Source organism: Streptomyces sp. NPDC047000, assembly GCF_040644295.1.
Classification (GTDB): Bacteria; Actinomycetota; Actinomycetes; order Streptomycetales; family Streptomycetaceae; genus Streptomyces.
Window position 1 is genome coordinate 170115 of sequence record NZ_JBEYWE010000013.1, and the last position, 57366, is coordinate 227480.

General features: G+C 74.3%; 47 protein-coding genes and 1 pseudogene (2 of these 48 running past the window's edge). 29 read left to right on the forward strand and 19 right to left on the reverse strand.

The genetic code is table 11. The annotated features are described in order from the left end of the window. Both ABZ862_RS21800 and ABZ862_RS21805 read left to right on the forward strand, forming a co-directional pair. Positions 1–2168: the 3' portion of an FAD-binding and (Fe-S)-binding domain-containing protein gene (locus ABZ862_RS21800; RefSeq protein WP_360960464.1), read on the forward strand. It extends 679 nt beyond the left edge of the window; the window shows 2168 of its 2847 coding nt (coding positions 680–2847); the start codon falls outside the window, past its left edge; it ends in the stop codon at positions 2166–2168. 172 nt (positions 2169–2340) lie between these two features. Then, a complete protein-coding gene (locus ABZ862_RS21805; RefSeq protein ID WP_360960466.1) occupies positions 2341–4731 on the forward strand; it encodes an excinuclease ABC subunit UvrA in 2391 nt (796 codons plus the stop codon). Positions 4732–4761: 30 nt separating this feature from the next. Here ABZ862_RS21805 and ABZ862_RS21810 read toward each other — a convergent pair whose 3' ends face one another. The 4 genes from ABZ862_RS21810 to ABZ862_RS21825 form a co-directional block, all read right to left on the reverse strand. Further along, positions 4762–7056: a bifunctional serine/threonine-protein kinase/ABC transporter substrate-binding protein gene (locus ABZ862_RS21810; protein ID WP_360960468.1), complete on the reverse strand. Its 2295-nt coding sequence runs from the start codon at positions 7054–7056 to the stop codon at positions 4762–4764. A 51-nt stretch (positions 7057–7107) separates the two neighbouring features. Beyond that, positions 7108–9273, reverse strand: coding sequence for a bifunctional serine/threonine-protein kinase/ABC transporter substrate-binding protein (locus ABZ862_RS21815; protein ID WP_360960470.1), 2166 nt, complete (start codon positions 9271–9273; stop codon positions 7108–7110). Beyond that, positions 9273–10211 carry a hypothetical protein gene (locus ABZ862_RS21820; protein WP_360960472.1) on the reverse strand — a complete coding sequence of 313 codons (939 nt, stop codon included), beginning with the start codon at positions 10209–10211 and terminating at the stop codon, positions 9273–9275. The genes ABZ862_RS21815 and ABZ862_RS21820 overlap by 1 nt, the downstream gene beginning before the upstream one ends. A gap of 302 nt (positions 10212–10513) precedes the next feature. Next, on the reverse strand, positions 10514–11182 hold the full coding sequence (locus tag ABZ862_RS21825; protein ID WP_360960474.1) for a metalloregulator ArsR/SmtB family transcription factor: 669 nt from the start codon (positions 11180–11182) through the stop codon (positions 10514–10516). 213 nt (positions 11183–11395) lie between these two features. Here ABZ862_RS21825 and ABZ862_RS21830 point away from each other — a divergent pair, with 213 nt between their 5' ends. Further along, positions 11396–12670: an MFS transporter gene (locus tag ABZ862_RS21830; protein WP_360960476.1), complete on the forward strand. Its 1275-nt coding sequence runs from the start codon at positions 11396–11398 to the stop codon at positions 12668–12670. 33 nt (positions 12671–12703) lie between these two features. Here the strand turns inward: ABZ862_RS21830 and ABZ862_RS21835 are convergent, their stop codons facing one another. Further along, positions 12704–13039 carry a DUF1876 domain-containing protein gene (locus ABZ862_RS21835; protein ID WP_360960478.1) on the reverse strand — a complete coding sequence of 112 codons (336 nt, stop codon included), beginning with the start codon at positions 13037–13039 and terminating at the stop codon, positions 12704–12706. Continuing rightward, positions 13036–14361, reverse strand: a complete 1326-nt coding sequence (locus tag ABZ862_RS21840; RefSeq protein ID WP_360960480.1) for a nicotinate phosphoribosyltransferase — start codon at positions 14359–14361, stop codon at positions 13036–13038. The genes ABZ862_RS21835 and ABZ862_RS21840 overlap by 4 nt, the downstream gene beginning before the upstream one ends. Before the next feature lie 236 nt (positions 14362–14597). Between ABZ862_RS21840 and acsA the strand changes: the two genes are divergently transcribed. Genes acsA through ABZ862_RS21870 form a run of 6 tightly spaced genes read left to right on the forward strand, consistent with a single transcriptional unit; the run spans position 14598 to position 20843 of the window. Further along, a complete protein-coding gene (gene acsA, locus ABZ862_RS21845; protein WP_360960482.1) occupies positions 14598–16505 on the forward strand; it encodes an acetate--CoA ligase in 1908 nt (635 codons plus the stop codon). Then, positions 16502–17542 carry a pyruvate dehydrogenase (acetyl-transferring) E1 component subunit alpha gene (pdhA, locus tag ABZ862_RS21850; protein ID WP_360960483.1) on the forward strand — a complete coding sequence of 347 codons (1041 nt, stop codon included), beginning with the start codon at positions 16502–16504 and terminating at the stop codon, positions 17540–17542. The genes acsA and pdhA overlap by 4 nt, the downstream gene beginning before the upstream one ends. Positions 17543–17544: 2 nt before the next feature. Next, positions 17545–18669 carry an alpha-ketoacid dehydrogenase subunit beta gene (locus tag ABZ862_RS21855; RefSeq protein WP_360960485.1) on the forward strand — a complete coding sequence of 375 codons (1125 nt, stop codon included), beginning with the start codon at positions 17545–17547 and terminating at the stop codon, positions 18667–18669. A gap of 1 nt (position 18670) precedes the next feature. Beyond that, complete coding sequence (locus tag ABZ862_RS21860) at positions 18671–20134, forward strand: dihydrolipoamide acetyltransferase family protein (RefSeq protein ID WP_360960487.1); 1464 nt, start codon at positions 18671–18673, stop codon at positions 20132–20134. Positions 20135–20139: 5 nt separating this feature from the next. Beyond that, the gene (locus ABZ862_RS21865; protein WP_360960489.1) at positions 20140–20460 is read left to right on the forward strand and encodes an acyl carrier protein; all 321 of its coding nucleotides are present in this window, start codon (positions 20140–20142) and stop codon (positions 20458–20460) included. Continuing rightward, positions 20457–20843: an avidin/streptavidin family protein gene (locus ABZ862_RS21870; protein WP_360960491.1), complete on the forward strand. Its 387-nt coding sequence runs from the start codon at positions 20457–20459 to the stop codon at positions 20841–20843. Before ABZ862_RS21865 ends, ABZ862_RS21870 begins: the two co-directional genes overlap by 4 nt. Positions 20844–20988: 145 nt before the next feature. On the opposite strand, the gene ABZ862_RS21875 is transcribed toward ABZ862_RS21870, so the two are convergent. Continuing rightward, positions 20989–21855 carry a CBS domain-containing protein gene (locus ABZ862_RS21875; RefSeq protein WP_360960493.1) on the reverse strand — a complete coding sequence of 289 codons (867 nt, stop codon included), beginning with the start codon at positions 21853–21855 and terminating at the stop codon, positions 20989–20991. 167 nt (positions 21856–22022) lie between these two features. On the opposite strand from ABZ862_RS21875, the gene ABZ862_RS21880 reads away from it, so the two are divergent. The 11 genes from ABZ862_RS21880 (at position 22023) to ABZ862_RS21930 (ending at position 32276) form a co-directional block, all read left to right on the forward strand. Then, positions 22023–22517, forward strand: a complete 495-nt coding sequence (locus ABZ862_RS21880) for a hypothetical protein (RefSeq protein ID WP_360960494.1) — start codon at positions 22023–22025, stop codon at positions 22515–22517. Continuing rightward, positions 22490–23488: a hypothetical protein gene (locus tag ABZ862_RS21885; RefSeq protein ID WP_360960496.1), complete on the forward strand. Its 999-nt coding sequence runs from the start codon at positions 22490–22492 to the stop codon at positions 23486–23488. The genes ABZ862_RS21880 and ABZ862_RS21885 overlap by 28 nt, the downstream gene beginning before the upstream one ends. Beyond that, complete coding sequence (locus ABZ862_RS21890; protein ID WP_360960498.1) at positions 23472–24947, forward strand: V-type ATPase 116kDa subunit family protein; 1476 nt, start codon at positions 23472–23474, stop codon at positions 24945–24947. The genes ABZ862_RS21885 and ABZ862_RS21890 overlap by 17 nt, the downstream gene beginning before the upstream one ends. Then, a complete protein-coding gene (locus tag ABZ862_RS21895; RefSeq protein ID WP_360960500.1) occupies positions 24944–25366 on the forward strand; it encodes an ATP synthase subunit C in 423 nt (140 codons plus the stop codon). The genes ABZ862_RS21890 and ABZ862_RS21895 overlap by 4 nt, the downstream gene beginning before the upstream one ends. 2 nt (positions 25367–25368) lie before the next feature. Next, positions 25369–25677 carry a hypothetical protein gene (locus ABZ862_RS21900; RefSeq protein ID WP_360960501.1) on the forward strand — a complete coding sequence of 103 codons (309 nt, stop codon included), beginning with the start codon at positions 25369–25371 and terminating at the stop codon, positions 25675–25677. Beyond that, positions 25674–26240, forward strand: a complete 567-nt coding sequence (locus tag ABZ862_RS21905; RefSeq protein ID WP_360960503.1) for a hypothetical protein — start codon at positions 25674–25676, stop codon at positions 26238–26240. The genes ABZ862_RS21900 and ABZ862_RS21905 overlap by 4 nt, the downstream gene beginning before the upstream one ends. Beyond that, positions 26225–28015, forward strand: a complete 1791-nt coding sequence (locus ABZ862_RS21910) for a V-type ATP synthase subunit A (protein ID WP_360960505.1) — start codon at positions 26225–26227, stop codon at positions 28013–28015. Before ABZ862_RS21905 ends, ABZ862_RS21910 begins: the two co-directional genes overlap by 16 nt. Further along, positions 28012–28248, forward strand: a complete 237-nt coding sequence (locus tag ABZ862_RS21915; protein ID WP_360960507.1) for a hypothetical protein — start codon at positions 28012–28014, stop codon at positions 28246–28248. Before ABZ862_RS21910 ends, ABZ862_RS21915 begins: the two co-directional genes overlap by 4 nt. After that, positions 28245–29639 (forward strand): V-type ATP synthase subunit B, encoded by a 1395-nt coding sequence (locus ABZ862_RS21920; protein ID WP_360960509.1) that lies wholly within the window; start codon positions 28245–28247, stop codon positions 29637–29639. The genes ABZ862_RS21915 and ABZ862_RS21920 overlap by 4 nt, the downstream gene beginning before the upstream one ends. A gap of 3 nt (positions 29640–29642) precedes the next feature. Further along, positions 29643–30263: a V-type ATP synthase subunit D gene (locus ABZ862_RS21925; RefSeq protein WP_360960511.1), complete on the forward strand. Its 621-nt coding sequence runs from the start codon at positions 29643–29645 to the stop codon at positions 30261–30263. A gap of 279 nt (positions 30264–30542) precedes the next feature. Then, a complete protein-coding gene (locus tag ABZ862_RS21930; protein ID WP_360960513.1) occupies positions 30543–32276 on the forward strand; it encodes a GAF domain-containing protein in 1734 nt (577 codons plus the stop codon). A gap of 42 nt (positions 32277–32318) precedes the next feature. On the opposite strand, the gene narI is transcribed toward ABZ862_RS21930, so the two are convergent. From narI to ABZ862_RS21960, 6 genes are all read right to left on the reverse strand, one after another. Beyond that, positions 32319–33092, reverse strand: a complete 774-nt coding sequence (gene narI, locus ABZ862_RS21935) for a respiratory nitrate reductase subunit gamma (RefSeq protein WP_360960514.1) — start codon at positions 33090–33092, stop codon at positions 32319–32321. Beyond that, on the reverse strand, positions 33089–33784 hold the full coding sequence (narJ, locus tag ABZ862_RS21940; protein WP_360960516.1) for a nitrate reductase molybdenum cofactor assembly chaperone: 696 nt from the start codon (positions 33782–33784) through the stop codon (positions 33089–33091). Before narJ ends, narI begins: the two co-directional genes overlap by 4 nt. Then, positions 33781–35493: a nitrate reductase subunit beta gene (narH, locus tag ABZ862_RS21945; protein ID WP_360960518.1), complete on the reverse strand. Its 1713-nt coding sequence runs from the start codon at positions 35491–35493 to the stop codon at positions 33781–33783. Before narH ends, narJ begins: the two co-directional genes overlap by 4 nt. Next, entirely contained in the window at positions 35493–39215 is a 3723-nt protein-coding gene (locus ABZ862_RS21950; RefSeq protein ID WP_360960519.1) for a nitrate reductase subunit alpha, read from the reverse strand. The genes narH and ABZ862_RS21950 overlap by 1 nt, the downstream gene beginning before the upstream one ends. A gap of 266 nt (positions 39216–39481) precedes the next feature. Then, on the reverse strand, positions 39482–39958 hold the full coding sequence (locus tag ABZ862_RS21955; RefSeq protein WP_360960521.1) for a hemerythrin domain-containing protein: 477 nt from the start codon (positions 39956–39958) through the stop codon (positions 39482–39484). Positions 39959–40013: 55 nt separating this feature from the next. After that, positions 40014–41222: an MFS transporter gene (locus ABZ862_RS21960; protein WP_360960584.1), complete on the reverse strand. Its 1209-nt coding sequence runs from the start codon at positions 41220–41222 to the stop codon at positions 40014–40016. 430 nt (positions 41223–41652) lie between these two features. On the opposite strand from ABZ862_RS21960, the gene ABZ862_RS21965 reads away from it, so the two are divergent. After that, entirely contained in the window at positions 41653–42114 is a 462-nt protein-coding gene (locus tag ABZ862_RS21965; protein ID WP_360960523.1) for a pyridoxamine 5'-phosphate oxidase family protein, read from the forward strand. Between the two features lie 158 nt (positions 42115–42272). Here the strand turns inward: ABZ862_RS21965 and ABZ862_RS21970 are convergent, their stop codons facing one another. From ABZ862_RS21970 to ABZ862_RS21980, 3 genes are read right to left on the reverse strand one after another with little or no spacing between them, the layout of a single operon-like run. Next, a complete protein-coding gene (locus ABZ862_RS21970; RefSeq protein WP_360960525.1) occupies positions 42273–42719 on the reverse strand; it encodes a hypothetical protein in 447 nt (148 codons plus the stop codon). Beyond that, positions 42719–44269, reverse strand: coding sequence for a multicopper oxidase domain-containing protein (locus ABZ862_RS21975; protein WP_360960527.1), 1551 nt, complete (start codon positions 44267–44269; stop codon positions 42719–42721). The genes ABZ862_RS21970 and ABZ862_RS21975 overlap by 1 nt, the downstream gene beginning before the upstream one ends. Continuing rightward, positions 44250–45563 (reverse strand): TIGR04053 family radical SAM/SPASM domain-containing protein, encoded by a 1314-nt coding sequence (locus tag ABZ862_RS21980; protein WP_360960529.1) that lies wholly within the window; start codon positions 45561–45563, stop codon positions 44250–44252. Before ABZ862_RS21980 ends, ABZ862_RS21975 begins: the two co-directional genes overlap by 20 nt. Before the next feature lie 1306 nt (positions 45564–46869). On the opposite strand from ABZ862_RS21980, the gene ABZ862_RS21985 reads away from it, so the two are divergent. The 8 genes and pseudogenes from ABZ862_RS21985 (at position 46870) to ABZ862_RS22020 (ending at position 54567) form a co-directional block, all read left to right on the forward strand. Beyond that, on the forward strand, positions 46870–47505 hold the full coding sequence (locus ABZ862_RS21985) for a vitamin K epoxide reductase family protein (protein WP_360960531.1): 636 nt from the start codon (positions 46870–46872) through the stop codon (positions 47503–47505). 77 nt (positions 47506–47582) lie between these two features. Then, a pseudogene (locus ABZ862_RS21990) lies at positions 47583–47861 on the forward strand (DUF6457 domain-containing protein); the annotation flags it as partial. Between the two features lie 460 nt (positions 47862–48321). Continuing rightward, positions 48322–48999, forward strand: a complete 678-nt coding sequence (gene epsC / locus ABZ862_RS21995; protein ID WP_360960533.1) for a serine O-acetyltransferase EpsC — start codon at positions 48322–48324, stop codon at positions 48997–48999. Beyond that, positions 48996–49988 carry a cysteine synthase A gene (gene cysK / locus ABZ862_RS22000; protein WP_360960535.1) on the forward strand — a complete coding sequence of 331 codons (993 nt, stop codon included), beginning with the start codon at positions 48996–48998 and terminating at the stop codon, positions 49986–49988. The genes epsC and cysK overlap by 4 nt, the downstream gene beginning before the upstream one ends. Before the next feature lie 317 nt (positions 49989–50305). Beyond that, positions 50306–50986 (forward strand): phosphate signaling complex protein PhoU, encoded by a 681-nt coding sequence (gene phoU / locus ABZ862_RS22005; protein WP_360960537.1) that lies wholly within the window; start codon positions 50306–50308, stop codon positions 50984–50986. Between the two features lie 201 nt (positions 50987–51187). Continuing rightward, a complete protein-coding gene (locus tag ABZ862_RS22010; RefSeq protein ID WP_360960539.1) occupies positions 51188–51418 on the forward strand; it encodes a hypothetical protein in 231 nt (76 codons plus the stop codon). A gap of 130 nt (positions 51419–51548) precedes the next feature. Continuing rightward, positions 51549–52922, forward strand: coding sequence for an FAD-binding oxidoreductase (locus ABZ862_RS22015; protein ID WP_360960541.1), 1374 nt, complete (start codon positions 51549–51551; stop codon positions 52920–52922). Positions 52923–53010: 88 nt separating this feature from the next. Next, positions 53011–54567, forward strand: a complete 1557-nt coding sequence (locus ABZ862_RS22020; protein ID WP_360960543.1) for an acetolactate synthase large subunit — start codon at positions 53011–53013, stop codon at positions 54565–54567. A gap of 50 nt (positions 54568–54617) precedes the next feature. On the opposite strand, the gene ABZ862_RS22025 is transcribed toward ABZ862_RS22020, so the two are convergent. The 3 genes in view from ABZ862_RS22025 to ABZ862_RS22035 are tightly spaced (at most 14 nt apart) and all read right to left on the reverse strand, a layout consistent with a single transcriptional unit that may run on beyond the window. Continuing rightward, complete coding sequence (locus ABZ862_RS22025) at positions 54618–55205, reverse strand: NifU family protein (RefSeq protein ID WP_360960545.1); 588 nt, start codon at positions 55203–55205, stop codon at positions 54618–54620. Positions 55206–55219: 14 nt separating this feature from the next. Further along, complete coding sequence (locus tag ABZ862_RS22030; protein ID WP_360960547.1) at positions 55220–57166, reverse strand: ferrous iron transporter B; 1947 nt, start codon at positions 57164–57166, stop codon at positions 55220–55222. After that, positions 57163–57366: the 3' portion of a FeoA family protein gene (locus ABZ862_RS22035; protein WP_360960549.1), read on the reverse strand. It continues 129 nt past the right edge of the window; 204 of the gene's 333 nt are visible here — the last part of the coding sequence; its start codon lies off the right edge, out of view; it ends in the stop codon at positions 57163–57165. The genes ABZ862_RS22030 and ABZ862_RS22035 overlap by 4 nt, the downstream gene beginning before the upstream one ends.

Consider the following 57366-nt stretch of genomic DNA (forward strand, 5'->3'; position numbering starts at 1 on the left):
TGCCGGAGCGGCGGTTCGACCTCGCGCGGGCGTTCGTCGGCAGCGAGGGCACGCTGGCCGTCGTCCTGTCGGCGACCGTACGGCTCGTGCCGCCGCCGCCCGCGAAGACGCTGGTGGTCCTCGGGTTCCGGAACGCGGGCGCCGCCGCCGACGCCGTGCCCGCGCTGCTCGCGCACCGGCCGCTCGCCCTGGAGGGGCTGGACCGGGCGCTGACGGACGCCGTCACCCGGGCCGCGACACGTGCGGCCATCGGCACGCTGCCCGCCGCCGGGGCCTGGCTGTTCGCCGAGCTGGGCGGCGAGGAACCCGAACTGCCGGGGCGTGCCGAGGAATTGGTGACGGCGGCCGGGCAGGCCGCCGGGTTCACCGGCGCCGAGGTCGTCGCCGATCCGGCGCGGGCCCGGCGGTTGTGGCGGGTCCGGGAGGACGGGGCGGGGCTCGCGACCCGGCTGCCGGACGGGACGGAGGCCTGGCCCGGGTGGGAGGACTCGGCCGTACCGCCCGCCCGACTGGGTTCGTACGTACGGCGGTTCATGGAGCTGCTGGCCCGGCACGGGCTGCACGGCACCGTCTACGGGCATTTCGGTGAGGGCTGCCTGCATGTGCGCATCGACTTCGGTTTCGGGACGGCCGAAGGCACCGCCGCCTTCCGCCTGTTCGTCACCGAGGCGGCGCGGCTGGTCGCCGAGCACGGCGGATCACTGTCCGGCGAACACGGTGACGGGCAGGCGCGCTCCGAGCTGCTGCCGCTGATGTACGGGCCCGGAATGATCGCCCTGTTCGAGGAGTTCAAGTCGGTCTGGGACCCCGACGACGGTCTCAACCCGGGGATCGTCGTGCGCCCGCGGCCGGTCGACGCCGATCTCCGGGTCACCCCGGACCGGGTGCCCCTCCCCCTCGCGACCGTCTTCCCCTACCCCGCGGACGGCGGCGACTTCGCCAGGGCCGTCCGCCGCTGCGTCGGCGTCGGCACATGCCGTACCGCCACGCCCCGGGGCGGCGTGATGTGCCCCAGCTACCGGGTCACCCTCGACGAGAAGGACTCCACCCGGGGCCGCGCCCGTGTGCTGTACGAGATGACACGGGGCGAGCTGATCACCGACGGCTGGCGGTCGGACGACGTCCGCGAGGTGCTGGACCTGTGCCTGTCCTGCAAGGGCTGCGCCGTCGACTGCCCGGTGGGGGTGGACATGGCCACCTACAAGTCGGAGTTCCTGCACCAGCACTTCAGGGGGCGGCTGCGGCCCGCCCCGCACTACAGCATGGGCTGGCTGCCCCTGCTGTCCCGCGTCGCCTCCCGCGCGCCGGGCGCCGTCAACGCCGTCACGGCGTCCCGGCTCGCGCCTCTGCTCAAGCGGCTGGGCGGGATCGCCCCCGAGCGTGCGGTGCCGCGGTTCGCGGGGCGGACCTTTCTGAGCTGGTTCCGGTCCCGGGTGCCCGGGGGCGACGGTACGCGCGGGCCGGTGGTGCTGTGGGTGGACTCGTTCAACAACCACTTCACCCCGGAGGTGCTGCGGGCCGGGGTACGGGTCCTCGAACACGCCGGGTACCGCGTGCGCGTGCCCGGCGGCACGCAGTGCTGCGGGCTGACCTGGATCACCACCGGCCAGCTCGGGGTGGCCCGGCGGGTCGCCCGCCGGGCGGTCGCCGCGCTCGCTCCGGCCGTACGGGCGGGCACTCCCGTCGTCGGCCTGGAGCCCAGCTGCACCGCGGCGCTGCGGACCGACGTCCCCGCGCTGCTGCGGGGCGACGCGGACGCCGGAGCGCTCACCGACGGCACCGTCACCCTCGCCGAGCTGCTCCTCGACCGCACCCCCGGCTGGCGGCCCCCGCGGGCCGGCGGGCGCAGCATCAGCCAGACGCACTGCCACCAGCACGCCACCTCCGGCTTCGGCGCGGACGGGGCGCTGCTGGCGGCGATGGGCGTCGACAACGAGAGCCTCGGCTCCGGCTGCTGCGGGCTCGCGGGGAACTTCGGCTTCGAGCGGGGCCACTACGCCGTGTCGGTCGCCGCCGGTGAGCAGGTGCTGCTGCCCGCCGTGCGGGACGCGGATCCCGGCACGGCCGTCCTGGCCGACGGCTTCAGCTGTCGTACGCAGATCGCCCAGCTCACCGACCGGCGCGCGATCCACCTCGCCGAGCTGATCGCGGGGGCGCTCGACGGCTGACGGAACGGGCACGGCCCGGCCGGCGGTGCACGCGCCGGCGGAGCCCGGCCGCCCGCACGCCGTCACCGGGCGCGTACCGGTCAGTTTTCGAGAAGCGCCGGCCGCCGTCGCGCGGCTAGCGTGGCCACGGACCGGCCCGTATCCGGGCGTACTCCGAGCCTCTGGAGAGACGATGACCCAGGCCACGCGGGCGGGCAGCCCGTCCGCCGCCCCCCATGTCGCCGACAGCCACGATCTGATCCGGGTGCACGGAGCGCGCGAGAACAATCTCAAGGACGTCAGCATCGAGATCCCCAAGCGCCGGCTGACGGTGTTCACCGGGGTGTCGGGCTCGGGCAAGAGCTCGCTGGTGTTCGACACCGTCGCGGCGGAGTCGCAGCGGCTGATCAACGAGACGTACAGCGCGTTCGTCCAGGGTTTCATGCCCACGTCGGCCCGGCCCGACGTCGACGTGCTCGACGGGCTGACGACCGCGATCATCGTCGACCAGCGGCGCATGGGCACCGACCCGCGCTCCACCGTCGGCACCGCCACCGACGCCGACGCGATGCTGCGCATCCTGTTCAGCCGGCTCGGCAGGCCGTACATCGGCTCGCCCAAGGCGTTCTCCTTCAACGTCGCCTCGATCAGCGGGGCGGGAGCGGTCACCGTCGAGCGGGCCGGGCGGACCGTGCGGGAGCGGCGCAGCTTCAGCGTCACCGGCGGCATGTGCCCGCGCTGCGAGGGCCGGGGCACGGTCACCGACATCGACCTGACGCAGCTCTACGACGCGGACAAGTCGCTCGACGAGGGCGCGCTCGTCATCCCCGGCTACAGCATGGACGGCTGGTACGGCCGTATCTACCGGGGCTGCGGCTTCTTCGACCCGGGCAAGCCGATCAGCAGGTTCACCCGGAGGGAACTGCACGACCTGCTGCACAGGGAACCCGTCAAGATCAAGGTCGACGGCGTCAATCTGACCTACGAGGGGCTGATCCCGAAGATCCGCAAGTCGATGCTCTCCAAGGACGTCGACACGCTCCAGCCGCACGTCCGGGCGTTCGTGGAGCGGGCGATGACGTTCACGGTCTGCCCGGAGTGCGGCGGGACCCGGCTCAGTGAGGCGGCCCGGTCGTCGAAGATCGCGGGGGTCAGCATCGCCGACGTCTGCGCGATGCAGATCAGCGACCTCGCCGCGTGGGTGCGCGGGCTCGACGAGCCGTCGGCCGGGCCGCTGCTGACGGCGCTGGGCGGGACCCTGGACTCCTTCACGGAGATCGGGCTCGGCTATCTGTCGCTGAACCGGCCCGCGGGCACGCTGTCCGGCGGTGAGGCGCAGCGCACCAGGATGATCCGGCATCTCGGTTCCTCGCTCACCGACACGACGTACGTCTTCGACGAACCGACCATCGGTCTGCACCCGCACGACATCCAGCGGATGAACGGCCTGCTGCTGCGGCTGCGGGACAAGGGGAACACAGTGCTCGTCGTGGAGCACAAGCCGGAGACGATCACGATCGCCGACCATGTCGTGGACCTGGGTCCCGGCGCGGGCACCGCGGGCGGGACGGTGTGCTTCGAGGGCACGGTGGAGGGGCTGCGGACCAGCGGCACCGTCACCGGGCGGCACTTCGACGACCGGGCGAGGCTCAAGGAGTCGGTGCGCGAGCCCACCGGGACCCTGGAGATCCGCGGGGCGACGGCCAACAACCTGCGGAACGTCGACGTGGACGTACCGCTCGGGGTGCTCACCGTCGTCACCGGGGTCGCCGGGTCCGGCAAGAGCTCCCTCGTCCACGGGTCGATCCCGGCCGGGGCGGGGGTGGTGTCGGTGGACCAGGGCGCGATCCGCGGCTCACGGCGCAGCAACCCGGCGACGTACACGGGGCTGCTGGAACCGATCCGCAAGGCGTTCGCCAAGGCCAACGGTGTGAAGCCGGCCCTGTTCAGCGCGAACTCCGAGGGCGCCTGCCCCCACTGCAACGGTGCCGGGGTGATCTACACCGACCTGGCGATGATGGCGGGGGTCGCCACCGTCTGCGAGGTGTGCGAGGGCCGCCGGTTCGACGCGTCGGTGCTGGAGCACCGGTTCGGCGGGCGGGACATCAGCGAGGTGCTGGCGATGCCGGTGAGCGAGGCGCTCGGGTTCTTCGGCGCCGGTGAGACGCACGTACCGGCGGCGCACCGGATCCTGGGGCGTCTCGCCGACGTCGGGCTCGGTTACCTCAGCCTCGGGCAGCCCCTCACCACCCTGTCGGGGGGTGAGCAGCAGCGGCTCAAGCTGGCCACGCACATGGCGGAGAAGGGCGGTGTGTACGTCCTCGACGAGCCGACGGCCGGTCTGCACCTCGCGGACGTCGAGCAGTTGCTCGGGCTGCTGGACCGGCTGGTCGACTCGGGCAAGTCGGTGATCGTGGTCGAGCATCACCAGGCGGTCATGGCGCACGCCGACTGGATCATCGACCTGGGTCCGGGTGCGGGCCACGACGGCGGGCGGGTGGTCTTCGAGGGGACGCCGGCCGACCTGGTCACCGGACGCCCGACGCTGACGGGCGAGCATCTGGCGGCTTACGTCGGTGGGTGACGCCGTCACGGGGACGCGGGGCGGCCCGGCTCAGCGCACCTGGTCGTAGCGGCCCAGGAAGCGGAAGACGCCCTTCTCGACACGGTAGAGGAAGCTCGTCCGCTGCGGGTCCATCAGGTGGGTGCCGTCCCTCGAGAAGGAGATGGACTTGGCCACCCCGTCGTACGTGGTCCGGAAGAGGCGTTCGGTGACCTGTCCGTGCTCGATGACGGTGGCCGGGGCGAGGGCGGTGGCGGCGCGGGCGATCAGGCCGACGGCGTCGTACGCCTCGGCGGACCAGCGGCCGGGGGCGGTGTCGTAGCGCGCCCGATGAGCCGAGGTGAACGCCTTGGCGGCCTTGGTCCTCGCCGACTGCGGCTGGGTGAAGGGCGCGCCGAACACCCAGTCCTCGGCAGCCTTTCCGGCCGCGGTGAGGAAGGCCGGGTCCATCACGGAGTCGATGGTGGCCTTCGCCCCGGTGAAGCGTGCCGCGGCCAGCGCGCGGGCGCAGGCGGCCGCGCGCTCCGGCGAGGTGCCGGCGTAGACGACGGCCTGCGGCCGGGTCGCCAGGGCCCGGGCGACGGCCGGGCCGAAGTCGTCGGTGTCCGCGGCCGTCCGGTGGACGGTGACGGTGCCCTGGTGGGGCGGCACGCTGCTCAGCTCCTGGGCGACGCTGCGGGCCGTCCCGCCCGCCGCCCCGTCCTCGACCACCGCGGTACGGGTGCTGGGGTGGTTCACGGTCAGGTACGAGAGCAGAGGCAGGCACCGCGAGTCGTCAGACGTCCGTGTCACGCACAGCGAGCGCAGCCGGACGAGGGACAGCCCCGCCGCGTCGTTGTCGACCGACACCAGCACCACGGGCATGGCGGCGGCGCAGTAGAGGGGTACGGCGGCCGCGGCGGCGGTGGCCGTGGTGGGGCCGATGACCGCCAGGACGGACGGCCGCGCCAGCAGCCCGCGAGCCGTGTCGCGGGCACGGGTGGCGTCGCCCCGGTCGTCGTGGACGGTCAGTGCGAGGTGGAAGGCGGCGTCGGCGCGGGCGTTGTGGGCGGCGACGGCGAGCCGCGCGCCGCGCTCCTGTGCCTTCCCCACCGCCTTCTGGGCACCCGTCAGGTCCGCGTGCAGGGCTATGGTGCGGGTCGGCACGGCACGTTGCCCGCTGCCCGTCGTGGCGTTGCGGCGGGTGAGCAGGACGGTGGCCGCGCCGCCGGAGACGGCCAGCACGGCGGCCGTCGAGCCGCCGACGGCGAGGACACGGCGACGCGACGGTCCACGCGCGTCGTCCACGGCGGGCCGCCCGGTGCGGGGCGGCGGATCGAGAGCGCGGGCGGAGCGTTCGGCGACGAGACGGAGCACGGCGGGTGGCAGCCAGTCGCCCTCAGCCGGCGGCGGGAGACGGACCTCGCGGCGCGGATCCGTGAGGTGGTCGTCGGGGCCGGAATCCTCGGGACGGTCCTCGACCGCGGAGTCCGCAGCACCGGGCACCCGGCGCGGATCCCCCGGACGGCCTTCGTCCGCGGGGGACGGGGCGGTGCTGGTGGTGAGCGCACGGTGGAGTGCGGTCGCCGTGGGGCGCAGGACGGGATCCTTGGCGAGGCAGGCCACGATCAGCTCGCGCAGCGCCGGCGGCAGTCGGCCGAGGCCGGTGAGGTCGGGCGGTTCGTGCACGGTGCGGTACAGCACGGCGGCCGGTTCGCCGGTGCCGAACGGGCGGCGTCCGGTGGCGGCGTGGACGAGGACGCAGCCCAGCGAGAACATGTCGCTCGCCGGCCCCACCACGCCGCCGTGGGTGCGGGCCTGCTCCGGGGAGAGATAGCCGGGGGTACCGACCACCGCGTCGTGCGCGGTGAGCGCGGTCACGGCGGCGTCCTTCGCGATGCCGAAATCGATCAGGCGGGGCCCGTCGGGAACGAGCAGGATGTTCGCGGGTTTGACGTCCCTGTGCACCAGCTCCACGGCGTGGAGTTCCGCCAGCGCCTCGGCCAGCCGGGCACCGAGCCCGACGACCGTGGAGACGGGCAGGGGCCCGAGCGCGTCCACCGCCTCGGCCAGCGAGGGACCGGGCACGAACGCCGTGGCCAGCCAGGGCTCACGCGCCTCCGTGTCAGCGGCGGTCACCGCAACCACCCAGCGGCCGGTCAGCCCGGTCGCGAGGCGTACCTCGCGGCGGAACCGGGCACGGAAGGCGGGATCGGCGGCGTACCCGGCGCGGATCACCTTCAGGGCGACCGGCGTCCCCTCGGCCGTACGGGCCAGATAGACCGTGCCCATGCCGCCCGCGCCGAGACGGGCGACCAGCCGGTGCCCACCCAGGCTCTCGGGGTCCTCGGCCCGCAGTGCCCGCATCCCGCCGCTCCCGTTCCCTTTCCCGTCCCTGCCGGCCTTGTCCTCTGCCGGTCAGCCGGCCAGGTCGACCGGGCCGACGTGGACGAAGCGCCCCTTCTCGACCCGGTAGAGCTGGACCAGCCGGGTCACGAGCTGCTTGTTCTCATCGAAGACGTACACGCCGGCCAGGCCCCGGTACTTCGCACGGGCGAGGGCCTCGGTGACCTGGGCGCGGCTGGGCCGGCCGCCCTGTCCTGCGAGCGCGGTCAGCCGGTCGGCGACCAGCCCGGCGACGTCGTAGGCCTCGGCCGCCCAGGTTCCCGGGGCGACGCCGTAGCGCTTGCGGTAGGCGGTGCTGAAGGAGTGCAGGCCCTTGTCGGCCGGGTCGAGATAGGAGGTCAGGACCTGCCAGCCTTCGGCGGCGGTGCCCGCGGCGGAGAGGAACGCGGAAGTGGCGGACAGGGCGTCGACGAACCGGGGGCCCGTGAAGTCCCGTGCGGCCAGCGCACGGGCGAGCGACGCGGCGCGCTCGGGGGTGCCGCAGTAGTAGAACCCGTCGACGCCATGGTCGAGCATGTCGGGTACGACAACGGTCACATCGGGAGCCAGGCTGGGTACGACACGGGAGTACAGGGCCGCGAAACGGCCGCGGGCAGCACTGTGGGTGACGGTGACGAGCTCCATGCCGATGGTCCCGCCCGCGCGGTCGACCAGCAGCCCCGGGTGGCGGCTGCCCTGTGCCTTCAGGGACGTCACAGTACCGAAGGCGGTGTACGCGGCGAGCGGCGCGGCCCTGAAGTACCGCTTGGGCTCGGCCAGCAGGGTCGCGTGCGTGGCGGAGTCGGAGAGTTCGGACACGGTCAGCACCGGCATCCCCGCGTTCTCGTAGACCTCCAGGGCGCCGAGGGCCGAGGTGTATCCGGTGGGACCGAGTACGGCGAGCACGTCGCGGTCGGCGACCAGCTGCCGGGCGGCGGAACGGGCCCGGGCGAGGTCTCCGCGGTCGTCCTTCACCCGCAGGACGAGAGAGAACGGCTTGTCCCCACGCGCGTTGAACCGGTCGACCGCGAGCCGCACCGCCCTCGCCTGTGTCGTACCGGAGTCCTTGTAGGGGCCGCTGAGGTCTGCCTGGACGCCGAGGACTCTGGTGCGGGCTGTGGTCGTCCCCGCCGCTCCTCCGTCGCCGTCGTCGCGCAGCACCGTCCACAGGGCGCCGCCGCCGGCAGCGAGCAGGGCCGCGCCGCCCCCGGCCAGAGCGAGCACCCGGCGGCGGCCCGGCCGCCCGGAACCCGTGTCGTCGGCGGGGGTGCCGTCTGGACTGCCGGACGCCTCGGTCGGTTCGATGCCGGGCAGGGCGAGCAGCCGCGCCGAGCGGTCGGCGACCATGCGGACCACCGTGTCGGGGAGCCAGTCGATGGACCCGGCGGGGGTGTCCTCCACCAGCCCTGCGTCGATCGCGGTGAGGGCGGGTCTGTCCTCGGGATCCTTGGCGAGGCAGTGTTCCAGCAGGTCACGGAGTTCACCGTCGGCGACACCGGCGAGGTCGGGCGTGTCGTGAACAGTGCGATAGAGCAGTGCATCGGCGGCGCCGGTGCCGAACGGCGGGTGTCCGGTGGCCGCGTAGGCCAAGACGCAGCCCAGTGAGAACACGTCGCTCGCCGGGCCGACGGGCAGTGCCCGCGCCTGTTCCGGAGAGAGGAATCCGGGGGTACCCACGACCACGCTGTCCGAGGTGAGCTCGGTCTCGTCGGCGGCGGTGGGCCGGGCGATGCCGAAGTCGATCAGCCGGGGGCCGTCCAGGGCGAGAAGGACGTTGCCCGGTTTGACGTCCCGGTGCACGAGTCCGTTCCCGTGCACGGCCTCCAGGGCCCGGGCGAGAACCTTGCCCAGGACCCGCACCACCCGTGGCGGCAGAGGCCCGCATTCCATGACGGCCTCGGCAAGGGAGGGGCCGGGGACGAACGCGGTGGCCAGCCAGGGTGCCGGGGCCTCCGTATCGGCGTCCAGGACCCGCACCACCCACGGGCTGTCCACACCCCGCGCGGAGGCAGCCTCTCGGCGGAAGCGGGCACGGAACTCCTCCTGCCCGGCGAACTCCGGTTGGATCACCTTCACCGCGGCGAGTTCCCCGGCCGCTGTCCGGGCCAGATAGACCACGCCCATGCCACCCGCACCGAGACGTCCGAGGAGCCGGTGGCCGCCGAGCCGGGAGGGATCGGCGGGAAGCAGCCGTTCCATCACGCACCGTCCTTCGTGGCAGGCGGGACGGGGGTGCCCGTCGCGTCCTTCACACCCGGTGCGACGGTCTCGGTACCGGACGGGCCGGGCGACGTCTCCGCTGCCTTGCCGCCGAGGGCGCCCGGCGGCCCGACCTCGTTCTGTACCCGCACCAGCATCGTGGGCAGCACATGGTCGAAGAGAGCGGTCAGTTCCGCCTCGGTCCAGCCCCGGCCCCCGCACACCGAGGTGCTGGTCACCACGGGACCCAGCAGCATCTGCTGCCACCAGTAGGGATAGGGGCCTCCGTCGGTGTCGCTGACGCACTTGCCGGTCTCCAGCAGCGAGTCGTCGGAGTCGACGTTGTTGCCCTCGCCGTAGGCGAGGGCCAGGGAGACGAGCCCGGTGAGGCGCTCTCCCTGTCTCTGGGTCTGCTCATCGCAGACGAGCGCCTCCTGGAGCATCTCGGCCTGCCCCCAGGCCGCGGCGAGTGCGCTGCGGTGCACCGTGACCGTCGCCGTCAGCCGTACCCGGCCCCTGCCGGCAGACGCGGGCACCTCAAAGCGGCGGGTGCGGGTGGCCAGTACGTCTTCGGGCAGCGGATCGAGCCGCCACAGGCAGTCCTCCCCCAGCACCGCCAGCCGTGAGCGATCACGCTCGTACGGGGTCCCCCTGCGCACCCCGGCACCGAACAGGTCGGGGCCCGCGATGACCCTGGCGATCAGCGCCTCGGCCTGCGCGGCGGTCCTCGGCGTTTTCGCCGGACCGCTCCCGGCGCCCGCCGTGGCGCCGGGCGAGGATCCGGCGGAGGAGGCGCTCCCGCTCGCGGCGGATGCCGTGGACCCGGTGGCCGGAGTCCTGCCGCCGTGCCTGCCGTCCGAACCATCCGTGCATCCCACGAGCAGGGTCCCGCACACCGCGAGCACGCCGCTCATCCGCAGTGTTCTCGCATGTGTCACAACAGTGTCCTCCCCCTCGACCCCCTGCACCCCGCCGGGTCCGGGCCGCACGACCGCCTCATGCCTCTAGCGATGCGCCCGGCGCACCGAATGGTTCCCACGCCGAGATGCACACCGAACTCACCGGCGACGCACAGGAGCGCCCCGATCGTACCGTCGGTCACACCAACCTGCCGTATTGAAAGGCCAGTTCGAAACCCCAGGATGCCGTTTCCGTCCGACCGACCGGCCGGCGGCCGCGATTCACGTGAGCATGATCACGTCACCGCGATACGTTCCGGCCAGGCCGAGGCGCACGGGGATCACGCGGCCCCCTCCCGCACGACCGGCAGCCCGGCCAGCTTCCACTCCAGCATCCCTTCGGCCAGCCGCACCGCGCGCCGGCCGCGGGCGTGCAGCAGCCGGACGGCGTCGTGGGCGAGGACACAGTAGGCACCCCGGCAGTAGGCCACCACCTCGGTGTCGGCGGGCAGTTCGGCGACACGCCCGGCGAGTTCGGCGAGCGGGACGGAGAGCGCGCCGGGAATGTGCCCGGCGGCGTACTCCTCGGCCGGGCGTACGTCGAGGACGACGACCTCGCCGGAGGCGGCGCGGGCGAGGAGGTCTTCGCGGCCCACCTCCTCGGCGTCGGCGGGGCCGAGATAGGCGGCCCGGGCGGGCTCCACGGCCTCCTGGTGGGCCTGGGCGACCTGGCGCAGCAGGGCGTAGAGGGCGGCGACGTCGTCACCGGCCAGCCGGTAGTGGATGCGTACGCCCTCGCGGCGGGTGGTGACCAGGCCGGCCTGTCTCAGGGTCTGCAGATGGGCCGAGGCGGTCGTCAGGTTCAGCCCGGCGGCACGGGCGAGGGCGTCGACCGGGCGTTCGCCCTGGGCCAGCAGGTCGAGCAGTTCCAGTCGCTTTCCGCTGCTCAGGGCCTTGCCGGTACGGGCGAAGGCGTCGTACAGCGCCGCCTTGCGCGTGATGTCTCCCATGGGCTGCCTCCCGGTGCGCGGTCCGTCCCGCGGCCGGCGGCGGCCCGGCCCGGGTGTCACCCGCGTATCTTATTCCATAAATCCATGGAATATTGTAGAGACCGGGGGGGTGCTGAAGCGATCCGCACCCCCGGACCCCCTGGACCCGCCGCGCCCCGCACCCGCCGGACCCGCCGCACCCTCCGGGGACCGGGCCGCACCGAAGGAGACCGCGTGACCACCGAGACCGCCCCCGCTCACGGCCTGCGGCTCGGGCTGCGCGCCAATCTGGCCCAGTTCGGCCTGCTCGTCGCCGTCAACGCCCTGGTGGGCGGCATGCTCGGCCAGGAGCGCGTCGTGCTGCCGCTGCTCGCGGGCCGGGTCTTCCACCTCTCCGCGTACACGGCGGCCCTGACGTACATCGTCGCGTTCGGCGCCACCAAGGCGGTCACCAATTTCTTCGCCGGCACCCTCTCCGACCGCTACGGCCGCAAGCCGGTGCTGGTCGCGGGCTGGCTGTTCGCGCTGCCGGTGCCGCTGTTGCTGATCTGGGCACCCGCCTGGGGCTGGGTCGTCGCCGCCAATGTGCTTCTCGGCGTCAACCAGGGCCTGACCTGGTCGACCACCGTCATCATGAAGATCGACCTGGTCGGTCCGGCCCGCCGGGGACTGGCGATGGGGATCAACGAGGCGGCGGGCTACGTCGCCCTCGCCGCCACCGCCGTGGCCACCGGGACCATCGCCGCGCACGCCGGACTGCGCCCCGAACCGTTCTTCCTGGGCATCGCCTACGCCGCCCTCGGCCTGGGCCTGTCCTCCCTCGTCGTCCGCGAGACCCGGGACCACGCCCGTCTCGAAGCGGCCGCCCAGGTGTCCGCCGCCCGCCCGGACCACCACAAGGACCTCACCACCGGCCGGATCGCCTGGATCACCAGCGCCCGCGACAAGGCGCTGTCGGCCGCCAGCCAGGCCGGTATGGCCAACAATCTCAACGACGCCCTGGCCTGGGGCGTCTTCCCGCTGCTCTTCGCCTCCCACGGCCTGTCCGTCGCCCGCATCGGTCTCCTCGGAGCCCTCTACCCGGCCGTGTGGGGCTTCGGCCAGCTGTTCACCGGCTGGTGGTCGGACCGGATCGGCCGCAAGCACCTCATCACCGCCGGGATGCTGCTGCAGGCCCTGGCCATCGCCGTGGTCGCCACGGGCGGCACCTTCGGCGTCTGGGCGCTCGCCCAGGTCCTGCTGGGCCTCGGCACCGCCCTGGTGTACCCGACCCTGCTCGCCGTCATCGGTGACGTGGCCCATCCCGCGTGGCGGGCCCGCGCGGTCGGCGTCTACCGCCTGTGGCGCGACGGCGGCTTCGCCGAGGGCGCCCTGCTGGCGGGCGTACTGGCCGATGCGTACGGCCTCACCACGGCCGTCTGGGCGGTCGCGGCCCTCACGGCGGCGTCGGGCCTGGTGGTTGCCGTACGCATGTACGAAACCCACCCGCGGCCGGTGGCGGAGGCCTGACCGGCCCCCGCCCCGTTCCCGCCCGTGTCCGCGTCACATGGGCCAGCCCACCTCCGGCCAGGTGACGCCCGCGCCCTCCGTCGCGCCGTGGTCCTCGATGCCGTCCTCCGCGGTGGCGAGCAGCCGGCGGGCCAGGTCGTGCAGGGCGCGGCCTGCCGCCAGCTCGTCGCCGATCTCCGGGACGTCGCTGTCGGCGGGGTTGCGGCGGGCGGTGCCCGTGCCGGTCACGGAGCCGGTTTTGGTGTCCAGGACCACCCGCGCCTTCGTCGTGCCCTCGTCCTCGTCCTCGGCGAGGTAGAGGTGGAGCCGCCACTCCTTGGCGTGGGTGGTGTGGGTGGCGTAGGGGGTGTCCGGGGTGCGGTGCATCATGGTCTCCTCTCCTCCAGTTCCCTGCGGGTCCGCTCCGTCAGTGCCGTCAGGCCCGGGGAGCTCTCCGCACGGAGCGGTACCGGCCCGCGGACGCGCCGCGCGTCCGCCGGCAGGGCGGCCAGGTCGTCGGCGCACCGCCGGACGCACTCGGGCAGCGTGGCGCGGGGCCCGGTGCGGCGGCCGTCGCGCATCAGGGTCTCCAGCAGCGGCACGGCGCCGTCGGGCGCGGGCTCGTCCGCGAGGGCGATCACGTCCGGGCGGCCCGGGCGGCGGTACACCTGCTTGCGGCCGGGGGCCGTCACCTTCGCCGTGGACAGTTTCATCATGGGCGCACCGTCGTACTCGACCAGTTTGTAGGCCGAGTCGAGGAACGGCGCGTCGGCCGACACGCCGACGCGGGTGCCGACGGCGTACACGTCGACCGGGGCCCGGGAGGCGACCAGGTCGTGCACGGCGTACTCGTCGAGGCCGCCGCTGGCGACGATGCGGACGTCCGGCAGCCCGGCCGCGTCGAGGAGGGCGCGGGCACGCAGGGCGAGGGCGCCGAGGTCGCCGCTGTCGAGCCGTACCGCCGAGCCGGGGCCCCGGTCCAGGTCGCGCAGCACGCGGGCGGCGGCGCGTACGCCGCTCTCCGTGTCGTAGGTGTCGACGAGGAGGGTCACCGGGCCCGGGTGGCAGCGGGCGAAGGCGCGGAACGCGTCCTCCTCGCTGCCGAACGCCTCCACGTACGAGTGGGCCATCGTGCCGACGGCGGGGATCGCCTCGGCGACGGCGGCGGCCACGTTGCTGGTGCCCGCGAAGCCGGCGAGCGCGCCGAGGCGGGCAGCCTGGTGTCCGGCCCCGGGGCCGTGGGTGCGGCGCAGCGAGAAGTCGACGACCGGGTGCCCGCGGGCGGCGAGGACGCAGCGGGCGGCCTTCGAGGCGATCGCCGTCTGGTGGCTGACCTGGTTGAGCAGATACGTCTCGACGAGCTGTGCCTGCGGCAGCGGCGCCGTGACCTCGAGCAGCGGTTCACCGGCCGACACGAGCCGGCCCTCGGGCACCGCCCGTACCGTGCCGGTGAACTCCAGGCCGAGAAGGGGTTCCAGCGCGCGCTCGGGACGGTGCAGCGCGGCGGCGAAGTCGGCCACGTCCTGCGGGGTGACGCGGAAGGAGGACAGGTGGTCGAGCGAGGACTCCACGCCCGCGGCCACCAGGAAGCCCCGGTCGGGCGGCAGGGCGCGGACGAACAGGTCGAAGGCCGCGGGGCGGGTCATCGACTCGCGCAGGTACGACATCACCATCGTGACCTCGTAGAGGTCCGTGGTGGTCACCTCGGACATCGGGGTCACCTCCTCGCCCGCGGGCCCCGTCCGGCCGAGACCGGTCGTGTCCCCTCTCATCGTCCGCCCTGTCGTCCCCGCAGGTCACGGGGCCGAACGTCCCGCACCGCCCGGCGGGCGCCACCGGGGACCGGACGGACCCCGGTCACCCGGACCGGGAGACAGGACGTTCGGCCCTGTCGCGGGCCGCCGTACGGGCGGATGGTCAAAACAGGCCCACCGGGAAGGGGGTCGCCATGTCCTGGGAGACGATCCGCAAGGACAGCACTCCGCGCGTCCCGCCCCACCTGGACGACTACGACAAGACGTGTGCCGGCTTCTCGTGGTCCGCCGTCCGCGACCGGCTGGACGGGCTGCCCGGGGAACGCGGTCTCAACATCGCCCACGAGGCCGTCGACCGGCATGTGGCGCACGGCCGGGGCGCGGCGGTCGCGCTGCGGTGCGTGGCGCGCGACGACTCGGTGACGTCGGTGACGTACGCCGGACTGGCCCGTTCCACGGCCCGGTTCGCGAATGTGCTGCGCACCCTCGGCACCGGCCGGGGCGAGCGGGTGGTGACGCTGCTGGGGCGGTGCCCCGAGCTGTACACCGTGGTCCTCGGCACCCTCAAGAACGCCGCCGTCCTGTGCCCGCTGTTCTCCGCGTTCGGGCCCGATCCGGTGGCACGGCGGATGCGGCTGGGTGAGGCGCGGGTGCTGGTCACCACGGCCGAGCTGTACCGCAGGAAGGTCGCCGCGCAACGGGCCGGACTGCCGGCGCTGCGGCATGTGCTGATCATCGGCGGCGGGACGGAGGAACTGCCGGACACGTTGTCGTACGAGACGCTGATGGCCGCCGCGTCGGACGAGTTCACCGTTCCGCCGACGTCCCCGGACGACATGGCGCTGCTGCACTTCACCAGCGGCACCACGGGCACCCCGAAGGGCGCCGTGCACGTCCACGAGGCGGCCGTCGCCCACTACGCGACCGCGGAGTACGCCCTCGATCTGCACCCGGACGACGTGTACTGGTGCACCGCCGACCCCGGCTGGGTCACCGGCATGTCGTACGGGATCGTCGCGCCGCTGATGCACGGGGTGACGGTCGTGGTCGACGAGGGCGACTACGACGCCCGCCGCTGGTACCGCATCCTCGCCGAGCAGCGGGTCACCGTCTGGTACACCGCCCCGACCGCCCTGCGGATGCTGATGCGGACGACGCCGCGCACCGGACCGTACGACCTGCCCGCCTCCTACGACCTCTCCGCCCTGCGTTTCGTCGCGTCGGTCGGCGAGCCGCTCAACCCGGAGGCGGTGCTGTGGGGGCGGGACGTGCTGGGGCTTCCGGTGCACGACAACTGGTGGCAGACCGAGACCGGCGCCATCATGATCGCGAACTTCGCGGGCTGCGAGATCCGCCCGGGTTCGATGGGGCGCCCGCTGCCCGGGGTGGAGGCCACGGTGCTGCGGCGCGGCGAGGACGGCCGCGCGGCGGTGACCGACGGCCGGGTCACCGAGCTGACGGAGCCCGGCGGGGAGGGCGAACTGGCGCTGCGGCCGGGCTGGCCGTCGATGTTCCGCGTCTATCTGAACGAGCCGGAGCGCACCGCGGCGGCGTTCGCGGGCGGCTGGTACCTCACCGGTGACCTCGTCCGGCGCGACGCCGACGGCTGGTACTGGTTCGTCGGGCGCGCCGACGACGTCATCAAGTCGGCCGGGCACCTCATCGGGCCGTTCGAGGTGGAGAGCGCGCTGATGGAGCATCCGGCGGTCGCCGAGGCGGGGGTGATCGGACGGCCCGACCCGGTCGCCGGGAACGTCGTGAAGGCGTTCGTCAGCCTGCGGCCGGGTTTCGAGGCGAGCGAGGACACCCGGTTCGAGCTGGTGGCCTTCGCCCGGCGGCGGCTCGGTCCGGCCGTCGCGCCCCGCGAGATCGCCTTCGACCAGCATCTGCCCCACACCCGCAGCGGCAAGGTGATGCGCCGGCTGCTGCGGGCCCGTGAGCTGGGCCTGCCCGAGGGCGACATCTCGACCCTGGAGGGCCCGGTCCCGGAGAGCGCGATTCCCGACGGCACGATCCCGGACGGCACGGTCCCGGACGGCGCCGCCCCGCAGGGCCCTGCCGCGGCGCGGCCCGCCCCGGACGGAACGGAGGCGTCCCCATGAGCACCACCGACACCCCGCGCAAGGCCAAGGGGCGGACCGGCAGGGCCAAGGCCCCGGCGAAGCGGCCGACGGCGGCGCACGAACTCGCGCTGCTGGCCTCCATGCTGCTCATCCGCCGCTTCGAGGAGCGCTGCGTCGAGCTGTACAGCGCGGCCCGCATCCGCGGCTTCATGCACCTCTACATCGGCGAGGAGGCCGTGGCCGTCGGGGTGAACGAGGCGCTCACCGAGCAGGACGCGGTCGTGTCGACGTACCGCGAGCACGGTCACGCGCTGGCCCGCGGCGTTCCCGCCGACGCGATCATGGCGGAGATGTTCGGCAAGGTCACCGGCTGCAGCCGGGGCCGCGGCGGCTCCATGCACCTGTTCGACGCGCGGCGCCGTTTCTACGGCGGCAACGCCATCGTCGGCGGCGGGCTGCCGCTCGCGGCGGGGCTCGCGCTCGCCGACCGGATGACCGGCCGCGACCGCGTCACCTGCTGCTTCTTCGGCGACGGCGCGTTCGCCGAGGGCGAGTTCCACGAGACGGCCAACCTCGCCGCGCTGTGGCGTCTGCCGCTGCTGCTGGTCTGCGAGAACAACCGGTACGCCATGGGCACCGCGCTGGAGCGCCACGAGGCGCAGACCGATCTGGCGATGCGCGCGGCGTCGTACGGCATGGTGTCGTGGGCCGTCGACGGCATGGACGTCCTCGCCGTCGAGGACGCGGCGCGGCGCGCGGCCGAGGGGGTGCGGGCCGGGACCGGGCCGCACTTCCTGGAGCTGCGCACCTACCGCTTCCGCGCCCACTCGATGTACGACCCGGACCGCTACCGCGACAAGGCCGAGATCGAGCGGTGGAAGGAGCGCGACCCCATCGAACGGCTGACCGCGCGGCTGCGCGGGCACGGGGAGCTGACCGGCGAGGCGCTGGCCGCGCTGGAGGAGCGTGTGCACACCGAGATCGAGGCGGCGGTGGAGAGCGCCGAACAGGCCCCCGAGGAGCCCGTCGGGGATCTGCTGCGGTTCGTCACCAGCCCGGTGGAGGAGGCGAGTTGACCATGTCGTCCACATCGTCCACGTCGTCCGTGTCGTCCAGGCCGTCGGCACGGGCCGCCCCGGCCTCCGCCGCGGGCACCGCGGGAGCCACCGGGCGGAAGACCACCTACCGGGAGGCCCTGCGCGAGGCCTTGCGCGAGGCCCTGCGCGCCGACGAGCGGGTGTTCCTCATGGGTGAGGACGTCGGCAGGTACGGCGGCTGCTTCGGCGTCAGCCTGGGCCTGCTGGAGGAGTTCGGGCCCGAGCGGATACGGGACGCCCCGCTGTCGGAGTCGGCGTTCGTCGGCGCCGGGATCGGCGCGGCGCTCGCGGGCATGCGGCCGATCGTCGAGATCATGACGGTCAACTTCAGCCTGCTGGCCCTCGACCAGATCCTCAACAACGCCGCGACGCTGCTGCACATGTCGGGCGGCCAGCTGCCGGTCCCGGTCGTGATCCGGATGACCACCGGCGCCGGACGCCAGCTCGCCGCGCAGCACTCGCACAGCCTCGAGGGCTGGTACGCGCACATCCCCGGTCTGCGGGTGCTGGCCCCGGCGACGATCACCGACGCCCGCCACATGCTCGCCCCCGCGCTCGCCGACCCCGACCCGGTGCTGGTCTTCGAGCACGCCGGGCTCTACAACGCCTCCGGCGACCTCCCCGACGACGCCGGTCCCGTCGATCTCGACCACGCGGCGGTCCGCCGCCCCGGCACGGACGTCACCCTGATCACCTACGGCGGTTCCCTGCCCAAGACGCTGGCCGCCGCGGACGACCTCGCGGCCGCCGGCGTCAGCGCGGAGGTCGTCGACCTGCGCACCCTGCGTCCCCTGGACGACGCGACGCTCACCGCGTCGGTCGGGCGCACGCACCGTGCCGTCGTCGTGGACGAGGGCTGGCGCAGCGGCAGCCTCTCCGCGGAGATCTCCGCCCGCCTCACCGAGCGGTGCTTCTACGACCTCGACGCGCCCGTCGAGCGGGTGTGCAGCGCCGAGGTGCCCATGCCGTACGCGCGGCGGCTGGAGCAGGCCGCGCTGCCGCAGGTGGGCGGCATCGTCGCGGCGGCGCGGCGGGCCGTCGGACCGGCTCCGTACACCCTCGGGGCGGGTCCCGTGTCCGAGGGGGAGGGGAAGGCGGCGGTGTGACATGGCCGAGTTCACGATGCCCTCCCTGGGCGCCGACATGGAGCAGGGGCTGCTGCTGGAGTGGCTCGTCGGTCCGGGCGACCGGGTGGCCAGGGGCGACGTGGTGGCGGTGGTCGAGACCGACAAGGCGGCCATCGAGGTGGAGTGCTTCGACTCGGGAACGGTGGACCGGCTCCTCGTCGAACCGGGCACCCGGGTGCCGGTGGGCACCCCGCTCGCGATGATCACCGCCGGAGCGCCTGCCGACGGGAACGGGGCGGAACCCCGGCCCGCCACCGCCCCGCCGACGCCCCCCGCCCCCTCGGTGGCACCCGTACCGCACCCGGCCGCGGGCCCGGCCGCCGCCCCGGTTCTCCCCCCGCCGCCCGTCTCCGCTCCCCCGCCGCCCCCGCCCGCCCCGGCCCTGACCCCGGCGGCCCCGGTCCGCCGGATCCCTGCCGGTGCCGGGCCGCTGGTGCGGCATCTGGCCGAGGTGCGCGGGGTCGATCTCGGTGCCGTGCACGGCACCGGACGAGGCGGCAGGATCACCCGCGCCGATGTGGAGCACGCCCCGTCCGGGGCCCCGCCCCGGGTGCGGGCCACGCCGTACGCCCGGCGGGTCGGGTACGCGCTCGGTGTGGACCTGGCCCCGCTGCACGGCACCGCGGACGGCGGGGCCGTACGCGCGGCGGACGTCCACGCGGCCGCACGCGCACCCGCCCGCGCCGAGCCGGAGCAGCCGTCCCGTCCGGAGCCGGAGCGGCCCTCCCCCACCGCTCCCGGGCCCGCGCCCGCACGGGGCGCCGCCTCCGCCGAGGAGCGCGGCAGCGCGATGCGGCGGGCCGTCGGGGAGCTGATGAGCCGTTCCAAGAAGGAGATCCCGCACTACTACCTGGCCACGACGATCGATCTGGCGGCCGCCCAGGAGTGGCTGCACCGGCGCAACCGCGGGCGGCCGCCCTCCGACCGGCTGGTGCCCGCGGCGCTGCTGCTGAAGTCCGCAGCCCTCGCCGCGCACACGGTCCCGCAGCTCAACGGCTTCTGGCAGGACGGGGAGTTCGCGCCCGGTGCCGGGGTGCACCTCGGGGTCGCCGTGTCGCTGCGCGGCGGCGGGCTGCTCGCGCCGGTGATCCGCGACGCCGACACGCGCCCGCCCGAGGAGCTGATGGCGGCGCTCAAGGACCTCGTCCAGCGGGCCCGGCTGGGGCGGCTGCGCGGCAGTGAGGTGTCCGGCGCGACGCTCACCGTCACCAGTCTGGGCGAGCAGGGCGTGGAATCCGTGTTCGGGGTGATCTATCCGCCGCAGGTGGCGCTGGTCGGCTTCGGCGCGGTCGTGGAGCGGCCCTGGGCCACGGGCGGCCTGCTCGGGGTGCGCCCCGTGGTCACCGCCACCCTGTCCGCCGACCACCGGGCCAGCGACGGCGCCGTGGGGGCCCGCTACCTCACGGCCGTCGACCGGCTGCTGCAGAGACCGGAGGAGCTGTGAACCAGATGAAACCGCTCAGCGACACCGACGCCAGGCGCGCCGTCGAGGAGTGCGTCAGGAGGATCGTCCCGGACGCCGACTTCGGCCGGGTCGGCCCGGACGACCGGTTCCGGGACGTGCTGGAGCTGGACTCGCTGGATTTCCTCAGTCTGGTGGAGCTGCTCTCGGCCCGCACCGGCGTACGGATCGACGAGGACGACTATCCCGAGCTGACCACCCTGGCCGGCACCGTGCGGTTCCTGACGGACCGGACGGCGGCGAAGACCCCGGGGGCCACGGAGAACCCGGCGGCCACGGGGAACGAGAGGACGAGGAGCGCGCGATGACCATCGGAGGCGACTGGTACAACGAGGTCGGCTCGCACATGACGATCACGGCCGACCCGACCGGCGGCATCAGGGGCGGCTACGTCTCGGCCAAGGGCCACGCCATGGGCACGTACCCGCTGGTCGGACGCTACGACACCGCCGCGCTGGCGGACCACGGGACCACGGTCGGCTGGACGGTGGCCTGGCACAACGCCGGCACCGACGCGGGGTCGGTGACGAGCTGGAGCGGCCAGTACTACGGCGACGGGGACGGCGGGGGCGGCGAGCGGATCTGTGTCACCTGGCTGCTCACCGCGTCGGCGAACGCCGCGAACACCTGGGAGGCGACGGCCGTCGGACAGGACGTGTTCACCCGTACGGCACCGGCGCGCACCGGCTGACCGCACACGGCCGAAGGGCTGCGGAAACCTGCCGGAGCCCCTGGGCCGCCGGAAGCCGCCGGGCCCGCCGGACACTCGGAGGAGTGCTCGGCGGGCCCGGCGGCTTCCGTGGGAGCGGCGCGGTCCGGCGGGTCCGGACGCGGGCTCAGAGCCGGGTGAGGTGGTCGACGACGTCGGCGACGTCCGGGATCTCGGCCACCTCCGCCGTCAGCCGCTCCACGAGGTCCGCCGCGAGCGCGCCGCTGAGGGTGACCACACCGTTGCGTACGTCCACGTCCACGGGCTCCACGGGCTCGGGGCCGGTCCCGAGCAGGTCGGTGAGCACCCGGGAGACGACCTCCGCCCTGATGGCGTCGTCGTCGCGGACCAGGGCCTGCAGCAGTTCGCTGCGGCTGACGACGCCCGCCAGCCTGCCCTTGTGGTCGGTCACGTAGATCTGCCGGATCCGGGAGTGGGAGGCCGTGCGCGCCGCGTCGAGCACGCTGGTCCAGGGGTGGACGGTCAGCGCGGGCGAGGTCATCAGGGTGGCCGCCGTGCCGCCCGCCTCCTCGTCCCGGTGCCGCCGGCCGAACAGCTTCCCGAACGCGCCGGGCCGTTCGTCCGCGGCGAGGGACGCGGCCCGTGCGAGCAGGTCGGACTCCGCGATCACGCCGACGACGCGCTCCTCCTCGTCCACCACGGGCGCGGCGCCGATCTGCTCGCGGGCCAGCATCCGGGCGACGTCGAGGAACGGCGTGTCGGCGGAGATCCCGGTCGCGGCGCGCCGCATGACGTACCGGACCTGGAGTTCGGGGACGGGGGTCGGGGGAAGGGTGACGGTCCGTCCGGTCCGGCCGCCCCCGGCCTCCTCCTCGCGGGCCGCCGCCTCCGCCGAGTGGGAGGCCATGGCCTGCAGATAGCGCACCATCAGATTCTGGCGGAACTCGTCATCGGGCTTCGGGGCGTACCCCGGCACCGCCCGGCGGGCCTCCACCGACGCCGCACCGGATTCCCGCGCGTCCTGGCCGACCATGGCAACCTCCGGCGATGAGCTGAGAAGTCTCCGTATCCACCGTCTCTCGCCCGGCCGCGGTCCGCACGGGGCCGCACGGTCCGTGACGCAGGTCACCCGGCCCTTGTGCGGTCCCGGGTGTTTCTCCGTAGCGTGAAAGAGCACCGGAACGGTGCCGGGAGGCCGTCATGCCTGATCTCCGCGCGTTCCTCGCGCGTTTCCGGCCGGCGGGTTCGCCGGGCCCGGCGGGGGGCGGTGCCGTCCCCGCGGACCGGACCGCCGAGCTCACGGCCGAGCTGGCGCCGGTCCTCGCGCTGCTGGACGGCACCCTCGCCGAAGCCGCCGCGATCCGTGCGTCCGCCGCCCGTGAGGCCGCCGGACGCCGCCGTGCCGCGGCGGAGCGGGCCGAGCACGAGGTGCGCACGGCACGCGAGCGGGCCCCGGAGGTGCGCCGGGAGACGGCGCTGCGGCTGCGGAGCGCTCACGCCGCCGAGAACGAGCGCGCGGCCGACGACGCGCGGCGCGCCGTGGCGGACCTGCGGGCACGCGCACGGGAGCGGACCCCGCAACTGGCGGCACGTCTGGTGTCGCGGGCGGTCGCGGAACTGGCCGCGGTGCCCGGTGCGCCGGCCGGTGGGACGTCGCGGGAGGCGCCATGGGCGCGGGGTGGGTCGCCGGAGTGACCCGGGCCCGGGCGCTGGCCGCCGGGCGGGCCGGCCCCGGGACGGCCCGGCGGCTGGCGGCCGCGCCCGGCCTGCCCGACGCACTGCGCACGCTGGCGTCCACCCCCTACCGGCGCGGCCTGGACGTCCGGGCCGCGGTCGCCGAGGCGCAGCGCGGTGTGTCGGACGCGCTGGTGTGGTGGCTGCGGGTGCTCGCCGGATGGCAGCCCCGGCCCGGCGCGCTCGCCGTACGGCTGCTGGCGTCGCCGTTCGAGATCGCGAACACGCGGCGCAGACTGCTGGCCCTGTCCGGCGCGTCAGACATGTCCGGCGTCGCCGACACGCCCGGCACGTCAGACACGCCCGGCGACACCGGCACGCCGCCGCCCGCCCCGTACCGGCTCGGCGCGCTGGCGACGGCCTGGCCGCGCCTGTCCCGGGCGTCCTCCCCGTCTCAGCTGCGGGCCGTGCTGACCGCTTCCGCGTGGGGCGACCCCGGTGGCGCGTCCGCGGCGGCCGTGCTCACCGGGATGCGGCTGTCGGCGGCGGCCCGCACCGCGGCGGCCGTGCCGTGCGCGGCGCGCTGGGCGGCCGGGGAGGCGGCGCTGCTGGTGGCCCGGGAGGTCTTCGTGACCGGGCTGCCGCTGACCCGGACCGCCGAGCACCGTGCCGTGCCGCTGCTCGGCGCGGGTGCGCTGCGCGCGGCGGCGGCCGGGCGGTTCGAGGAGTTCCGCGACCGGCTCCCCGCCGGGGCGCGCTGGGCGCTGGAGGGCACCGAGCGGCCGCGGGACCTGTGGCGGGCCGAGGCCCGCTGGTGGCCGCGCGTCGAACGGGACGGCCTCGCGCTGCTGGAGCGGACCCGGTACGACGTCGCACCGGTCGCGGGAGCGGTCGCGGTGCTGGGCGCCGACGCCTGGCGGGTGCGGGCCGGACTGGAGTGTGCCGGGCGGGGCACAGGCGCGCTGGAGGCGTTCGATGAACTCCTGGGCTGACTCCCTCGTCCCGGCCCGGATGCGGCGGGTGGCCGTGGTCGCACCGGCCGGGGCGCTGCGCGACACGCTGGTGCGGCTCGCCGCCGCCGGTTGTGTGGAGCTGGACCGGCCGGACGGCGGCGAGGGCGAGCGCCGGGGCCCGGCCGCGCGCGGCCTCGCGGCCCTGGGCGACGCGGCCGCCGCCGCGCCCCTGCTGTCCGCCCTCCCGCCGGACCCGGACGGGTGGCGGGCGGCGCGCCGGGCCGATCTGCTGGCGGGCGAGGCGCAGCTGGAGACGTATCTGGAAGCGGCGGTACGGCACGGCGGCACGGCCGCGCTGGCCGGCTGGTGCCCGGCCGGTGACCTGTCCCGGCTCGGCCCGCTCCTGGCGGAGGCCGGCGGGGCCGTCGTACCGCTGCGGGCGCCGTCCGGGGCCGAGCCGCCGACGCTGCTGTACGAGCGCGGCACGGTGCGCCGTGCCGTGGTGCCGCTGGTGCGCACCTACGGGACCGTGCCGTACGCCGACGCCGACCCCTCGCTCGTCGCCGGGGCCGCGTACGTCGTGATGTTCGGGATGATGTTCGGTGACGCGGGCCACGGTCTGCTGCTCCTCGCCGGGGCGCTGCTGCTGCGCTCGGGCCGGCCGGCGCGGCTCGCGGCGCTGCGCCCGGTGTGGCCGTTCGTGGCGGGTGCGGGCGTGGCGAGTGTGCTGGCGGGGGTGGCCTACGGCGAGTTCTTCGGCCCGACCGGTGTGCTGCCGGTGCTGTGGCTGGACCCCGTGGACGAGCCGCTGCGGCTGCTGGGCGCGGCGGTCGCGTTCGGGGCGGTGCTGCTGGCGGCGGCGTACGCGGCGGGCATCGTCAACCGGTGGCGGGAGGGCGGCCCGGCGCGGGCGCTGTACGCGGCGTCGGGGGTCGCCGGGGCGTCGGTGTTCCTGGGGCTCGCCGTTCTCGCGGCGGGGCTGGCCCGGCACACCACGGCGCTGACGGCGGGCGGTTCGCTGGTCGCCCTCGCGGGTCTCGCGCTGGCCGGTACGGGGATGTTCGCGGCGTCGGGAGGCGGTGGCGCGGGCGTCCTGCAGACCGGGGTGCAGCTGTTCGACGTGGTGGTGCGGATCGGCTCCAACACCGTCTCCTTCGCCCGGCTCGCGGCGTTCGGGCTGACCCATGCGGCGCTGGGCGCGATCGTCTGGCGGGGCACCACCGCACTGGCCGGGGCGGGCCCCGCGGCGGTCGTCGCGGCGGCGGTGGTCCTCGTCCTGGGCAACGCGCTCACCTTCGCGCTGGAGGCGCTGGTGGCCGGGGTGCAGGCGCTGCGTCTGGAGTTCTACGAGCTGTTCTCCCGCGTGTTCGAGACCGAGGGCCGCCCGTTCCGCCCCTGGCACGTCCCCACCGAGCGCCCCGCCCGCACCGGCGCGGGCACCGGCGCACCCACCGACGGCTCACTGGGCCCACGATCCGGGACAGAGGTGACGACATGATCGCCTGGCTGGTCGCACTTCCGCTGCTCCTCGCCGCGTACGCGGTCACGCACCGGCTGCTGCGGCGGCGCGGCAAGGCGGCGCTGCGCGCGGTCCTCGTGGTGGACGCGGGGCTGTTCGCGGGCGCCCTGGCACTGCTGGCGGTCGCGCTGAGCGGCACCGCCGCGCACGCGGACGGGGTGACGTCCGCCGCGCAGGGCTCCGGCTCGAACTCGGCCGCGCTGATCGGTGCCGCCATCGCGGTCGCCGGGGCGTCCCTCGGGGCGGCGATCGCCGTCGCGTACACGGGGGCGGCGGCGCTGGCGGCGCTCAGCGAGCGGCCCGAGCTGTTCGGGCGGGCCATGGTGATCGTGGGGCTCGCGGAGGGCATCGCGATCTACGGGCTCGTGGTGGCGATCCTGCTGATCGGGAAGGCGTGATCATGCGGGTCGCGGCGATCGGGGAACGGTCGCGCGTCGCCGCTTGGGCGGCGGCGGGCGTGGTCGTGCTGCCCGCGCGGGGGCCGGAGGCGGTGCGCGCCGCGTGGCGGGGCCTCGCGGCGGACGTGGGTCTGGTGATCCTCACCCCCGCCGCGGCCGCCGTGCTCGGGCCGCCGGAGGGCGGGCCGCTGACCGCGGTGATGCCGCCGCAGGACGGGCCGCCGACGCCGGTCGCGGCACGGGAGGAGGAATCACCGTCGTCCGTCACCGCGTCCGGGGACGGGCCGCCGACGGCGGTGACACCGCCATGAGGTCCGCCTCCGGGACCGCCTCGGCCGCCTCCGCGGCGTCCGCCGGTTCCGGCCCCGGCCTCGCCCCCGTGCGCGCCCGCATCCTGCGGGACGCCCGCGCGGAGGCGGACGCGGTGCTCGCCGCGGCCGACGCGGACGCCGCCGCCGTGCTCCGCGAGGCCGGGGAGCGGGCCGCCGCGATCCTCGACACCGCACGCGCCCGGGGTGCCGCCGACGCCGGGAGCGCCCGTGCCGCCCTGCGTGCCCGGGCCCGCCGGTCCGCCCGGGACCTGGAGCTGGCCGCCCGCCGGGAGAGCTGGGAGGAGCTGTGCCGGCAGGTCGTGCGCGGAGTGGAGGCGGTACGGCACTCAGAGGGTTACCCGGAGCTGCGCGAGCGGCTCGCGGCGTCCGTACGGGCGGCGCTGGGCGCCGGGGCAGAGGTGACCGAGGCACCCGGCGGCGGGGTGCTGGGGAGCGCTCCGGGACGCCGGACGGACTGCTCTCTCGCCGCCTTCGCACAGCGCGTGCTGGACGGGGCCGGCGCCGAGGCGGAGGAGCTGTGGGCACCGTGGGACAAGCCGTGACACACACCGTGACGGACACCGGGTACGGGACCGGGCGCGTCCTGCGGGTCGCCGGGCCGCTGGTCGAGGCCGAGGTGACGGCCGGCACGGCGATGTACGACCTGGTGGAGCTGGGCGAGGCACGGCTGCCCGGGGAGGTGGTGGCGATCCGGGACGCGGTGATCACCGTGCAGGCGTACGAGTACACCGGTGGTCTCGCGCCCGGCATGCCGGTCCGCCCACTGGGCAGGCCGCTGTCGGCGGCGCTCGGTCCCGGCCTGCTCGGCGGGATCTTCGACGGGCTGCTGCGCCCGCTGGCGGACGCGGGCCCGTGGCTCGAGCCGGGCGCCGTGGGCCGCGCGGACGGCCGCGCGCGGCGGCGGTGGCCGTACGTACCGCTGGCCCCGGTGGGCAGCACGGTGGGGCCCGGTGAGGTGCTCGGCGAGGTCCGGGACGCGGGCCCGGTGCCCATGCAAATACTGGTGCCGCCGGGGTGCGCGGGCGTGGTGGAGCGGGCCGCCGGGGCGGGCCGGCTGACGGACGACGCGGTCGTCGCGACGGTCGCCGGGACCCCGGTGCGGATGACGGCGCGCTGGCCGGTGCGCGCGCCGCGTCCGGTGCGGGCCCGGCTGGACGCCGGGCGGGCGCTGCACACCGGCCAGCGGGTCGTGGACCTGCTGTTCCCGGTGGCGCTCGGCAGCACGGTCGCCGTGCCGGGCGGCTTCGGCACCGGCAAGACGGTGCTGCTTCAGCAGATCGCCAAGTGGTGCGACGCGGACGTCATCGTCTACGTCGGCTGCGGCGAGCGCGGCAACGAGATGGCCGACGTCATCGAGGAGTTCGGGGCGCTGACCGACCCGCGTACCGGGGGCCGGCTGGCCGACCGGACGGTGATCGTGGCCAACACCTCCAACATGCCGATGATGGCGCGGGAGGCGAGCGTCCACAGCGGGGTGACGGTCGCCGAGTACTTCCGTGACATGGGGCTCGACGTGGTCGTCATCGCCGACTCCACGTCCCGCTGGGCGGAGGCGCTGCGCGAGTTCGCCTCACGCACCGGGGCGCTGCCCGCGGAGGAGGGCTATCCGGCGGGGCTGGCCTCGGCGATCGCCGCGTTCTACGAGCGGGCCGGCGCGGTGACCACGCTCGGCGGCCGGACCGGTTCGGTGACCGTGATCGGCGCGGTCTCCCCGCCGGGCGGCGACATGGCGGAGCCGGTGACCGCGCACACCCAGCGTTTCGTGCGCTGTCTGTGGACCCTGGACCGCGATCTCGCCTACGCCCGGCACTATCCGGCGGTGTCGTGGGCGGAGTCGTTCTCCCGCGACGCGCAGGCCCTCGGGGACCACCACGCGGCCACGGACGACCCGGAGTGGCCCGCGCGCCGGGCCCGGGTGGCCGCGGTGCTCGCCGAGGCGGACCGGCTGGCCGACCTGGTCGACCTGCTCGGCATCGCGGCGCTGCCCGCCGCGGAACGCGTCAGCGTGCTCGCCGGGCGGCTGGTGCGCGAGGGGGTGCTGCAACAGAGCGCGCTGTCCGGGCGGGACGCGCACAGCGGGCCGGGCAAGACGGCCGCGCTGGCCGAGGCGGTCCTGGCGGTCACCGACCGCTGCCGCGAACTCGCCGACCGGGGCGTGGCGCCCGAGCGCATCGAGGCCGTCGACTTCACCCCCCTGCTACGCATCCGCGAGGAGGCCGGCCCGGACGACGCGGAGTCGGTGCGCCGGCACGGCGCGGCCGTACTGGCCCGGCTCGACGGGGAACTGAGCGGCGCGGCGCAAGGAGGCGAGCCGTGACCGGCCCCGCGGCCCGGGGACGGGCCGGGCACACCCCGGTACGGGCACTCGGCGGGCCCCTCGACCTCGTCCGCGGCCCGGACGGCATCGGCCGGGACGGGTCCGCCCGGTCGGCCCCCGGCCCGTCCGGGCGGCGGCACGGCGCCGCGCATCCTGTCCCGGCCACGACCGGCGGCGCCCCGGCGGCGGACCGCCGCCGCCACAGCAGCAGCGGACGGGGAGGCCGCCCATGAGCGGCACGGAGGACCCGGGACGCGTCGAGTTCACCTCGGTGCGGGAACTGCGCGGGCCGCTCGCCGTCGTCGACAAGGTCGACGGTGTCGGCTGGGACGAGTTCGTGCGGTTCACCCTCGACTCGGGCGAGCGGCGGCACGGGCTCGTACTGGAGGTCGACCGGGGGACGGCGGTGGTGCAGGTGCTGGAGGACACCGCGGGGATGGCTCCGGCGCGGCTGCGGGCCGCGTTCAGCGGGTCACCGCTGCGGGTGCCGGTGGGTCCGGGATGGCTGGGCCGGGTGTGCAACGGGCGGGGCGAACCGCTGGACGGCGGTCCGCCCGTGTTCGGTGCGGCGACCGCGGCGGTCGGCGGCAGCCCGGTCAACCCGGTGCTCCGCGAGCCGCCCGCCGAGCCGGTGCTGACCGGGGTGAGCGCCGTCGACGCGCTGACCACCCTGGTACGCGGGCAGAAGCTCCCGGTGTTCTCGGTGGCCGGGCTGCCGCATCTGGAGCTGGCGGCGCAGATCGCCGCGCAGTCGACGGCGGGCGGGCAGCCGTTCTGCGTGGTGTTCGCCGCGATGGGCGTCACCCACGCCGACGCCGCGTTCGTCCGTGACGCGCTGGAGGAGCGTTCGGCGGCCGGTGAGCTGGTGCTGCTGCTCAACACCGCCGACGACCCGGTGATCGAGCGGGTGCTGACCCCGCGCATCGCGCTCACCGTCGCCGAGCACCTCGCGTTCACCGGCGGCCGGCACGTGCTGGTGGTGATGACGGACATGACGAGCTACGCCGAGGCCCTGCGCGAGGTGTCCGCGGCGCGCGGCGAGATCCCGGCCCGCCGCGCCTATCCCGGCTACCTGTACAGCGACCTCGCCTCCCTCTACGAGCGCTGCGGCCGGGTGCGCGGGCTGCCGGGGTCGGTCACGGTGCTGCCGGTGCTGACCATGCCCGCGGGCGACATCACCCACCCCGTGCCGGACCTCACCGGGTACATCACGGAAGGGCAGATCGTGCTGTCCCGCGCGGTGCACGCCCGGGGCGTCTATCCGCCGGTGGACGCGCTGTCGTCACTGTCCCGGCTGATGCGCAAGGGCGCCGGGCCCGGCCGTACCCGCGACGACCATCTGGACGTGGCCGCCCAGCTGCTGTCCGCGCTGGCCCGGGCCCGGCAGGTGCGGGAGCTGGCCGACCTGGTCGGGCAGGCCGCGCTGCCGCCCGCCGACCGGGCCTTCCTGGACTTCGACGAGGCGTTCGGGCACGGCCTGGTGAACCAGCGGCGCGACGAGCTGCGCACGCTGGAGGACACGCTGGAGCGGGCCTGGCGGGTGCTGCTCACCCTGCCGCGCGGGGAGCTCGGCATGCTGCCCGCCGCGCTGCTGGACGCCCGCCTGGCGGGACGGGAGGGGTGAGCGGTGGCCGAGCTGCGGGTACCACCGGGGCGCGCGGGCCGGATGAGGCTGCGGCGCAGCCTGGACACCGCGCTGCGCGGCGCGGACCTGCTGGACCGGAAGCTGCGCATCCTGCGGGCCCGCCACGCGGAGCTGCTGGCGGCCGAGCGTGCCGCGCGCGGGAACTGGTACGCACGGCTCGCGGAGGCGGAGACCTGGCTGCGGCGCGGGCTGCTGCTGAGCGGCGAGGAGGCCCTGGCCGACCTGGCCCGCACCCGCCCCGCCCGGCTGGAGATCGTCTGGACCGCCACGATGGGCGTACGGCACCCCCGTACCGCCTCCTGCGAGATCCCCGGACGGGACCCGGACCGCCCGGCGCCCGCGAACTCGGCGCTGGTGCTCGCGGAGACCGCCTGGGCCGAGGCCGTGCGGGCGGCCGCCGCGTACGCCGCCGCCCGCGCCGCGGCACGCGCGGTCGGTGCCGAGGCCGCCCGCACCCGGCAGCGGGTACGGGCCCTGCGACGGCACTGGATCCCGCGCCTGGAGGCGGCCCTCGACCGGGCGGACACGGCACTGGAACAGGCCGAGCACGAGGACGCGGTCCGCAGACGGTGGGCCGCCCGGAGGACCGGGCAGGGCGCCTGACACGCCGGGCGGCTTCCGGCCGGGCGGGGACGGTCGCGCGGCCGGTGGCCGGGGCGTCCCGTCGCCACCGGAAATTTCCGCCGGTCCCCGGGCTCGCGGAAAATTCCTCCGTACAGGACAACTCGCCCCGGAAATACGGCTGTAACCGGCATTTTCCTGAGAAGACCCTGTGCCGCGGGGCGGCTGCCGGCGGCCGCGGAGGCAGGGCCAGCGTCGAAGGCTCCCGGCGCATCGGGCATGCTGAACAATGATTGATGCGTGTCGGTGAGGGGAGCTGTGGTGAACGAGGGTGCACAGGGCCAGGGTGACGCCGTGGCACCGGGAGCATCGCCCCAGCTGAGGCTGGACGAGCTGCTGGACGGACTGCAGGAGCAGGTGCAGCAGGCGCAGGCTGCCCGGGACAGGACCCGCACCCTGCTGGACGCGGTGCTCGCCGTGGGTTCCGACCTGCATCTGGACGTCGTGCTGCGCCGCATCGTGGAGTCGGCGGTCACGCTGGTCGACGCCCGCTACGGGGCGCTCGGGGTGCTGGGCGAGGAGGGCACGATCCAGCAGTTCCTCACGGTCGGCATCGACGCGGAGACCACCGCCCGCATCGGTCACTACCCGCGCGGCGAGGGCATCCTCGGCCTGCTCATCCGCAACCCGGAGCCGCTGCGCCTGGCGGATCTGAACGATCACCCGGCGTCCGTGGGCTTCCCGGCCGGGCATCCCCCGATGACGAGCTTCCTCGGCGCCCCGATCCGGGTGCGCGACGAGGTGTTCGGCAATCTGTACCTCACGGACAAGCGGGACGGCGCGGAGTTCGACGCGGACGACGAGGCGGTGCTGCGCATGCTGGCCGCGGCGGCCGGTGTGGCGATCGACAACGCCCGGCTGTACGACGAGTCGCGGCGCAAGCAGCGGCGGCTCGCGGCGACCAACGAGCTGACCCGCAGCCTGCTGTCCGGCCGGGACCCCGCGGAGGTCCTGGAGTCGGTCGTGGAGACCGTGCGGAACATGTCCGGCGCCGATCTGGTCACCCTGGCGGTGCCGGTGGGCGACAGCGGCGAGCTGGTCGTCGAGGTGGCGTCCGGTACGGCGGCGGACGAGGTACGGGGTCTGGTGCTGCCCGCGACGGCGCTGGCGGCGAAGGTGTTCGCCACCGGGGAGACGGTCGTCAGCGAGTCCGCGAGCACCGATCCGCGCACCGCGGGCGGCACCTCCGAGGTGGTCGCCCTCGGGCCGGCCTTCTACGTCCCGCTCGGCGGCGGCGAGCATGTCCGCGGGGTGCTGCTGGTGGCGCATCTGCCCGGCGCCCGCCCGTTCCCCGACGCGGTCGTCGACATGGTCACCGGGTTCGGCAACCAGGCCGCCCTGGCCCTGGAGGTGGCCGAGCACCGCCGGGACTCCGAGCAGATGCTGGTGCTCAGCGACCGTGACCGGATCGCCCGGGACCTGCACGACCTGGTGATCCAGCGGCTGTTCGCCGGTGCCCTGACGCTCCAGTCGACGCTCGGGCATGTCGACGGTCGGCCCAAGGAACGTATCCAGCGTGTCGTGGACGATCTGGACGACACCATCAAGGTCATCCGGTCCACCATCTACGGGCTGCGCGAGAGCGACCGGACCCTGGCGGGCGGGCTGCGGGCGAAGCTGGTCGCGGCGGCCGACCGGGCGGCCGGGGCGCTGGGGTTCGCCCCGGCGCTGCGGATGACCGGTCTGCTGGACACCGATGTGCCGCCCGAGTACGCGGAGCATCTGCTGGCGGTGGTCGGCGAGGCGCTGTCCAACGCGGCCCGGCACGCCGGTGCCACGGCGGTCGACGTCACCGTGGAGGTCACCGGGCACGCGCTGCGGCTGCGGGTCGCGGACAACGGCCGCGGCATCGACCCCACGGTGACGCGCCGCAGCGGCCTGGCCAATCTGCGCAAACGCGCCGAGGTGCTGTCGGGGACCTTCGAGGTCGCCGCGGGCAAGGAGCGCGGTACGGTCCTCAGCTGGGCCGTGCCGCTGCACCGCGGCGACGTCTGAGCGGTCCGGGGGCCGGCCGCGAGGCGGCCCCGCACCCGCGGCTCACACTCCGGTGCGCTCCCAGCCGCGCCGCGGGGGCCGGGTGCCGAGCCGGCGGTCGCGGCTGCGGTAGACGACGTAGGGGCGGGTGAGATAGCCGAGCGGCGCGGTGAGCATGTGGACGAGCCGGGTGAAGGGCCAGGCCGCGAAGAGCAGCATGGCGCTGATCGCGTGCAGTTTGAACAGCACCGGCGCACCGCTCATCAGGCCGGGATCGGGCCGGAAATAGAAGACCGACCGGAACCAGGGCGAGATGGTCTCGCGGTAGTCGTATCCGCCGCCGATGATGTTCGCGACGACGGTCGCGGACAGGCCGAGCGCGATGGTCAGCGTCAGGGAGACGTACATCGCCTTGTCGTTGCGGGTGGTGGCGGAGAAGACCGGGCCCACGGTGCGGCGGCGGTAGATCAGGATGGCGAGGCCGCCGAGCGTGGCGACGCCGGCGATCGTGCCGAGGACGACCGCGCCGAAGTGGTACATGTCCTCGCTGATCCCGAGGGTCTCCGTCCAGCTCTTGGGGATCACCAGGCCGCCGATGTGGCCGAGCAGCACCACGAGGATGCCGAAGTGGAACAGGGGGCTGCCGATCCTCAGCAGCCGCCGCTCGTAGAGCTGGGAGGAGCGGGTGGTCCAGCCGAACTTGTCGTAGCGGTAGCGCCATACGTGGCCGAGGACGAACACGGCGATGCAGACGTAGGGCAGGGCGACCCACAGCAGGACGGCGCCGGTGCCGGTGCCGGCGGCCAGGTCGAGGGAGCGGGCGGGGGCGGCGGTCATCGGGGGCCTCCTGCGACGGGGTCGGGCAGGAACTGCGGGGGTGCGTAGGGGTCGAGGCCGACCTGTTCCTCGGGCGGGCCCTCGGCGGCGAGGCGTGCCACGGCGTCGCGGTCGTCGCCGGCGAGGGCGGGCAGGGTCGCGGACACCGAGTCCAGGACGTGTGCCCAGGGGGCGTGGTCGTCGGTGAGGGCGAGGCGCAGGAGTTCCAGGCCCGCGCGGTGCTCGGTGAGCAGCCGGGAGCCGGTCCCCGGGTCGGCCGCGGCGAACTCCAGGACGACGGCGAGGTGGTCGGGCAGTTCGTCGTCGGCGAGCCGCCACCCGGCCGCCGCGTAGGTCTGCTTCAGGCGCACCAGTCCGAGGCCGCGTTTACGGGTGTCGCCGTACGCGTAGTACGTCAGGTACGGGCAGCAGCGCTTGCGGTGGTCGAAGGTGGTGACGTAGGCGGCGGCCAGGTCGGCGGGCGCGGTGCCGGGCGGCCGGCCGGGAGCGGGGCGGGCCGTCCGCGCGGCGTGCGCGGTGAAACGCAGCAGCGGTTCGGCGACCGGGCGCGGCAGGGTCCGGGCGGCCCGTTCGGCGAGCGCCAGGTTCTCCGCGAACGCGTCGTCGGGGTAGGCGAGCAGCAGGGACTGGACCTGCCAGGCACGGGGGTGCCAGGGCTCGGTGCGGAAGGCGGGCCTCGTCTTCTTCCTCATGGCTTCGGCTCCTCCCCGGCCGTCGGAGCGCCGGAGTCCGGCCGGTCGGGGAAGAGGCCGGGCGGGGCGCCCTTGCCGTCCCAGTTGAGGAGGTTGACACGGCTCGCCTTGTCGGTGGGGGTGGTGGCGGTGTCGGAGGTCTGCCGGTCGCGCAGCGCGTGGAAGGTCTCCACGGCGATGGGGGCGGCGCCGCCGGACGCCTCGCCGAAGGGGCCGGAGCCTCCCATGCCGGGGCCGCCCTCGTAGTCGAGGCTGCACTCGGTGGCGAGTTCCTCGAGCTTGTGGGCCTGTTCGGCGTGGGCCGGGGGGATGACGTAACGCTCGTCGTACTTGGCGAGGGCCAGCAGCCGGTACATGTCGTAGACCTGTTCGCCGGTCATGCCGACGGCCTCGGGGATGCGGTCGTCGGGTTCACGGCCGAGGTTGATGTCGCGCATGTAGGAGCGCATCGCGGCCAGCCGCCGCAGGACCGCGTCGACCGGCTGGGGGTCGCCCGCGGTGAACAGCTGGGCGAGGTAGTCGACGGGGATGCGCAGGGCGTCCACGGCGGCGAAGAGGGTGCGGTGGTCCTCGGCGTCCTCGCCGGTGTCACGGACGGCGTCCACGACCGGGGAGAGCGGCGGGATGTACCAGACCATGGGGAGGGTGCGGTACTCGGGGTGCAGGGGCAGGGCCACCCGGTAGGTGTTGATGAGGGCGTGGACCGGGGAGCGCTGGGCCGCGTCGATCCAGTCGCGGGGGATGCCGGCGCGTTCGGCGGCGGCGATCACCCCGGGGTCGTGCGGGTCGAGGAAGACGTCGCGCTGGGCCTCGTAGAGTCCGGTCTCGTCGGGGGTGGAGGCGGCCTCCAGGACACGGTCGGCGTCGTAGAGGACGAGGCCGATGTAGCGCAGCCGGCCCACGCAGGTCTCCGAGCAGACGGTGGGCAGACCGACCTCGACGCGCGGGAAGCAGAAGGTGCACTTCTCGGCCTTGCCGGTGCGGTGGTTGAAGTAGACCTTCTTGTACGGGCATCCGGTCACGCACATCCGCCAGCCCCGGCAGCGGTCCTGGTCGACGAGGACGATGCCGTCCTCCTCGCGCTTGTAGATGGCGCCGGAGGGGCAGCTGGCCGCGCAGGACGGGTTGAGGCAGTGCTCGCAGATGCGCGGCAGGTAGAACATGAAGGTCTGCTCGAACTCGAACTTGATCTTCTCGGAGACCTGGTTGAGCAGCACGTCCTGGTGGCCGTGGTCGACGGCGCCGCCGAGGTTGTCGTCCCAGTTGGCCGACCAGGCGATCTTCATGTCCTTGCCGGTGATCAGGGACTTGGGGCGGGCGACCGGGGTGTGGTCCTGGAGGGGGGCGTTGGTGAGGGTCTCGTAGTCGTACGTCCAGGGCTCGTAGTAGTCGTCGAGGGACGGCAGGACGGGGTTGGAGAAGATCTGGACGAGCTTCTTGAACCGGCCGCCGGCCTTGAGGGCGAGCCGGCCGTTCCGGTTGAGCTCCCAGCCGCCCTTCCAGCGTTCCTGGTCCTCGTAGCGGCGGGGATAGCCCTGTCCGGGGCGGGTCTCGACGTTGTTGAACCAGACGTACTCGACGCCGGTGCGGTTGGTCCACGCCTGTTTGCAGGTGACGGAACAGGTGTGGCAGCCGATGCACTTGTCGAGGTTCATGACCATCGCCATCTGTGCCATGACCCGTCCGACGGGGGCCTTGTCACGGGACATCAGTACGTCACCTCCTGGTTCGCACGGCGGCGGATGACGGTGACCTCGTCGCGCTGGTTGCCGGTCGGGCCGAGGTAGTTGAAGGCGTACGACAGCTGGGCGTAGCCGCCGATGAGGTGGCTGGGCTTGATCAGCAGCCGGGTCAGGGAGTTGTGGATGCCGCCGCGCCTGCCGGTGGTCTCGGTGCGGGGCACGTCGATCAGGCGGTCCTGGGCGTGGTGCATGTAGACGGTGCCTTCCGGCATCCGGTGGGAGACGATCGCGCGGGCGGCGACCACACCGTTGCGGTTGACGGCCTCGATCCAGTCGTTGTCGTGGACGCCGATCTTCGCGGCGTCCTCCTTGCTCATCCAGATCGTCGGGCCGCCCCGGGACAGGGAGAGCATGAACAGGTTGTCCTGGTACTCGGAGTGGATGGACCACTTGTTGTGCGGCGTCAGGTACCGCACGGTGACACCGAGTTCGCCGACGTCGCCGATGCGGGGTTCGCCGAACAGCGCGTCCATGTTCAGCGGGGGCCGGTAGACGGGCAGTTGCTCGCCGAGGGCGGTCATCCAGTCGTGGTCGAGGTAGAAGTGCTGGCGTCCGGTGAGGGTGTGCCAGGGCTTGAGCCGCTCGACGTTGACGGTGAACGGCGAGTAGCGCCGCCCGCCGCTCTCCGAGCCGGACCACTCCGGTGAGGTGATGACGGGGACCGGGGCGGCCTGGGTGTCGGCGAACGTGACCTGTTTGCCCTCGTGTTCGGCGGCCAGGTCGGCCAGCCTGGTCCCGGTGCGGGCCTCCAGGGTGTGGAAGCCCTGGGTGGCGAGCCGGCCGTTGGTGGTGCCGGACAGGGCGAGGATCGCCTCGCAGGCGTGGGTGTCGCGGGCGAGGGCGGGGCGGCCGTCGGCGGTGCCGCCGCGCACGGTGCCGTTCTTGTGCCGCAGGTGGTCGAGTTCACGGCCGACCTCGAAGGTGATGCCCTTGGTGGTGGCGCCGAGGGTGTCCAGGAGCGGGCCGAGGGCGGCCATCTTGTCGGCGACGGCCGGGTAGTCCCGTTCCACGGTGATCAGCCTGGGCATGGTGCGGCCGGGTTCGGGCTCGCACTCGCCCGCCCGCCAGTCGCGTACCGTGCCGTGCGGGGTGGCCATCTCGTCGGGGGTGTCGTGCAGCAGCGGCGCGGCGATCACGTCGGTGCGGGTACCCAGGTGGGTCTCGGCCTGGCGGCTGAACTCCCGGGCCAGGGTGTGGAAGGCGTCCCAGTCGGTGCGGGTCTGCCAGGGCGGGGAGATGGCCGGGTTGAAGGCGTGCACGAAGGGGTGCATGTCGGTGCTGGACAGGTCGTGCTTCTCGTACCAGGTGGCGGCGGGCAGCACGATGTCGGAGAACACGGTGGTGCTGGTCATCCGGAAGTCGAGGGTGAGCAGCAGGTCGAGCTTGCCCTCGGGTGCCTCGTCGTGCCACTTCACGTCGCGCGGCCGGGCCTCCTCGGGCGCCTCTGTGGCGCGTACGGAGGCGTCGGTGCCGAGCAGGTGCTTGAGGAAGTACTCGTTGCCCTTGGCGGAGGAGCCGAGCAGATTGGCCCGCCATACGGTCAGCACCCGGGGGAAGTTGGCCGGGTCGTCGGGGTCCTCGCCGGCGAACCCCAGCCGCCCGGACCTGAGTTCGTCCACGATGTGCTCGCCGGCCGGGCGGCCCGCGGCGGCGGCCTCGTCGGCGAGGTCGAGCGGGTTGCGGTCGAAGGTGGGGTACGACGGCATCCAGCCGAGCCGTGCCGACTGCGCGATGACGTCGGCGGTGGTCTTCCCGGCGAACGGTCCGCCCGCCCCGGCCGCGGCGAGGGTGTCGGCGGCGAACGGGTCGTAGCGGAACTGGTCGGTGTGGAGGTACCAGTAGGCGGTCTGGATCATCTGCCGGGCGGGCCGGTTCCAGTCGGCGGCGGTGGCGATCGCCGAGTAGCCGGTGAGCGGGCGGACCTTCTCCTGGCCGACGTAGTGCGCCCAGCCACCGCCGTTGACGCCCTGGCAGCCGGTGAGGGTGGTGAGGGTGAGGAAGGCGCGGTAGATGGTGTCGGAGTGGAACCAGTGGTTGGTGCCCGCGCCCATGATGATCATCGAACGGCCGCGGGACTCCTCGGCGTTGGCGGCGAACTCGCGGGCGATCCGGGCGGCGCGGGCCGCGTCGACGCCGGTGATCCCGGCCTGCCAGGCGGGGGTGTACGGCTCGGCGGTGTCCTCGTACGACTGCGGCCACCGGCCGGGCAGTCCGTCGCGGGCGACGCCGTACTGGGCGAGGAGGAGGTCGTAGACGGTAGTGACCAGCCGTCCGCCGATCCGGCGCACCGGTACGCCGCGCAGCATCCGGCCCGCGGCGCCGTCCAGGCCGTCGAAGCGGGGCAGGGAGACCGCGACGGGCGGTTCGGTGCCGCCGGCGGCGGACAGCAGCGGGTCGGTGTCCCCGAGGTCGAGGTTCCACTTCCCGGCGCCGGAGTCGCCCCAGCGGTCGCCGAGGGTGCCGTTGGGGACGACGGGCCCGCCGGTGGCGGCGTCCAGCAGGACGGTGCGGAACCGCGCGTGCTCGGCGCCTGCCGCCGCGCCACCCAGGTCGGCCGCGGTGAGGAACTTGCCCGGCGTGTAGGTGCCGGGGTCGTTGTCGGTCTCGTCGAGGGATATCAGGAACGGCAGGTCGGTGTACCGCTTCACGTAGGACGTGAAGTACTCCGACTGCCGGTCGACGAAGAACTCCTTGAGGACGACGTGCCCCATGGCCATCGCCAGCGCGCCGTCGGTGCCGGGCTGGGCGGGCAGCCATTCGTCGGCGAACTTCACGTTGTCCGCGTAGTCCGGGGAGACCGCGACGACCTTCTGGCCGCGGTAGCGGGCCTCGGCCATCCAGTGGGCGTCCGGGGTGCGGGTGACGGGGATGTTGGAGCCCCACATGATCAGATACCCGGCGTCCCACCAGTCGCCCGACTCCGGTACGTCGGTCTGGTCGCCGAACACCTGCGGGGAGGCCACCGGAAGGTCGGCGTACCAGTCGTAGAACGACAGCATGGCGCCGCCGAGCAGGGAGTAGAAGCGGGCGCCCGCCGCGTGCGACACCATCGACATCGCCGGGATCGGCGAGAAGCCGGCCAGCCGGTCGGGGCCGTACTCCTTGATGGTGTGGACGTGTGCGGCGGCGACCATCTCGATCGCCTCGTCCCAGCTCGCCCGCACCAGGCCGCCCTTGCCGCGCACCGACTTGTAGCGCCGGGCGCGCTCCGGGTCGCCGGTGATCTCCGCCCAGGCGGCCACCGGGTCGCCGAGCCGGGCCCTGGCCTCGCGGTACATCCGCAGCAGCACACCGCGGACGTACGGGTAGCGCACCCGGGTCGGCGAGTACGTGTACCAGGAGAAGGCGGCTCCGCGCGGGCAGCCGCGCGGCTCGTACTCGGGGCGGTCGGGGCCGACGGACGGGTAGTCGGTCTGCTGGGCCTCCCAGGTGATGATGCCGTCCTTGACGTACACCTTCCACGAGCAGGAGCCCGTGCAGTTCACGCCGTGGGTGGAGCGCACCACCTTGTCGTGCGACCAGCGGTCCCGGTAGAACTCGTCCGCCTGCCGTCCGCCGATACGGTGCAGGGTGCGCAGGTCGTCGGAGACCTCGGCCCGGCTGAAGAACCGGCGTGAGCGGACCAGCGCGTCCGCCAGTTCCCCGTCCAGTCCCGCCTTCGCCCGCTCCGGGCGGTTGTCTGTGCTCACCGCGGCTCTCCGTCCCCGGGCGCCACGGGCCCGTTCGAATCGCGATCGGTTCCGGCCATCACGCGACTCTAAGACCGCGGTCCCCCTCAAGGTCAACAGTTCGACCGAGAACAAAATACGACCAAGCGGTGATTATTTACCGGCGGGGGTATCCGCCCGGCGCGGCCCCGGCGGCCTGCGGCAAGCAGCCCCGTGCCCCCGCCCGTCGTGACGGGCGGGGGCACGGGGCTGCTGCCGCGGGGCCGGGCGGCCCCGGCGGCGGGGCGTCAGACGGCCGGCCGGGACAGTGCGGTTCCGGCCACGGCGCGCGCGGCGTCGACCGCCTCCCACTCCTCCGTGCCGAGATGGGCGAGCGCCGCCGGGAAGACGCCGTCCTGCTCCTTGAGGATGTGGTCGCGCAGCAGGGCCATCGCCGCCGTCAGCCGGTCCGGCCACGTCGGGTCGGCGGGCGTGACCCCGTCGGCCGCCTCGTCGAGGACGGCCTCGATCCTGCGGTGCTCGGCCTCCAGTGCGGCGATCTGGTCGGGGAAGTCACCGGCCATGGCGGGGAACAGCCCGTGTTCCTCGACCTCGGTGTGCGGGCCGAGCACCCGGGCGATCTCCCGGGCGACCTCCGCCATCCCGGCCGGCCCGTCCTCCTCCAGGGCGGGACGGAGGTGGCTGATCAGCCGGACGACCTCGTCGTGCTCGCGGGTCAGCGTGTCGATCGCGTCGAGCGACTGACAACCGCAGTACTCGCACATCGGTGTTCTCCTCGTCCTTCTCGTCGTCGTACCGGCCTCGGCTCCCGGGGAGCCGTTACGCGGCGCTGCCCGCGACGCGGGAGCCGCCCTGGGCCCCTGAGCGCTTCCTGCCCTCGCCCTCGACCTCGGAACGGACCTTCGTCAGGGTGAACAGCAGGGCCGCGCCGGCGACGACCGCGAGGAGCGCGAGACCGCCCGCGTACGTCTTGTACGCGCCGTAGAGCGAGCCCATCACCAGCGGCGGGATGAAGCCGCCGAGGCCGCCCGCGGCACCGACCACACCGGTGACGGCGCCGACCTTGTTCGCCGGGGCGAGCAGGGCCAGCAGGGCGAAGGTGGCACCGCTGGCCGCGCCGAGCGCGATGGCCATGGTGAAGAACGCGAGGGTGCCGACCGGGGCCAGCGCCGGGGTGAACGACTGGACGACCGCCCCGGCCACCACGAGGGCCAGCGAGGCGGCCAGCACCCGCACCGACCCGATCCGGTCGGACAGCCAGCCGCCGACCGGCCGCATCGCGACGGCCAGCAGCACGAAACCGGCCATCCGGTTGGCGGCGTCGGTCTGCTCCAGGCCGTAGCCGGTCTTCAGGTAGGTCGGCAGGTAGACGGAGAAGGCGACGTAGCCGCCGAAGGCCACGGCGTACAGCGCGGAGGCCTCCCAGGTGACGGCGAGCTTCAGGGTGGCGCCCAGACGCCGGGCGAGCGGCTCGGTCGGCACGGGCCGGCCGGGGGCGTCGCGCAGCACCAGCCAGGAGGCCACGGCGTACACGGCCAGGACACCGGCGGTGATCAGGAACGGCGTCTGCATGCTGTTGGCCTTGACCAGCTTCACCGTGGTCAGCGCGCTGATCGCGGTGCCGCCCATGCCGATGCCGAAGACACCGATGGCGAAGCCGCGCCGCTCCGGCGGGAACCAGGCGTTCACGAACGGCACACCGACGGCGAACGCGGTACCGCCGACACCCAGGAAGAAGCCGCCGACCAGCAGGGCGCCCAGCGAGTCGTGCCCGGCCAGGCCGAGGAAGAGCACCGGCAGGATGGTGACGGCGGAGACGATCGGGAACATGACACGTCCGCCGAACCGGTCCGTCAGCGCGCCGACCGGGATACGTCCCAGGGATCCGACCACGACGGGCACCGCGACCAGCAGCGACTGCTGGAACGACGTCAGGTGGAGGGTGTCCTTGAACCGGGGCCCGAGCGGGCTGAGGAGTGCCCACGCCCAGAAGTTCAGCGCGAAGCCGAGCGTGGCCATGGCCAGCATCAGCCAGGCGCGGCCGGGCACCGTACTGTCGGACGGCGCTGCGCCGTCCTGCGGCTTCAAAGGCTGGACCATGTCCTGCCCCTTTCATGGTTCTTCGTGGCGGTGCGGCGCCACCGGGAACGCGTCCGCCTCACAGGTCCCTTGCCTGCGGTACGGCGATCCCGGGTACCCACTGTCCGGTTCCGTGCGCACCGGCGGCATGGGCCGACCGGCCCTCCGGACGGTCAGAGGGTCCCTCCACCAGGGCCCGCCCGTCCTGCGCAACGGCCCCGGCCGGGGTACGGCTCGGGACCCGGCAGGCCCCCGGTCCGGGTCCTCACACGGTACCGAGGTCCCGGACTGCGGCCCCTGCGGTGGCCCGGGGGTCCCGGAGCGGAGTAGGGCCGGTCGGCCCTGTTCCGGCGGAGTGCGCGTGAGGACGATGGGCCGAATGTTCCCCGACGACTGCTTCCGCGCACTCGACCGGGAGGAGTGCCTGCGGCTGCTGGCGAAGGTGCCGGTCGGCCGCGTGGTGTACACCCGCCAGGCCCTGCCCGCGGTCCTCCCGGTCAATTTCTGCCTCGACGCCTCCGAGGCAGCCCGTGCCCCCGGGCCGCCGCACGCCCCGGACACCTGCGTGGTGCTGTGCACCTCGCCGGGTTCCGGTCTGGTGCGCGCCATCGACGGTGTCGTCGTGGCCTTCGAGGCGGACGACTTCGACGGGGCGGCCCGGTCCGGCTGGAGCGTCGTCGTCACCGGCCGCGCCGGCGTGGTGACCGACCCCGCCGAGCACGAACGGCTGCTCCAGGACGGGCCGAAGACCTGGATGCCGCTGGAGGAGATCCGGTTCCTGCGCATCGAGGCGACGCTGGTCACCGGGCGGGAGATCCGGGGCATGCCCGGCCGGGGGTGATACGGCCGGTCCGGCGTGCCCTCCGGTCCGGAAGGGCCGCCGGGCCGGAGGGCACGCCGGGCGGCGGGTCGGCGTGGCCCCGGATCTCGGGCGGGGCCACGCGGGCGCCAGGGCGGCACACCGTGCGGGCCGGGGCCGGGGCCGGATGCCGGTGCGGTTCAGGTCGCGGGCAGGGCGGTGGCGAGGACGACGATGCCGAGCGAGCCGACCAGCGAGACGACCGCCAGGGCGCGGGCCAGCTCGCCGCGGCCCTTGGCCTGGGCGAGGCCGTGGCCGCCCGCGGCCGCCATCACCACCACGAACAGGCCGAGTTTCGTCGCCAGGGTGCGCCCGTAGCCGGGCTCGGCGAGCGAGGCCCAGGTGACGCCCTTGTGCCAGGCCATGGCCCAGCCCGTGCCCAGCTGGACCGGCAGGAACACCGCGCCGGTCAGCATCCCGAACCGGCGCCCCGCCGCCGCCGTGAACCTGTCCTTGGCCCCGGCGTCGAGCAGATGCCGGGCGAGCGGCAGGACCACCAGGGTCAGGGCGAGCTGCCCGCCGACCCACAGGGCGGCCCCCGCCACATGGGCGAACCGCACCAGGGACCACAGACCCACGGACCCCATCAGCGGGTCACCTCCACCGTTCCGCGCGCCCCGGCCTCGGCGTGGCGCATGTCGTGGTCGACGAACGAGTAGTGCCCGGCCGCGGGGAACACCGTCTCGGCGAACCCGCCCTGCGCGGCGGACAGGTCCAGCGCCTGCGAGCCTCCGGAGTCACCCGGCTTCAGCAGGTAGGCGCCCTCCTTGTAGACGGTGTCGAAGACCGTGCCGACGACGTGGAACGAGATGCCGTCGCTCGGCCCCGCCGCGACCACCCAGAAGCGGACCCGTTCGCCCGCCTTCACCTTCAGGGGCTGCCGGACGTATTGGTTCGCGGCCCCGTTGAACATCCAGGCGTCCGGGGTGTCCGCCCGCATCTTCGCCACCTGGGCCGCGCTGCCGGGCGTACCGAGATAGAGCTCGGAGGAGACCAGCGCGTACTCGTGGTCCGCCTTCGCCAGGCCGGGAGGATCGATGACGACGGCCCCGTACATGCCGTTGCCGATGTGCTGGAGCATCGGCATGGTGCTGCAGTGGTACAGCCAGGCACCGGCGCGCTCGGCACGGAAGCGGTAGACGAGGCGCTGCCCGGGCTGGATGGTGCGCATGGGCCGGTCGGGGGCGAGGGTGCCGGCGTGGAAGTCGATGCCGTGGCCCATGGACGGGTCGTCGTTGACGAGGGTCACCTCGAAGACGTCGCCGGTCCTGCCGTGCAGGGTGGGGCCGGGGGCGGTGCCGCCGAAGGTCCACATCTGCTGTCTCACCCCGGGGGCCACCTCGGCGGTGGTACGGACGGCGTGCAGTTCCACCTTGTGGACGGTGCCGCCGGGCACCGGTTCCAGGGTGGCGTCACGGGACTTCCAGCCCTGGGAGAAGGCCGCGGACAGGTCCGGGCCGGCGGTGCCGGCAGCGGGACCGGTGGAGCTGCCGCCGCTCATGTCCATGCCGCTCATGTCGCCGGAGGCGTCCGTGGTCCCGCTCGTTGCGGCGACGGTGATGTTCATGCTCATCCCGGCGGCCCGGTGTCCGGGCACGGTGCACCAGGCCTCGCGGCTCCCGGTGACCGTGCCCAGGTCGAGCACGTCGCTGTGGCCGTGGGAGAGCATGGGGGTGCTCGGGCCGCCCTGGACCTTGAGGTCGTGGCGCTGGGCGTCGGCGTTGGTGACCTTCAGCCGCAGCCGGGTCCCCGCGGCGACCTCGATCGTCGCGGGGCGGATCCGCATGCCGGCCAGGGTGACGGCGACGGTGCGGGTGGTGCCGTAGCCGCCGCCGACGGTGCGGGTGCCGCTCGCCAGGTCGCCGGTCCCGCCGCCGCTGTCGGCGAAGAGCACCGCCAGGACGACGATGACGACGCCGACGACGGTGCCCCACAGGGCGGGCCGGGAGACGCCCGAGGCGCCGGGAGCACCGGGCCTCGCTTCACCGGCCCCCGGATCACCTGTCGCCGCGTCACCTGTCGGCACGTCACCAATCGGCACGTCACCAATCGGCACGTCATCGGTGGTCAGCCCGCCCGCCGTCGGCTCACCGTCCGTCGGGTCACCGGCCGTCGGGTCATCCGTCGTGCCGGACACGCTGTTCCTCCGCGGGCGCCGGACGTGCCGCCGGGACCCGGGGGCCCGCCGACGCGCTCCGGGTCAGCAGCTCGGCCAGTTCCTGTTGGCGCGGGAAGGAACCGGGGACGTAGCCGCACCAGGGTTCCTCGGCGAAGGGGTCGCCGGTGACGCCGTAGGCCCGGGACCGCGAGCCGCCGCAGACCCGGCGGAACTCGCAGGTGCCGCACCGGCCGCCCAGCTTGTCGGGGTCGCGCAGGCCGGTGAACAGTTCCGAGGTGCGGTAGACCTCCGTGAGCGGGGTCTCGCGCACATTGCCCGCGGCGAGCGGCAGGAATCCGCTCGGGTGCACGGTGCCGTGGTGGGAGACGAACACGAAACCGCGCCCGGCGTTGACGTCGAGCGGCGGGCGCCGTACCCGGCGGGCGGCGGTGTTCAGGCCCAACTCGGCCGAGCGGGTGCGCAGTTCTTCGTAGAGGGGGCCGAGGCCGAGCACGGCGACATGGTCGTCGCCCGCGTCGGCGAGGATCTGCCGCTGGAGCACGACCCGGCGGAAGTGGTGGGCCTCGGTGGTCTTGGCGGGCACGGTCAGGCCGACGTCGTAGACGAAGTTGAGGACGTCCTCGACCTCGCCGGGCGTCAGCACGCCGAGCGCCTTGCCGCGGCCGGTGGGCACCAGGAAGAAGGCGCTCCACAGCATCGCGCCGTGGTCGGCGACGAGGCGGACGATCGCGGGGAGGTCGTGCAGGTTGTGCCGGGTGACGGTGGTGTTGATCTGCACCCTCATGCCGAGCGCACGGGCGGTGTCCCAGGCGGCCAGGGTCCAGCCGAACACGCCCTTGACGCCGCGGAAGGTGTCGTGGGTCTCGGCGGTGGAGCCGTCCAGGCTGAGCGAGAGCCCCGACACGCCGGCCCCGTGCAGCTCGCGCAGCCGCTGCTCGGTGACGGTCGGGGTGCCGGACGGCGACACCGCGACCTGGACGCCGACCTCATGACCGTAGGTGACGAGTTCGATCAGGTCCGGACGCTGGAACGGGTCACCGCCGGTGATCACGAACAGCGGGGCGGGCTGTCCGAACGCGGCGACCTGGCGCAGCAGGTCCTTGGCGGCCTCGGTGTCCAGTTCGAGCGGGTCCCTGTTGGGGACGGCCTCGGCGCGGCAGTGCAGGCAGGCCAGCGGACAGGCCCGGGTGGACTCCCAGATGACGATGAACGGCCGCTCGCCGGCGTCGTGCCGCTGACGGCGGATCAGCCGGGCGGCGTGGACCGGGGTGTGGAGCGGGCCGGAGGCCGGGGCGGGGATCTGCGTGGTCATCGCGCGGCCCCGCCCCGGGTGTTCGGGGTGCGTCCGGTCACCCGGGAGACAGGGCAGACACGCCGGGAGACCGGACGGTGACCGGGCCGGACGCCGCGACACTCCCACCGAAAGCGTGAGCGGTGGAAACGGTCGATCGGACGTTCGGAACGGTCGTACACGGGGCACCTCCGGGGTCGGGCGGCTGCCAGCATCCTCCCGCCGCGGCGGTCGGCGCGGCGGCCGATGGTCCCGCGCCGCAAGGGCCGGAGGTCCCGAGAGCCCCGTCGTCCATGGGTCCAAGGTCCTTTTTCCCGGACAGCCGGTCGGTATCCTGCGGGCTGACCAGGCGTCAGGGGCGTACCGGGCACGAGGGCGTCGTCGGCGGTGGCGGTGGCGGTGGCGGTGGCGGTGGCGGTGGCGGCGAGGATGACGCCGGCCCAGGCCGGCACGGCTCCGAGGCCCACGAGGACGGCGGGTCCGACAGGCGGCGGGTGCCGGGGAGACGTGGTCCTCCGGTGCGCCGGTCCGGCGCGGATCTCCTCACGTCCGGCCCTGCCGTGCAGCGGCATGACCGGCCCGGCGGGCGTCAGGGCGGTGCCGGCCGTTCCGAGGAGGGTCCGGGCCCGGCGGTTCGATCCGTCCATGACGCGTCTTCCTGTCGCGCGGAGGCCGCGCACATGCCGCCAGGTGCCGCAGAAATGCCGCGTCCGGCCGTGGTGTACGGCCGGACGCGCGATCGAACCGGGCGGCTCGCGCCATACGCACCATGTCCGCGGCGACCAGGGACGGGGAAATGGCCGCCGGCGGGCATGGGGTGCGGTCGTACAGACGATTGGGCATCTGCGACTCGATCAGTGATCAGGATGCGGCGCGGAGCGAGCCCGCACACGCCGACGACCGGCCTTCGTCACCGGGACCTTCGGCCCTCGTGCGGGTGCCCGGACCGGGACCGTGGGCCATCCCTGAAGGGACCGCCAGCCCAGGTGGATCTCGCCGGACTCCGCATAATGTCGCGCACCATGGAGAAGGATCTGGCGCTGCGCCGTGCCGCGCCGGGTGCCGGTGCCGGCGGCCCGCCGCCCTCGGCGGCCGGACGGTCACCGTCCCGGCGTGAGGTGCCGGCGGACGGGGGCGCGGTGAGCGCGGCTGTGGCCGTGACGACGGCCGCGGCCCGGACCGTCACCCTTCCGGTCCGTGCCCAGAGCCCTCCCGGCGGCCGTCCCGCTCTCCCCCGCACCGTCCAACGGCGACGTACCGCTCAGCCACCCCCCACCCGCCCGGCCGCGGTATGCGCGCGGCCGGCCGCCGACTTACGGAGGACCGCATGACCACCGGGCCCGCTCTAGCCCCGGATCCCACCACCGACCGCCCGGGCGGCACGGTGGGCGCGAGCCGCCGCACCGCCCTGGTGATCCTCGTCACCGGGATCATCGGCTGGCTCGCCTCGTTCGAACTGACCGTGGACGACTGGCGGATCCTGCGCGACCCGAGCTACCAGCCGGCGTGCAACATCAGTCCGATCGTGAACTGCGGCAGCGTGATGTCCAGCCCCGAGGGACGGCTCTTCGGCTTCCCCAACATGCTGCTCGGGCTCGGCGCCTACGCCGCCGTGATCACCCTGGCGGTGGCGGTGCTCTCCGGTTCCCGGCTGCACCGGCGGCTCTGGCTCGCGCTGGACGCCGGAGCGCTCGTGGGTGTCGTGTTCGTGCACTTCCTGATCGTGCAGTCGCTCTACCAGCTGAACAAGATCTGCCCCTACTGCGTCGTCATCTGGGTCATCACCATCGCGCTGTTCTGGTTCGTCACCCTGCACTGTCTGGAACAGGGCATCGTCAAGGCGCCGCGGGGCGTGCTGACGGTGCTGAGGGACACCCACTGGATGCTGCTCGGCGCCTGGTACGGGGTGATCGCGCTGCTCATCGGCACCCGGTTCTGGGACTACTGGAGCAGCCTGCTGTGAGTCCCGCGAGCGCCGCGGCCCACCGGAAGGACCTGGCCGGAGCCACCGGCACACCCGAGGAAGAGATCATGGACGACGTACTCGAGAAGTGGACGGCCGCCGTCCGGGCGGAGCTCGGCATCGACCTGGAGGTCGACACGGACCTGCTGCTCTCCCTCGCGGGTGCCGCAGCGCGCGGGGTGGCCCGGCCCGCCGCTCCGCTGACGGCCTTCCTCGTCGGCTATGCGGCGGGACGGGCGGCCGGCGGCCCCGCCGAGGTGGCGGCCGAGGCCGGGCGTGTCACGGAACTCGCCGCGCGCTGGGCCGAGGAGGAGGCGGCCGGGGCCGACGAACGGTCCGGTTCCGGGAACGCGTGACACCCGTCCGCGGCGGGGAGCGGCGTTCCGGGGCGTCCCGCCGTTCGGCCCCGGCAGGGGCGTCGCCGCACCGGAAGCGGTCACGCACGGGCCGGACGGCCCCCTCCCCGCGGACACAGGTCCCTTTCCGGGCGGCCCGATGGGGACCGTTCGGCCCACCGGCGGCAGGCACTTCGGGGGAGGCGCCACGGCCGGACGGGGCCGTAACGTTCGACTCACGGACAAGGGACGACGGACAAGGGACAAGGGACAAGGGACAACGGCACAGTGCCGGCATCTTCCCCACGAGGGACCGACGGCTCGCGGAGGTCTGCATCGACCAGAATGCAGGCGTGTGCGCGGCCTGCCACGGCGGTGACAGACCTCCGCGCTCTTCTCGTACGACTGCCGCTGCCCTGACTGCCCGGCGAGCACGGCGTGCCCCGCAGCGCGTCGCGACCGGCTCCACAGAAAGACTCGCATGCTCTTCGAAGATCTCCGGACCGCCTGCCGCAAGGACCCGGCGCTGCATGGTGTCCATGTGGCCGAAGTCCTGCTGTACCCCGGTCTGTGGGCCATCTGGACGCACCGGGCCGCGCACGGTCTGTACCGGCTCGGGGTGCCGCTGCTGCCCCGGCTGCTGTCGCAGCTGGCCCGCGCGTTCACCGGTATAGAGATCCACCCGGGCGCGGTCGTCGGGCGCCGCTTCTTCATCGACCACGGCATGGGTGTGGTCATCGGCGAGACCGCCGTGGTGGGCGACGACGTGATGATGTACCACCGGGTCACCCTGGGCGGCACCGGCTGGTGGACCGACCGGAAGTCGGCCAAGCGGCATCCCACGATCGGCGACCGGGTCGTCCTCGGGGTCGGCGCGACCGTGCTCGGTGACGTCGAGATCGGCCATGACACCATGATCGGCGCCCACGCCCTCGTCCTGCGCGACATACCCGCCCACTCCCGTGTCCACGCGGCGCAGGCCACCGCGGCCGCCCGATCCGGCGACACCGGATCCCCCGAACCCGGTCTTCAGGATTCCGACCCCGAAGGCCCCGAAGGCCCCGAAGGCCCCGAAGGCCCCGAAGACCTCGAAGACCCCGGCCAGGCGCCCCGCGCCGGGATTCTCACTCCTGCAGACGAAAGAGAAGTACGGCCATGACGCCACCGCACTCCGCCCCCGAGACCTCGCCGGACGCCCTGGACACCCCGGACACCGGGGGAACCCCTGCCATCGCGCCGTCCGTCACGGCTCTGATAGGCCGCACCCCGCTGGTGGAGCTGAGCCGCTTCGGCGCCGGTCTGCCCGCGCGGCTGGTCGCCAAGCTGGAGTCGGCCAACCCCGGTGGCAGCGTCAAGGACCGTATCGCCCTGGCGATGATCGAGGACGCCGAGGCCACCGGTGCGCTCGGCCCCGGTACCCGGATCATCGAGCCGACCAGCGGCAACACCGGCATCGGCCTCGCCATGGTGGCCGCCGCGAAGGGCTACGCGGTCACCTTCGTGATGCCCGAGACCATGACCAAGGAGCGGCGCGACCTGCTCACCGCGTACGGCGCCGAGCTGATCCTCACCCCGGGCCCCGAGGGCATGAAGGGGGCCGTCGCACGGGCCACCGAGCTGGCCGAGGCGAACGACTGGTTCATGCCGCAGCAGTTCCGCAACCCGGCCAACCCCGATGTGCACCGCCGCACCACGGCGCAGGAGATCTGGCAGGACACCGCGGGCCGGGTCGACGTCCTGGTCGCCGGTGTCGGCACCGGCGGCACGGTCACCGGGGTCGGCAAGGTCCTCAAGGAGAAGAAGCCCGGCGTCACCGTGGTCGCCGTGGAACCGGCCGAGTCGGCCGTGCTGTCCGGCGGCGCCCCGGGCCCGCACCGTATCCAGGGCCTCGGCGCCGGTTTCGTCCCCGACGTCCTCGACACCGGGATCTACGACTCCGTCCAGCGTGTCTCCGCCGAGCAGGCCCGTGCCACGGCCCGGGAACTGGCCCGGGCGGAGGGCATCCTGGTCGGTATCTCGGGCGGCGCCGCCGTGTACGCGGCGCGGACCCTCGCCGAGGACCCGCGGCACGAGGGAGCGATGATCGTCGTCATCCTGCCGGACACCGGGGAGCGCTACCTCAGCACGGACCTGTTCCAGGACGCCTGACGGCTTTGACGTGCCGCGGCCGGGTTTGTGCGGTCCCTCTCCCGGGACCGCCCGGACCCGGCCGCGGCACGTCGGGCCGTACATAGGGCCGCACAGCAGGCGGCAGCACGGGGTACCGGCCGCGGCCCGTCCCGTCTCCCGCCGCCCCGTTCCCCGTCCTCCTGCCGCCCGGTCCTCCCGCCGCGGCCCGCGCAGCCGCCCTGTCTCGTTGTCGTCCCTGCCGCAGGCCGTCGCGGGACGCTGTGCGAGTCTGGCTGCACCGGGCACCCGCGCGGGCGAGGACGTTGAGACACGTCGGGGGACACGAAAGGAAACCGATGCGCGACGCATATCACGAGGAACTGGACTCGGTCGGGGCCGATCTGGTGGAGATGGCCAGGCTGGCCGGTTCCGCGATGGGCCGGGCCACCGCGGCACTGCTCGACGCCGATCTCCAGCTCGCGCAGCGCGTCATCTCCGCCGACGCGCGGATCAACGAGCTGCACCACGCGCTGGAGGAGAAGGCGATCACGCTGCTCGCCCGGCAGCAGCCCGTCGCCGGCGACCTGCGCACCGTGGTGACCTCCCTGCGGATGAGCGCCGATCTGGAGCGGGCCGGGGACCTGGCCCGCAACGTCGCCACGATCGCCCGGCTGCGCCACCCCGTCCAGGCCGTGCCCGGCGATCTGCACCGCACCATCCTGGAGATGGGCCAGCTCGCCCAGCGGCTGATGGCGCAGGCCGGGGAGGTTCTGCTCACCCATGACACGGTGGCGGCGCTCCAGATGGAGAAGGACGACGACCGCATGGACGAACTGCACCGCACGATCTTCCAGCACCTGATGGACGAGCGGTGGAAGCACGGCGTCGAGACCGCGGTGGACGTCACCCTCGCGGCCCGCTACTACGAACGGTTCGCCGACCACGCCGTGTCCGTCGGCCACCGGGTGATCTACCTGGTCACCGGGGAGCACGCCGACGTCCAGCCCACCCCGCCGCCCATCTTCCCGACCGCCTGACGCCCGCCTCCCGGACCGCCTGACGCCCGCCTCCCCGACCGCCTGACGCCCGCCTCCCCGACCGCCGGGCACCGGTGGTCCCGGGGCTCCGGGCGTCTTTTCGCTGCTCCCTTCGGATGCTCACCTCGAACCGCCGTGCCAGGGAATCGATATCCTGCCGTCGGGTGGCTGATTTTCGCCGCCCAGAACAGGACACGCACCATGAAGACTCCCGGCACCCCCGCCACTCCCCCGCCCCCGATCGGCGACCCGGACCCCTCCGCCCTGGCCTGCGCCGGTGATCTGGTCGGCCCCTGCGCCGTGTGCCGCCGCAAGACCCAGCGCTACGGTCGCGGCGGCAACCCCCTGTGCCGGTGGTGCGCGGCACCGGTGATGGACCGGTGGGGCCCGAACGTCCGCCACGTCAGCACCCGCCCGCAAGGGACGCCGTAGCCCGGACAGGGTCAACCGGCCCTGTTCCTGGGACAGTTGGACCAGTTCGCCGTCCCGCGCGACGGGCGCATCATGGCGCGGCGCGGCAGGGTGCCGCACGTACGGCGGCAGTGGTGAGGGGGTCCGGGACATGGCGGACACGGTGGACCTGCTGGCCGGGGTGGTGGGCGCCCGGCATGTGCTGAGCGGGGACGCGGTTCCCGAGGAGTACGGTCACGACGAGTCGCTGACCGCTCCCGCGCGGCTGCCCGCCCATCTGGTGCGCCCCGCGTCGGCGGCCGAGGTGGCCGGGATCTTACGGGTGGCGGGTGCGCTGCGGCTCCCGGTGACGGCGCGGGGGGCGGGTACCGGGATGTCGGGGGCCTGTGTGCCCCGGGCGGACGGGATCGTGGTGTCGTTCGAGCGGATGAACCGGGTCCTGGAACTCGACCCGGCCGACCAGGTCGCCGTGGTGCAGCCCGGGGTCACCCTGGACGAGCTCGACGCGCGGGCCGCGGAGGCGGGCCTGTGCTATCCGGTGCGGCCGGGCGAGCAGAGCGCGTCGGTCGGCGGCACCATCGCCACCAACGCGGGCGGCATGTACGCCGTGCGGCACGGGGTGACCCGGCATCATGTGCTGGGCGTCGAGGCGGTGCTGGTGTCGGGCGAGATCGTGCGCAGCGGCGGCAGATACGTCAAGACCAGCACCGGCTACGACCTGACGCAGCTGCTCGTCGGCTCGGAGGGCACGCTCGCGCTGGTCACCGAGGCCGTACTGCGTCTGGCGCCGCGCGCCGGGCACACCGCGACGGTGCTGGCGCCGTTCGGCTCGGCCGAGGAGGTGTCGGCGGCGGTGCCCGGGCTGCTGGGGGCGGGCCTCGCGCCGCTCGCGCTGGAGTACGTCGACCTGCTGACCATGGCGGCGATCACCGCCGACCACGACTTCGGGCTCGGGGTCCCGGACGAGGTCCGCGACACGGCCCTCGGCTATCTGGCGGTGGTCCTGGAGGACCATTCGGCCGGCCGGCTGGAGGAGGACGTGGAGACGGCCGGCGAGCGGCTGCTGGAGCTGGGCGCGGCGGATGTCTACGTGCTGCCCCCGGCGGCGGCACGGCGGCTGACGGAGGCGCGTGAGCACGCGTTCTGGACGGCGAAGGCGGCCGGTGCCGACGACGTCGTGGACCTGGTCGTGCCGCGCTCCTCGCTGCCCGGGCTGCTCGCCGAGGCGGACGTCGTCGCCCGGGAGAGCGGGTCGGTGGTCACCGGCTGCGGGCACGCCGGCGACGGCAATGTGCATCTGGCGGTGTTCCAGCCCGATCCCGTCGCGCGGGACACCGTCCTGCGCCGGCTGTTCCGGGCCGGTACGGCGCTGGGCGGGGCGGTGTCCGGCGAGCACGGGGTCGGCATGGCGAAGAAGCGGTACTTCCTGGAGTTCACGGATCCCGCGAAGGTGGCGCTGATGCGCCGGATCAAACAGGCCTTCGATCCCGACGGGATCCTCAACCCGGACGTCCTGTTCGACTGACCGCCGCAGTCCCGTCCGACGGTCCCGGCCGTATCGGGCCGGCCGTCATGTCCGTACGACCGATGGTGTGTGAAAGGCGGAATCCGGCGTGAACGGTGCACGAGCGGTGGCCCGTACCCTTCTGGACTGCGGGGTCGAGGTGTGTTTCGCCAACCCCGGCACGTCCGAGCTGCACTTCGTCGCCGCCCTCGACGACGAGCCCGCGCTGCGGGCGGTGCCGTGCCTGTTCGAGGGCGTGGCCACCGGCGCGGCCGACGGCTGGGGCAGGATGACCGGCCGTCCGGCCGCCGCCCTGCTGCATCTCGGTCCCGGCCTCGCCAACGGCCTGGCCAATCTGCACAACGCGCGCCGTGCCGCCACCCCGGTGGTGAACCTCGTCGGCGACCACGCCACGTTCCACAAGCGCCTCGACGCGCCGCTCGAGTCGGACGTGGACGCGGCGGCCCGTACCGTCTCCGGGTGGATGCGCCGCTGCACCGACTCGGCCGGGGCACCCGGCGACGCGGCCGAGGCGGTGGCCGCGGCGAGCGGCGCGCCGGGCCGGGTGGCGACGCTGCTGCTGCCCGCCGACGTGTCCTGGTCCGACGGTGCCGAACCCGCCCCGCCTCTTGTGCCCCGGGCTCCCTCACCGGTGCCGGAGGAGACCGTGACCCGGGTGGCCGGGGCGCTGCGCGGCGGCGGGTCCGTGGCGCTGCTGCTGGGCGGACCGGCGGCGACCCGGGAGGCGGCGCTGCGGGCGGCGGGCCGGGTAGCGGCGGCCACCGGGGCCCGGCTGCTGTGCGAGACCTTCCCGGCCCGCCTGGAGCGCGGCGCGGGCCTGCCCGCGGTGGAGCGGCTCGGCTACCTCGCCGAGGGTGCGATGGCCCAGCTGGAGGGCGTACGGCATCTGGTGCTGGCCGGTGCCCGGGCGCCGGTGTCGTTCTTCGCGCACCCGGGGCTGCCGGGCCGGCTCGCCCCCGGGGACTGCCGGGTGCACACCCTCGCCACGCCCGCCGACGACGTGGCCGGGGCCCTCACCGCGCTCGCCGGGCTGCTCGACGCGCATGCCGGGCCGGTGCTCGCGCCCGCGTCCCGTCCCGACGCGCCGAGCGGGCCGCTGACCGCGGAGAACGCCGCGGCGGCGGTGGGGGCGGTGCTGCCGGAGGGCGCGGTCGTGGTGGACGAGTCGAACACCTCGGGCCTCTGGCTGCCGGGCGCGACGGCGGGTGCGCCGCCGCACGACTGGCTGACCCTCACCGGCGGCGCCATCGGCCAGGGTCTGCCGCTGGCCGCCGGTGCCGCGCTCGCCTGCCCGGACCGGCCGGTGCTGTGCCTGGAGGCCGACGGGAGCGCCATGTACACGATCTCCGCGCTGTGGACGCACGCCCGGGAGGGGCTCGACATCACGACCGTGGTGTTCGCCAACGGGGCGTACTCGATCCTGAACATGGAGCTGCAGCGGCTGGGCACCTCGGGCGGGGGACGCGCGCGACGCGATCTGCTGGACCTGTCGCGGCCCGGCCTGGACTTCGTGTCGCTGGCGCGCGGCATGGGCGTACCGGCGTCGCGTGCCGCCACCGCGGAGGATCTGACGGCGCAGCTGCGCGGGGCGTTCGCCGAGCCGGGGCCGCATCTGATCGAGGCGGTGGTGCCTCCGCTGTTCTGAGGGCCCCGGCCCTCACCCGGCGTCCGGAGCTGCCGCTGCGCCGGGGGCTGTCAGCCCTCTTTGGTGCCGCCGGGGCCGGTGTGGCGGACCTCGACGAGGTACGGGCAGCGGCGGCGCAGCAGGCGTTCCAGGCGCTGGTGGAGGGTGAACCAGGCGGCGGGGCAGCCGTGGCAGGCGCCGCCGAGCCGGACGGTGACGACGCCGTCGCTGACGCCGAGGAGGTCGATGCTGCCGCCGTGGGACCGGGCGTGCGGGCCGACCAGTTCGGTGATGACGTCCTGGGCGGCGTCGTGCAGCAGGGCGTCGTGGAGCCCGGCGTCGCCGCCTGGCTCGCCGCTCCCGGCGTGCCAGCCGTCCGGGTCCGCCAGGGCGGTGTGCAGGGCGGTGCGCACCCGGGGCCCGTCGCCGCGCCAGGTACGTCCGGCGCCCAGGCCGGTGACGACGGCCGCGGGCTCCACCATGATCTCGGCGAGGGTGCCGTCGTCGAGCAGGGCCGCGAGCGGCCGGGGAACGGCGGTGGGGGCACCGGTGCAGGTGAGGGTGGCGGCCGGGACGATCCAGCGCAGCTGGTCGGGCCGGTCGGGGACGGTCTGCGGGTGCAGGGGGATCATGGCGGGGCTCGCGGGTGCGGGGGTCATGGCGGGGTTCGCCCTCAGGTCAGCGCGGCGGTGACGGTGTGGACGAGGTAGGCCATCAGCCACGCGGTCGCGGTCAGATAGGTGAAGGCGATGGCCGGCCATTTCCAGGTGCCGGTCTCGCGGCGGATCACGGCGACCGTGGCCATGCACTGGAGGGCGAACGCGAAGTACACCAGCAGTGCGGCGACGGTGGGCGCGGTGAAGACGCGCTCGCCCGCGTGCGGGCCGTCCGGGTAGGTCATGGTGCGCAGCGCCTCGGTGGGGTTGCCGGGGTCCTGGGCGGCGGCGACCTGGCCGAGGGTGGCGACGAAGGTCTCGCGTGCCGACTGCGCGGACAGCACGCCGACGTTGACGCGCCAGTCGAAGCCGAGCGGCTCGAAGACCGGGGCGACGAAGCGGCCGAGGTCGGCGGCGTAGCTGTGGTCGATGGTGTACGCGGTCACGGCGGTGGGGTCGCCGGTGTCGACGTGGGCCTCGCGCAGTTCGGCGGCGGAGTGCAGCGGCAGGTTGAGCGCCAGCCACAGGCCGAGGGAGGTGACCACGATGACGGTGGAGCACTTGCGCAGGAAGGAACGGGCGGAGGTCCACATGGTGATCAGCACGGCGCGCGGCGCGGGCAGCCGGTAGGGCGGCATCTCCATGAAGAACGGCATGGACACGCCGCCCCGGTCGGTGATCTTCTTGATCACCCAGGCGGCCGTCATGGCGGAGACGGCGCCGAGCAGATACAGCCCGAACATGATCAGGCCCTGCGCGCCGAACGGGCCGACGTGGGCGCCCGGGTCGACCAGGATGCCGATGAGCAGCACGTAGACCGGCAGGCGGGCGGAGCAGGTGATCAGCGGGGCCGCCATCATGGTGGCCAGCCGGTCCTTGGCGGAGGGCAGGGTGCGGGTGGCCATGATGCCGGGGATCGCGCAGGCGAACGACGACAGCAGGGCGACGAAGGCCCGCCCCTCGAGTCCGGCGCGGGCCATGACGCGGTCCATCAGGAACGCCGCCCGCGACAGATAGCCGACGCCCTCGAGGAGGGCGAGCAGCAGGAACAGCAGCATGATCTGCGGGACGAAGGTGATCACTCCGCCCACGCCGCCGATGAGGGCGTCGCCGAGGACCCCGGCCACCCACCGGTTGCCGACGTGGTCGGCGACGAGGCGGGACAGCCAGGAGAAGCCGGACTCCACGGCGCCCTGGAGCGGGGCGGCGACGGTGAACACGGTCTCGAAGAACGTGATCATGACGGCGAAGAAGACGACGGTGCCCCAGAAGGGGTGCAGCAGCACCGCGTCCAGGCGCTGGGTGGCCCGGTGCCGTTCGGCGGGCCGGTAGTCGGCGTGGTGGAGGACGGACTCGGCCCAGGCGTCGAGCTCCGCGGGTTCGGTGGGCGGCGGGATGACGGGCACGGGCCAGTCCCGCCAGTCACCGATACGTTCCTTCAGCGCGGCGACGCCGTGCCTGCGGTGGCCGACGACGGGCAGCACGGGGACGCCGAGGGCCTCGGCGAGCGCGTCGGCGTCCACATGGCCCTGGCGCATGGAGAGTTCGTCGGTGAAGGTGAGGACCACGCAGGTCGGCAGGGCGTGGGCGAGTGCCTGGGCGACGAGGGCGAGGGAGCGGCGCAGGGTGGTGGCGTCGACGACCACGAGCAGCGCGTCCGGGCGGGGCGAGCCGTCCAGCCGTCCGTCGAGGACGTCGACGGCGATCTGCTCGTCGGGGCTGATCGGGTCGAGGCTGTAGGTGCCGGGCAGGTCCTCGACGACGTGGTCGCGGCCGTTCACCCGGCAGGTCCCGACGAACCGGGAGACCGTCACGCCGGGATAGTTGCCGGTCTTGGCGTTCATCCCGGTGAGGGCGTTGAAGACGCTGGTCTTGCCGGCGTTGGGGCTGCCGAGCAGGGCGATGCGGGCGTCGTCGGTGACGACCGCGGCCGGGCTCCCGCCGTCGTGGCAGCCGGCGCTCACCGTCCGGCCCTGTCGGTGCCGGAAGCACCGGAGGTGCCGACGGTGTGCACGCAGGCGGCCTGGGCGCGGCGCAGACAGATCTCGTAGTCCTTGACCCGGTAGACGACGGGGTCGCGCAGCGGTGCGCGGCGTACGACCTCCACGACGGCACCCGGGGTGAAGCCGAGGGCGGCGAGCCGGCGGGCGGTCTCGGGCGAGCC

Coding starts and splice junctions, on each gene's coding strand:
- ABZ862_RS21805 (WP_360960466.1), top strand. CDS start 2,341: ATGACCCAGGCCACGCGGGCGGGCAGCCCGTCCGCCGCCCCCCATGTC.
- ABZ862_RS21810 (WP_360960468.1), bottom strand. CDS start 7,056: ATGCGGGCACTGCGGGCCGAGGACCCCGAGAGCCTGGGTGGGCACCGG.
- ABZ862_RS21815 (WP_360960470.1), bottom strand. CDS start 9,273: ATGGAACGGCTGCTTCCCGCCGATCCCTCCCGGCTCGGCGGCCACCGG.
- ABZ862_RS21825 (WP_360960474.1), bottom strand. CDS start 11,182: ATGGGAGACATCACGCGCAAGGCGGCGCTGTACGACGCCTTCGCCCGT.
- ABZ862_RS21835 (WP_360960478.1), bottom strand. CDS start 13,039: ATGATGCACCGCACCCCGGACACCCCCTACGCCACCCACACCACCCAC.
- ABZ862_RS21840 (WP_360960480.1), bottom strand. CDS start 14,361: ATGTCCGAGGTGACCACCACGGACCTCTACGAGGTCACGATGGTGATG.
- acsA (WP_360960482.1), top strand. CDS start 14,598: ATGTCCTGGGAGACGATCCGCAAGGACAGCACTCCGCGCGTCCCGCCC.
- pdhA (WP_360960483.1), top strand. CDS start 16,502: ATGAGCACCACCGACACCCCGCGCAAGGCCAAGGGGCGGACCGGCAGG.
- ABZ862_RS21855 (WP_360960485.1), top strand. CDS start 17,545: ATGTCGTCCACATCGTCCACGTCGTCCGTGTCGTCCAGGCCGTCGGCA.
- ABZ862_RS21860 (WP_360960487.1), top strand. CDS start 18,671: ATGGCCGAGTTCACGATGCCCTCCCTGGGCGCCGACATGGAGCAGGGG.
- ABZ862_RS21865 (WP_360960489.1), top strand. CDS start 20,140: ATGAAACCGCTCAGCGACACCGACGCCAGGCGCGCCGTCGAGGAGTGC.
- ABZ862_RS21870 (WP_360960491.1), top strand. CDS start 20,457: ATGACCATCGGAGGCGACTGGTACAACGAGGTCGGCTCGCACATGACG.
- ABZ862_RS21875 (WP_360960493.1), bottom strand. CDS start 21,855: ATGGTCGGCCAGGACGCGCGGGAATCCGGTGCGGCGTCGGTGGAGGCC.
- ABZ862_RS21880 (WP_360960494.1), top strand. CDS start 22,023: ATGCCTGATCTCCGCGCGTTCCTCGCGCGTTTCCGGCCGGCGGGTTCG.
- ABZ862_RS21885 (WP_360960496.1), top strand. CDS start 22,490: ATGGGCGCGGGGTGGGTCGCCGGAGTGACCCGGGCCCGGGCGCTGGCC.
- ABZ862_RS21890 (WP_360960498.1), top strand. CDS start 23,472: ATGAACTCCTGGGCTGACTCCCTCGTCCCGGCCCGGATGCGGCGGGTG.
- ABZ862_RS21895 (WP_360960500.1), top strand. CDS start 24,944: ATGATCGCCTGGCTGGTCGCACTTCCGCTGCTCCTCGCCGCGTACGCG.
- ABZ862_RS21900 (WP_360960501.1), top strand. CDS start 25,369: ATGCGGGTCGCGGCGATCGGGGAACGGTCGCGCGTCGCCGCTTGGGCG.
- ABZ862_RS21905 (WP_360960503.1), top strand. CDS start 25,674: ATGAGGTCCGCCTCCGGGACCGCCTCGGCCGCCTCCGCGGCGTCCGCC.
- ABZ862_RS21920 (WP_360960509.1), top strand. CDS start 28,245: ATGAGCGGCACGGAGGACCCGGGACGCGTCGAGTTCACCTCGGTGCGG.
- narI (WP_360960514.1), bottom strand. CDS start 33,092: ATGACCGCCGCCCCCGCCCGCTCCCTCGACCTGGCCGCCGGCACCGGC.
- narJ (WP_360960516.1), bottom strand. CDS start 33,784: ATGAGGAAGAAGACGAGGCCCGCCTTCCGCACCGAGCCCTGGCACCCC.
- narH (WP_360960518.1), bottom strand. CDS start 35,493: ATGTCCCGTGACAAGGCCCCCGTCGGACGGGTCATGGCACAGATGGCG.
- ABZ862_RS21955 (WP_360960521.1), bottom strand. CDS start 39,958: ATGTGCGAGTACTGCGGTTGTCAGTCGCTCGACGCGATCGACACGCTG.
- ABZ862_RS21960 (WP_360960584.1), bottom strand. CDS start 41,222: ATGCTGGCCATGGCCACGCTCGGCTTCGCGCTGAACTTCTGGGCGTGG.
- ABZ862_RS21965 (WP_360960523.1), top strand. CDS start 41,653: ATGTTCCCCGACGACTGCTTCCGCGCACTCGACCGGGAGGAGTGCCTG.
- ABZ862_RS21970 (WP_360960525.1), bottom strand. CDS start 42,719: ATGGGGTCCGTGGGTCTGTGGTCCCTGGTGCGGTTCGCCCATGTGGCG.
- ABZ862_RS21980 (WP_360960529.1), bottom strand. CDS start 45,563: ATGACCACGCAGATCCCCGCCCCGGCCTCCGGCCCGCTCCACACCCCG.
- ABZ862_RS21985 (WP_360960531.1), top strand. CDS start 46,870: ATGACCACCGGGCCCGCTCTAGCCCCGGATCCCACCACCGACCGCCCG.
- epsC (WP_360960533.1), top strand. CDS start 48,322: ATGCTCTTCGAAGATCTCCGGACCGCCTGCCGCAAGGACCCGGCGCTG.
- cysK (WP_360960535.1), top strand. CDS start 48,996: ATGACGCCACCGCACTCCGCCCCCGAGACCTCGCCGGACGCCCTGGAC.
- phoU (WP_360960537.1), top strand. CDS start 50,306: ATGCGCGACGCATATCACGAGGAACTGGACTCGGTCGGGGCCGATCTG.
- ABZ862_RS22010 (WP_360960539.1), top strand. CDS start 51,188: ATGAAGACTCCCGGCACCCCCGCCACTCCCCCGCCCCCGATCGGCGAC.
- ABZ862_RS22015 (WP_360960541.1), top strand. CDS start 51,549: ATGGCGGACACGGTGGACCTGCTGGCCGGGGTGGTGGGCGCCCGGCAT.
- ABZ862_RS22025 (WP_360960545.1), bottom strand. CDS start 55,205: ATGACCCCCGCACCCGCGAGCCCCGCCATGATCCCCCTGCACCCGCAG.